Source organism: Yersinia entomophaga (assembly GCF_001656035.1).
Lineage (GTDB): Bacteria > Pseudomonadota > Gammaproteobacteria > Enterobacterales > Enterobacteriaceae > Yersinia > Yersinia entomophaga.
On sequence record NZ_CP010029.1, the window covers coordinates 1,986,701 to 2,043,748 of the forward strand.

Below are 57,048 nucleotides of genomic sequence, written 5' to 3' on the forward strand. Positions count from 1 at the left end.
TCAGTACGCAACCAGCCGAACGCGTATTCACCGATGATCTTGATGGTGGCAGATTTCAAACCTGCGACGTCACCGTCAGATTCTTCGATGATTTCGGTTTTAAAGCCTTTGGCTTCAGCCCAACGCAGATACATTCGCAGCAACATGCTCGCCCAGTCCTGCGCTTCGGTGCCGCCTGAACCGGCTTGCAGATCGAGATAACAGTTGGCGCTGTCGTATTCGCCGGAGAACATACGACGGAATTCCAACTGGCCCAGTTTGCCATCAAGGATTTCCAACTCGGCAACGGCTTCGTCGAAAGTCTCTTCATCGTCGGCTTCAATAGCCAATTCCAGCAAGCCAGAAACGTCTTCCAAACCTTGAGCCAATTGGTCAATAGTGGTGACAATTTCTTCTAATGCGGAACGTTCTTTACCCAAGGCTTGCGCGCGCTCGGGCTCATTCCAAACGTCAGGCTGCTCCAGCTCGGCGTTTACTTCTTCCAGTCGCTCTTTCTTTGCATCATAGTCAAAGATACCCCCTGATAACGGCGGTCCGTTCGGACAGATCCTGGATACGGTTTTTTACCGGATTAATTTCAAACATTTTTTTGATGTCTTAGGTTGAGTCGTTGATGGCGGAATGCCATTCGAACCGATAATTCTAACGGATCTCAACGACGGTTTATAGCAAGTTGACCGTATTTATGGCGCTATCTGGACGAATCGCGCCATTAGTCGCATTTTGCGAACTTTTAACATTCTGACTAATAAGGCCAGAGGTGCTGAATCAGCAATTGAACGTTGCGGTTACCGCGGAATTCATTGATATCCAACTTATAAGCCACTTTAACTTCGCGCACGCTGCTATCCGGCCATAAAGTGGTATCAATATTAAACGCGATACCATCCAGCAACGGGCCACCGTTTAACGGTTCCAGCATCACTTTCAGATGGCGTTCCCCCACCAGCCGTTGCTGCAACAGCCGGAATTTTCCGTCGAAAGTCGGTTCAGGGAAAGCCTGCCCCCAAGGGCCGCCGTCACGTAATAATTCTGCGGTTTCCAGCGTCATTTGCGCGCCGGTCAGTTCGCCATCGGACCAGATAACCCCTTCAAGCTGAGAGGCATCCATCCACTCGCCCACCAAATCGGCAAAACGCTGACGGAACTCGTCGAATTTTTGCTGTTCCAGCGATAAACCTGCGGCCATAGCGTGGCCACCAAACTTCAGCATCAGGCCAGGATTGAGCGTATCCAGGCGTTCCAGCGCATCGCGCATATGTAGCCCCGCGACCGAACGTCCCGAACCTTTTAGTATTCCTTCTCCCGCTGGCGCGAAAGCAATCACCGGGCGGTGAAAACGTTCTTTGATACGCGAAGCAAGAATCCCTACCACCCCCTGATGCCATTCGGCGTGATACATGGCAATGCCGTAAGGCAACTCCGTGCTGGTACGTTCCAGTTGGTCACAAAGTTGTAAAGCCTCAACCTGCATGCTTTGTTCTATTTCACGCCGCGCCAGGTTCAAGCTATCCAAATCCATCGCCAGTGCGCGCGCCTGAGCAATATCATCACTCAAAAGTAGCGCCACGCCGATAGACATATCATCCAGACGACCGGCGGCATTCAGCCGAGGGCCAAGGGAAAAGCCCAAATCGCTGGCTGCCAGCTGGCGCGCATCACGGTTTGCCACTTCCAGTAGCGCTTTGATTCCGGGGCGGCATTTTCCCGCCCGAATTCGGCTCAACCCTTGGTGTACCAAAATACGGTTATTGGCATCCAGTGGCACCACATCGGCGACCGTTCCCAAAGCCACCAAATCCAGCAACTCCGCTAAATTAGGAATCGCCAGCGCTCGTTGCTCAAACCAGCCGCTATCCCGTAATCGCGCACGCAAAGCCAGCATGAGGTAAAAAGTCACGCCAACACCAGCCAGCGATTTCGATGGAAAATCGCAGCCCACCAGATTGGGGTTAATAATGGCTTCGGCTGCCGGCAAAACGTCACCCGGCAAGTGGTGATCGGTAACCAGCACCTTAATCCCATGAGCATGAGCCAAATCAACGCCTGCATGGGAAGAAATACCGTTATCTACGGTTACGATAAGATCCGCACCGCGGGCAATAACCTGTTCAACCACTTCCGGGCTAAGGCCGTATCCATCATCAAAACGATTTGGAACCAGATAATCGACGTGGCTGCAGCCCATACTGCGCAGAGATAACACGGCTAAGGCGGTGCTGGTCGCGCCATCGGCATCGAAATCACCGACAATCATAATACGCTGGCTATCGGCCAATGCCTGCTGCAACAAACTGACCCCGGCATCAATGCCGTCCAGCTGTTGATAAGCCAGCAGGCCTTTCACTCCGCGCTCCAGCTCTTGCGCCCCTTTCACACCGCGAGAGGCGTACAAACGACGTAGCAACGGATGCAATTGCTCCGGCAGCGCACTCTCATCGGCAAGTTCGCGACGACGAAGTTGGGTTTTTATAGCCACTGGCGATCAACCACCGGTTTTCTTGGAAGCCTGATGCGCTCGCAGCATGGCAAGCATCTCTTTTGGCCCCTGATAGCCCGGAACAATGGTGCCATCCTGCAATACGATAGCCGGAGTACCCTGAATGCCGAATTGCACCCCTAGCTGATAATGTTTAGCAATATCGGTTTTACAGGTTGCCGGGGAAATAGCATCACCTTTCATCGCCGCATCAAAAGATTTATTGCGGTTAGCGGTACACCAGATAGAACGCATGTCTTTTTCCGCCTGAGAACTCAGCCCCTGACGCGGGAACGCCAGATAACGCACGGTAATACCCAGCGCGTTATAGTCACTCATTTCTTCATGCAGTTTATGGCAGTACCCGCAGGTGATATCGGTAAACACGGTAATCACGTGTTTTTCCTGCGGCGCTTTGTAGACAATCATTTCACCGCTTAATGCTTCCAGTTTTTTCAGCAGCAATTGATTAGTTACGTTAACCGGCTGTGCGCCACTAACGTCATACAGCGGGCCTTGCAGCAGCTGTTTGCCATCGGCGGAAATATAAAGCACTCCGCTGTCCGTCATTACCGTGCTTAAACCAGCGATAGGGGAAGGCTGGATTTCAGCATTTTTAATATCCAGTTTTTTCAATGTCTGTTGGATAGCAGCATCATCGGCATACGCCAAACCAGAAAGCGAAGCCATTAAGATTGGCAGCAACAGTAAACTTTTTTTCATTGAATAATCCTATTTTTCTTCTACAGCGCAATCATGCGCGCGGATGGTGCTGTTGATGTAGCTGTTTCAGGCGTTCCGTCGCTACATGAGTATAAATCTGGGTGGTCGACAAATCGCTATGGCCTAATAGCATCTGAACCACGCGTAAATCCGCCCCGTGGTTCAGTAAATGCGTCGCAAAAGCGTGACGTAATACATGGGGGGAAAGGCGCTCACTATCGATACCCGCAAGGATCGCATAGTGTTTGATACGATGCCAGAAAGTCTGTCGAGTCATTTGCTGACTGCGATTACTGGGGAACAATACGTCCAGCGCCTGGCCGTTAATCAACCAAGGCCGCCCATGTTCCATATAATTCTCAATCCAGTAAACCGCTTCTTCACCAAGCGGTACTAATCGCTCTTTATTCCCCTTACCTATGACTCGCACCACGCCCTGCCGCAAACTGACATCACTAATGGTTAATCCGACCAATTCAGACACACGCAAACCGGTGGCGTACAGCACCTCTAGCATCGCTTTGTCTCTGAGTTCCAAAGGAATATCGACATTCGGTGAGTTCAGCAGTGCGTCAACCTGCGCTTCGCTTAAGTCCTTCGGCAAACGTTGGGGTAATTTGGGCGATGACAACAGCGCGGTTGGGTCATCTTCTCGCAATTTTTCTCTATATAAATATTGGAAAAACCGACGCATTGCGCTCAGCAAACGAGCCGAACTGGTAGCCTTATAGCCTCCCTCAATGCGTTCCGCCAGAAAGGACTGCAAATCCAAAGGATCGGCCTGCAGCAAATCCTTATTGTGGTGGTGTAACCAGCCAGCCAGCGCCTGAAGATCCAGACGGTACGAAGCCAGAGTATTTTCGGCCAGATTACGTTCCAGCCACAGGGCATCCAAAAACTGTTCAATCAGCGGGTTATTTTGCTGTTGCATCCAGATTCCTCTCATCGATTGAACTCAGCATGGCATTATGCCTGATGAGGGCACAAATCTGGTACACTCGATGCTATTCCTATTCGTTAATGCTATGGCTACACAACATGAAGATTGGTCTCTTTTACGGCTCCAGCACCTGTTACACCGAAATTGTGGCAGAAAAAATTCGCGATATTCTCGGTGAAGATTTGATCGATCTGCACAATCTGAAAGACGCAGACCCTGCGCTGATGGAACAGTATTCTGTGCTTATTCTGGGGATTCCTACCTGGGATTTCGGCGAACTACAGGAAGATTGGGAAGCGATCTGGCCACGGTTGAGTCAGTTGAATCTGCGGGGAAAAATTGTCGCCATGTACGGTATGGGCGATCAATTCGGCTATAGCGAATGGTTCCTCGATGCTTTAGGCATGTTGCACGATCATATTGCCCCACTGGGCGTACAATTTATCGGTTTCTGGCCGACAGAAGGGTTCGAATTTACCAGCCCGAAACCATTAAGTGCTGATGGTAAACATTTCGTCGGCCTGGCTCTCGATGATGTCAATCAATATGAATTAACCGACCAACGCGTTGAACAGTGGTGTGAGCAAATTCTGATTGAAATGGAATCCTTGCTGTAATGCCAGCTGCGGGCGCAATGGCTGTGCCCGCAGCTTCGAACCTTCTCGCGGTTATTTCCACAGACGGAAATGTTCACTTCCGGCGCAGCCTGGCGGTGGAATTTCATGACGTTCGTCAGCAGGTTTTTTAGCAACCCGTCTCTGCGGATCGGCCAACTGATACCAATCCAGACGCCGAGTGAGCAACATCACTACCGCCAGCACGACAAACAGCAAACCAGATCCTAATAACAACGCGTTATCTTCTGATTGCAGCAATCCGTAAAGTACCCCATACAGTAATAATAAACTGCCTGCAAACAGTCCGCCTCGCAGCCAACTACCCAGCACCGCGCCTAAATACACCACAATCAACAGACTACAACTTAGGCTGGCCACCAGATAAGCCAAGGCAAAACCGATATGCTCCGACAGTGCTAGTAACATCAGATAGAACAGAATTAACGCTATGCCAACCAGTAAATACTGGATTGGGTGCAAACGCAGTGACGTCAGGCTTTCAAACAGGAAGAAGCTGATAAACGTCAGGCCGATAAACAGAATCGCGTATTTAATGGCTCTTTGAGTTAACTGATAATGATTGACCGGCTCAATCAAGCTGGTGCTGAAAGCGGGTAACGCATCAAAATCAAACGGCACTTCATCTGTAGCAAAAATCACGTTCAGATTATTAGCAAACCAGGTGCTGCTCCAGTGAGCCTGAAAACCATTCGCGCCAACCCGTCGTTGATTCGGCAAGAAATCCCCGAGGAAATTAGGGTGCGGCCAGTTACTTTCCAGCGTGAGTTCACTACTGCGCCCCAAAGGTACCAAGGACAAGCTGCTGGTTCCCATTAGTGTCAGAGTAAAATCAACCGTAGTTTCCCCTTGCTGTAAACGATGCAAATCCAGCATGGCGTGAATCCCCTGACTCCCCGCGCCTAAGTAAGCACCGGGCTGGAAATCCATCGCATCGCCGTTGATTTTCAGCGGAGACAGTTTCTGAATCCCTCGCGCATCGCTCAAACGCACCACTAAAATAGGTTTTCCAAACGTGATTCCGGGTCTGTTGAGGTAATCCAGGTTTTCACTATCAAATTTGGCACTGAAGTGCAGCGGACCCTGATAGACCTGAGTACGATAAATGCCAAGTTGACGTACATCTACGTCCGGCGATCCCGTTACGGATAAGGTTTCCGGCAGTAGATAATGGAAACGGCTAACCTTTTCCTCGCGCTTTACGCCTTCTTTTTCAACGGTGACCATTTCGCTGTAAGGCACAACGATCAACGGACCAAGAATTTTTTGCGCGCCACTAGTGCTATCAGTGACTTTGCTAATCACGCTGTAACGGTAGTTGCTTCGTTCGCTAATCACGCTCATCAGCATTTCTTTGGGAATCATCATCAGTAAGATCAATCCCAGCAACGTGGTTATTTTCCAGAACAATACGGATTTAAACATAAGTGAGGCTCCTTAACGGTCATGAAGCCAGAATAAGACGCGGAAGTGAAAGCAGAATGAGCTTGTGTGAAGTGAGTGTGAAGTTATGGGTTTTCTTGCATCAGCGGCAACATCATTTCCACGCGAACCCCCTGTGGCAGGCGATTAGCCAGCCGGATGGTGCCTTGATGAATAACGGCTACTTCGCGCACAAAATTCAGCCCCAGACCGGTGCTTTTCGGGCCATCAGGACGCGGAAGAGAATAAAAACGTTCGAAAACCTTTTCCTTAGCGTATTCGGGAATACCACAGCCGCTATCTTCAATAATGATATGGTAGTTATTTGCCCGCTGTTCGCCACACAAGGTAATTTCGCCACCTTTCGGGGTAAAATCCAGTGCATTATCAATCAGATTAGTGAGTGCCTGACTCAACATTAAACCGTCTCCCGCCAGCACGGCGCGATCGCAACGTTGTAAAATCAAAGCTACACCTCGGCTACCTGCCTGAGCTTCTTTACCAGCAATAACCTGTTTAAGTAGCGAATCAATGCTAAGCGGTTCCAACTGTAGGTCTACCCGACTTTCCAGACGTGCCTGTACCAGCATTTTATCCACTAGTTGCTGAATACGAGCGCTTTGCTGTTCGATATTCAATAGGAATCGCTGTGCCGTGGCCGCCGGAGGTGCTTCCCGCAATAACTCTGCTGCGCCGCAAATCGCAGCCAGCGGGCTTTTTAGTTCATGAGTCAACGTGTGAACGTATTGCTCAATATAGGCCTTGCCATCCAACTTTAGCCGCATACTTTCTAGCGCACGTGCCAAGCCGCCCAGCTCGCTGCTGCCCATTTTGGGCAACGGCACGGCTTCGCCCTCCGCAACCCGCTCCGCGTAATTAACCAATCGACCAATTGAGCGGTTGATCCACCATACAAAACCCAGGCCAATCAATAACGCAATACCCAACAGAACCGCACCAGCCAGAAGTATTCTTCGTTCACTGCGTTTAATAACCGGAGCCATAGAGAGGTTTGGTTTCCCCACGCTCAACACGCCAATGATTTGATTATCAACCATTACCGGAGCGGAAACGTACATCACTGAGCTTTGCTCATCGTTTGGATCGCTCAAGGTACTACGTGCGCCGTATTGACCGCGCAGCGTCAGCCAGACATCATTCCATTTAGAATAATCCTGCCCGAGAGCCTGCCCGGTGGAATCAAAAATGACCTTTCCGCGGGCATCAGTAAGATAAACCCGATATTCGTTACGATCTTTGCGAATACCGGCGATATTGGCACCAATCGGCTTCTTATTCAGCGTGGCGAACGCTTCCGCCAACTGCCCATTCGCGGCATTACCTCGCTGCATATCCTGCCGGGCAAACTGCGCTAGCAAAGTAGCAGTATCCACCAGCGTCCCTTCGGTCGCACGCCTCACGCCGGGTTTCACTTCCTGCACAAAAATACTGATCACAAAGTAGCCGGCGATCGCCACTATCAAAAAATACCCGAGCAACAGACGCAGGCCAATTTTCATGGGACATAGCTCAGACTGTAGCCCAGCCCACGGTGAGTACGAATCGGCGGTTCTTCATCCCGAACAGCGCGCAACTTAGCCCGTAACGTTTTCACATGGGTATCTACGGTGCGATCCTGACTTTCTTCGGCCTGAGTCCAGACGATATCCATCAACTGTTGACGGGAAAAAATGCGGTCCGGAGCTAATAACAGGGTTTTAAGCAGTAAATATTCGTAACGGGTTAACCAGAGAATTTGTTGCTGATAGGTAATACGCGCGGCGGCTTCATCCAACGTGAAAGCGCCAAACCGATGAATTAGCGGTACGGGTGCGCTGGACTGCGACTTCTGTAAACGGCGCAAAATGGTACGAACCCGTGCGCTAACCTCGCGCGGAGAAAAAGGTTTGGCTATGTAGTCATCAGCACCGATTTCTAACCCGACTATGCGATCCAGTTCTTCACTGCGCGCAGTAAGAAAGACCACGGGTAAATCCGGAGATAAGGCCAACAGACGGCGACAAAGATCAAAACCGTTAATATCCGGTAGCCCGACGTCGATAATCGCTAACGCTGGCAGGCCGTGATGTAACGCAGCAAGCGCTGGCTCGCCGCGATCAAACCACTTGAGGGTGAACCCTTCACTCTCTAGCGTATAGATCAGCGTGTCGGCAATACTCGGCTCATCTTCCACCAGCCAGATCAATGGTTTCATTACTTACTACCTGCTGCAGAATCAAAAGTGTGTTGAAATATCAGGCACAGCTCGCGCCATTCATCTTCAGACATGCTATCAGAGGCTAGCCAGACGCGCTTTCTACGCTGACTGCCGGCGCCTTGAAGCGATAATAGTACGCCATAACGGGTAATCCACGGCTGTCGAACCAACTTCCATTCCTGACGTTTCCATATCAGCAGATTTCCAGCTTTTAACCGGATTTCTCCCTGGCGGGAGGTAATGCTTTTCTGGCTACGAATACATTCGAAAACGACCAGCGTCAACAGTATCAACCATAAAGGTGTACAGCCATCTGGCCAAGGCGCGACCAGCGTTATCAACACCAAAACGCCATGAATCAATAAGGAAAAAAGTTGGGTGCGCCATGAAACCCGCAGGTCACATCGCCACTGGGCCACGGGCTTTATTTCGCATCTGAATCAGTTGAACCATCCGTTTCAGCTCGCTGTCCTGCGGCTCCCCATGATTCATCAGCCAGTTGAATAAATCAGGATCATCGCTCGTCAGCAAGCGGACAAACACGCGCTTATCGTCATCGCTCAGCGTGTCATATTCATACTCAAAGAACGGCATAATGGAGATATCCAGCTCACGCATACCGCGACGACATGCCCAGTGGATACGAGCTTTATTATCAATTTCCATGTCCTGATTGACCCCTTGCTTAAAATGTTATTTGAATCTGGCCGGATGGCCGCTCTGCCAAAGATTCAACTCGTGAATAGAGTAGCAATTTGCGACGCCTGACGGGAAGGTTATCGCCACTAAAACGCGGACTAAGGCGTGAAATGATAAAGCAATGTGGATTTTTTGACCGCATTAATCCGCGCTCGTTGTTATTTTTGCGCATTGTACCGCAGGATGTATTGTAACAATGGTGTATGCGGATAATTACTCTTTGCAAAGGCTCCCGCCTCTTTTACCATTGGGTCATCAGTCCACGGCACCTTTTGGTAGGATGTAATATGGCATATGCAACTCCGTTCCCTCCGCGTCAACCCTCCGCCTCTTCTGCGTTACCTTTGACTCTGATTTCATTGGATGACTGGGCATTAGTTACGGTAACCGGCGCCGAACGCGTTAAATATCTTCAAGGTCAGCTCACCGCAGACGTTGATGCGCTAGCGGTAGATCAACACGTTTTGACCGCGCACTGTGACGCAAAAGGTAAAATGTGGAGCAATATGCGGCTCTTCCATCGGGGCGAAGGATTGGCCTTTATTGAGCGCCGCAATGTGCTGGAAAACCAGTTGGCCGAGCTGAAGAAATATGCCGTATTCTCGAAAGTGACCTTTGCTATTCCATCTGACAGTGTTTTGCTGGGAATCGCCGGGGCGCAGGCCAGAGAAGCGCTGGCTCAGGTTTTCCCTGAATTACCGACGGCAGAAAAACCGGTAGTCCAATCCGGTGATGCTACATTGCTGCATTTTTCTACGCCCGCAGAACGTTTCCTGTTAGTGACCGATGCAGCTCAGGCCGCCAGTTTAGTAGAGAAATTGGGTGAGAATGCCCAGTTAAATGACAGCCAGCAGTGGTTGGCGTTAGAAATAGAAGCTGGATTCCCAATTATTGACGGCCCGAATAGCGCCCAGTTTATTCCACAGGCAACAAACATTCAGGCTCTGGGTGGAATCAGCTTTACCAAAGGCTGCTACACGGGCCAGGAAATGGTTGCCCGAGCAAAATATCGCGGAGCAAATAAACGCGCCTTGTATTGGCTTGTGGGGCAAGGCAGCAGCACGCCTGAAGCCGGTGACAGCTTAGAATGGCAATTGGGTGAAAACTGGCGTCGTACTGGTACAGTGTTGGCCGCGATTCAACTTGAAGATGGCTCGCTTTGGGTTCAAGCAGTTCTAAATAACGATCTGGCCGCCGATAGCGTGTTACGCGTACGGGAAGATGCGGCAGGGACATTGCGTATCCAACCATTACCGTATTCTTTAGAAGAGAATAATTGATCCTCTGCCAAAACAATTTATAGCCCGTATCGTCTTGCCAGGAAAACATAGAGACAAGGCGAGATCAGACCATGCGAGATCTGGCAGTGCAAGATAAAGAGGCCGGTAATCCGGCCTCACAATCTACAGACGGTATCTGTCTTTAGCGAAACTATCGTGATATTCAGGGAAAACTCTGGATTTTCTGGGTAACGCAACAATCTAGTGTTCTGGAATAGATTTACATCTTAAACGTACAGATAAATTGCCATAAAGTGGCACAGGCTACCGCCAAGCACGAAACCGTGCCAAATAGCGTGACCAAAGCGAATACGCTTCGAAGCGTAAAACACTACTCCCAGCGTATACAGCAAACCGCCAATCGCCAACAGTGCAATACCGCCTATATCTAACTTAATAGCCAACTGATAGATAACGATCAGGGATAGCCATCCCATCGTCAGATAAGTAATGAGCGAAAGCACCTCAAAACGATGCGCAAATGCCAGTTTGAAGATAACGCCAAAAAGCGCTAGCCCCCAAATAACCGCCATTAATCCTCTCGCCAAAGTAGAATCCAGCCCAACCAATAAGAAAGGCGTATAAGTGCCAGCGATCAATAAATAGATAGCGCAGTGGTCAAATTTCTTCAGCCAATGCTTAGCCTTTTGATGTGGGATTGCGTGATACAACGTGGATGCAAGGTACAGCAGAATAATGCTGCCACCATATAAACTGTAGCTGGTGAGCGCGGTGGTACTTGCACCGCTGTCTACGGCCTGTACCAGTAATAAAACCAAGCCGATTATGCCTAATACCACGCCAATACCGTGGCTGACGCTGTTGGCTATTTCTTCTGCCCAAGGATAAGGCTGAGCTTCTGATAATGCCGGTTTGACTGATTCATTGTTCAATACTAATGTATCCTGTTGATTCTTATGGGTGCGGGTGATGGACATTCTGTCAGGTTTTGACCTGTTCATTATTATTGGAATCCTCGCAGGTTAATTGTGCAAAAATACCGCTTTAAGGTTATCTGAGAATCATTCCAGTGTACACGTGTAAGCTCAAAATAATCTGTCATTGTTTGTAAACCTTGGCCTGCCCGCCCGAGAAAATCGATAACTGACTAAAACCCCGCTCAGGTTAGCGAAATGCTGCACAGTCTGGCCTACACTCTATCCGCGCCATTGTTGGTATACGCCCTATTTTTCTCGAGGTTTACTATGTCTTTCGTTCGACCAGTTCTGGATTTCGGCCCTTTGACTGATTCAATTCAGTTTTTGATGGAAATTGATAAGCTAAAAAGCATTCAACGCAGAACCAAGCTTATTGCCTGCGAACGTCAGGAAAACTCGGCGGAGCACAGCTGGCATTTCGCCGTCGCCGCTATGACACTAGCACCTTATGCCAGCAAAGATGTGGATATCAATCGAGTGATTCAAATGGCGCTGTTGCACGATATCGTCGAGATCGATGCCGGTGACGTGATCGTCTACGATCTGGCGGCGCGCGCAGCTATCCATGATAAGGAAGTCGCCGCAGCCAAACGCCTGTTTGGAATGCTGCCGCCGGAACAAAATGCAAAATTTAGTGCGCTATGGCAAGAATATGAAGATGAAAAAACGCCTGATGCCCGTTTTGCCACGGTTCTGGATCGCATTTTACCCATGCTGATGAATTTGCATAACGGCGGGCAAAATTGGGTAGAAAACGGCATTCGCCTAGAGCAGGTTGTCGAGCGTAATCAGCTAGTGGCTGAAGATTATCCCGAGCTGTGGAGCTATTTATTTCGTCATTTACAGGATGCACAGGCTAAGGGCTGGTTGGCCTGAGACATGACGAAAATCTCAGCGATAGGTTCAAGAGTAATGCTTCATATTGAGCATTGAGCATTGAGCATTGAGCATTGAGCCCAGAGTTTGAATATCTGTACCTGAATAACTCATATTTAAATCACTAGCGCTGGAATGACGATCATCCTAATAATGAAACCTGCTGCCCGTATTTTGCTCGGGCAGCCTTCTCAATCAAAGTGTTACTTTCCACCTGCCAATTCTAGTGCGCTGCCGGTAACGTAAGAAGCGCTATCCGATAGCAGCCAAACAATGGCTTCAGCGACTTCATCGGGCTGACCACCACGTTTCATGGGTAGCTGGCTCGCCACTCTTTCAACTCTGCCCGGTTCACCGCCGCTGGCATGCATTTCGGTATAGATAAAACCTGGGCGCACGCCGTTGACACGAATACCTTCCCCCGCGACTTCGAGCGATAAGCCAGTGGTCAGAGTATCAATTGCACCTTTCGATGCGGCGTAGTCCAGATATTCGCCGGGAGCCCCTAACCGAGCGGCCGCAGAAGAAACGTTAACTATCGCTCCGCCGCGACCACCGTGTCTTTTTGCCATACGTTTTACCGCTTCTCGGCAACAGAGAAAATAGCCGGTCACGTTGGTACTAAGTACCCGATTAATTCGTTCCGCACTAATCCCTTCAATTCCCGATTGTTGAAACAAAATACCGGCGTTATTGACCAGCGCAGTAATAGTGCCAAGCTGATTATCTAATTGATTAAACAACTCAATAACTTGTTGTTCGTCGGCGATATCCGCCTGCAAGGCCACCGCCCGGCCGCCCATCGCCACAATCTGATCCACAACCTGTAAAGCGGCTTGATGGTCGTTGACGTAATTGATGCCGACCTGATAACCCTGCTGTGCCAGTAATAATGCGGTGGCTCGCCCTATCCCTCTGCTGCCGCCGGTGACTAATGCAATTTTTTCCATAGCATCATCTCTGCTTTATTTTGTTGTACGGTCTGACGTCAGAAAATTTTCGCCCAAATCAGTACCCCTACCTGCCCGATATTATTCATCGGCATTGTCGGCGTACGTAGGATCAGTCGATCTTTTTCAAACTCATAGTAACGAACCATCTGGGTGCCAACCCAATTAGGAAATAGGCCACCTTCAACAATATGAGTAATACTCTGTTTTTCCTCATTAATCTGATAACGACCAAAGTAGCAAAGCGCGCTCTCGAAAGCCGATTTCATTTCCGCATCACTGCCTTCCAGCCAGTCCAGAGAGGCGAAATCACGGCGCTCAGTGGTATAAAGCTGAGCAGCCATAGTGCCATTTTTTTTGTAATGTATCCGGCCTGATACCTTCTCGCCCATTGGGAAAGAAACACTGCCGTCTTGCAAAATAAAATGCTGTGAAAATTAAGCCCAGCTCCCAAAAATTCTGTCACTAATCATTATAATTACGCTAATATTTGTTTATATGAAAAGTAATCGTAGTCATTGATAGGGTTATATTCCAATCAGGAAATAATGCGCAGAATTAGTAATAACTTTTGATTGTCTGGGCAGATTTTAGATAGAAAAAGGGCCGCTTTCGCGACCCTATAAGCAGGTTACTCTTTAGTGATTACTCGTAATCACCGATAGGAACGCAGGAACAGAATAAATTACGGTCGCCGTACACATCATCCAGACGTTTTACCGTCGGCCAGTATTTATTTTCCATCACGCCAGCAATTGGGAACACGGCCAACTCGCGGCTATACGGATGAGTCCACTCACCCACCAGTTCAGCCTGAATGTGCGGCGCGTTCACCAGCGGGTTATCTTCTAGCGGCCATTCGCCTTTCACCACTTTGTCGATCTCGGCGCGGATAGCCAACATGGCATCAATAAAGCGATCCAGTTCGACCTTGCTTTCTGATTCCGTTGGCTCAACCATCAGCGTCCCGGCTACCGGGAAGGACATGGTCGGCGCATGGAAACCGAAGTCGATCAGACGCTTAGCGATATCCATTTCGCTAATACCGGTTTCTTCTTTCAGTGGACGAATATCCAGAATACATTCGTGAGCTACGCGGCCATCGTGGCCGGTGTACAGCACTGGATAAGCATTTTTTAAACGAGTGGCAATGTAGTTAGCGTTCAAAATCGCCACCTGGCTAGCCTGTTTCAGCCCCTGAGCGCCCATCATGCGAATGTACATCCAACTGATTGGCAGAATAGATGCACTACCGAACGGTGCAGCAGAAACTGCGCCCTGCTGCGTCGTCATACCGTCGATTTGCACAACGCTGTGACCCGGAACGAAAGGTGCCAAATGCGCTTTCACGCCGATTGGCCCCATGCCTGGGCCGCCGCCGCCGTGAGGGATACAGAAGGTTTTGTGCAAATTGAGGTGAGAAACATCTGCCCCGATATAACCAGGAGTTGTGATTCCAACCTGAGCATTCATATTCGCGCCATCCAAATACACCTGACCACCGAACTGATGAACAATCTGGCAGACTTCGCGGATGGTTTCTTCGTACACGCCGTGGGTAGACGGGTAGGTGACCATGATGCAGGAAAGCTCATCACCGGCAACTTCTGCTTTCTGACGCAGATCGTGCAGGTCAATATTGCCTTGTTTATCACAGGCCACCACCACCACCGACATACCGGCCATTTGTGCCGACGCTGGGTTGGTTCCGTGAGCTGAGCTTGGAATCAGACACACATGACGCCGGGCTTCATTGCGGCTTTCATGGTAACGGCGAATAGCCAGCAAACCGGCATATTCACCCTGAGCACCGGAGTTCGGCTGCATGCACACAGCATCATAGCCGGTCAGTTGCACCAGCCATTGTGACAGCTGGCCAATCATTTGTTGATAACCGGCGGCCTGCTCTGGCGGGCAGAATGGATGCAACTCGGCAAATTCCGGCCAAGTGATTGGAATCATCTCGGCGGCAGCGTTCAGCTTCATCGTGCAAGAACCCAGCGGAATCATCGCCTGATTCAGCGCCAGATCTTTTTTCTCCAAACGATGCATATAACGCATCATTTCGGTTTCGCTGTGATAACTATTGAATACTGGATGCGTTAAAATCGGGTCTTTACGCACTAAAGCTTCAGGAATTGAGCGGCTTTCTTTGCTCACTTCCGCATCCAGCTTATCAATATCCAGACCGTGTTCATCACCTGCCAGCAGAGCAAACAGAGTTTGAATATCTTCGCGAGAGGTGGTTTCGTTCAGAGTGATACCCACCGCGCCATGAATATCGGTACGCAGATTGATACCAAAGCTTAGGGCGCGCGCCAATACCGCCGCTTTGTCTTTCACTTCAACGGTCAGGGTATCGAACCAGGTTTTGAAACGCAGAGTCAGACCGGCTTGTTGCAAGCCAGCGGCCAGAATGTCGGTCATGCGATGAATACGACCGGCTATGCGTTGCAGCCCCTGCGGGCCATGATAAACCGCATACAGGCCGGCGATGTTTGCCAGTAATACCTGTGAGGTACAAATGTTGGAGTTAGCTTTCTCGCGGCGAATATGCTGCTCACGAGTTTGCATCGCCATACGCAGCGCAGTGTTACCTGCCGCATCTCGGGAAACACCGATAATACGACCCGGCATTGAGCGTTTGAACTCATCGCGGCAAGCGAAGAAAGCGGCGTGCGGGCCGCCGTACCCCATTGGAACGCCAAAGCGTTGAGCTGAACCGAAGGCGACCTCTGCGCCCTGCTGGCCCGGAGCGGTCAGCAGTACCAGTGCCATCAAATCGGCGGCCATACAGGTAATTATTTTACGTTTTTTCAGCGCTGTCAGCAGTGTGCCGTAGTCGTGCAGCTCGCCGGTGGTGCCCACCTGTTGCAACAGCACGCCAAAGACGCCCTCTAGCTCCAGCACTTTTTCAGCGCGATCGACGATAACGTCAAAACCGAAGGTTTCGGCACGGGTGCGAACCACGTCCAGAGTTTGTGGATGAACATCGTCTGCAACGAAGAAACGGTTGGCATCTTTCACTTTGCTGGCGCGTTTACACAGCGCCATAGATTCGGCCGCTGCGGTAGCTTCATCCAGCAAAGAAGCGGAAGCCAGATCCAGACCGGTCAAATCCAGAGTTAATTGCTGGAAGTTCAACAGCGCTTCCAGGCGCCCCTGCGAAACTTCTGGCTGATAAGGGGTATAAGCGGTGTACCAGCCCGGATTTTCCAGCATATTGCGCAGAATAACCGGCGGAGTCAGCACCGGGCTGTAGCCCATCCCGATATAGGATTTATAGCGTTGGTTTTGGCTGGCAATCGCTTTAAGTTCGGCCAGAGCCTGATGTTCAGTGGCTGCGTCACCTACCGGCGGCGGGCCCGGCAATTGAATATCTGCCGGAACAATCTGCTGGATCAATGCACTTAACGAACGGACACCTACAGTAGCCAGCATTTCTTGCTGCTGCTCGGCGTTAGAACCGATGTGGCGCTGGATAAACGCGTCGTTATGTTCAAGTTGGCTGAGAGTCTGAGTCATTTGCTACAAATTCCTGAATCAAGCATGGGACGGGATACGGTCGGTCGATACAAAAAAAAGCCCCGGCTCAGCAACTGAAACGGGGCGATACTCTTATTCGTCCAGCGTGGTGCGATAGGCGTCTGCGTCCAGCAGACTATCCAGCTCTGACTCGTCAGAAGCCTTGATGCTGAACAACCAGCCGTCGGTGTAAGGTGCGCTGTTCACCAGTTCCGGGGAGCTTTCCAAATCGGTGTTAACCGCAACGATTTCGCCGCTGATCGGCGCATAGATGTCTGATGCCGCTTTAACGGATTCAGCCACGGCGCAGTCGCTACCGGCAGAAACATCGCTGCCCACTTCTGGCAGATCAACAAATACCATATCACCCAGTAATTCTTGTGCGTGTTCGGTAATACCGACGCTATAAACACCGTCTCCATCGGCACGAACCCATTCGTGAGAGGATGCATACTTCAATTCTGTTGGCACATTGCTCATGGCTACCTTCTCCTTAGAAGATATTGGTGATTTATTATTAGACGAAAATTACAGCGCGATCGCTTTACCTGCTCGCACAAAACCCGGTTTGGTGACCTTAACCGGCATAGCGCGGTTGCGGATTTGCACCACCGCCTGCTCGCCAATACCCGCAGGTACTCGAGCCAAAGCGATACTAAAGCCTAGCGTAGGAGAGAATGAGCCGCTGGTAATCACACCGTTGTGTACGTTGCCCGCATCGTCGGTGAAATGCACTGGCAGTTCGTTACGCAATACGCCTTTTTCGGTCATGATCAGGCCAACCAGTTTGTCAGTGCCTTTGGCTCGCTGCTGTTCCAGCGCTTCACGGCCAATAAACTGGCGGTCTTCCGGTAGCCAGGCCACGGTCCATCCCATATTGGCTTCCAGAGGGGAAACTCCTTCATCCATTTCCTGACCATATAAATTCATTCCGGCTTCCAGACGCAGGGTATCCCGCGCGCCCAAACCGGCAGGCTTCACGCCAGCGGCTAACAGTTTCTGCCAGAAATCAACTACCTGCTCTTTTGGCAAGGCAATTTCATAGCCCGCTTCGCCGGTGTAGCCGGTCGTGGCAATAAACAGGTCGCCGGTTTGTACGCCAAAGAATGGCTTCATGTCGGCAATAGCCTGTTTTTGCTCTGCGCTGAATAAAGTCGCTACGCGCTCCTGAGCCTGCGGCCCTTGAACGGCAACCAGCGCCAAATCGTCACGCACGGTAATATCGATGCCGTAAGGTTCTGCGTGCTGAGTGATCCAGGCCAGATCTTTGTCGCGAGTCGCGGAGTTAACCACCAGACGGAAATAATCTTCACTGAGGAAGTAGACGATCAAATCATCGATAACGCCACCAGATGCATTCAGCATCCCGGTATAGAGGGCTTTGCCCGGCTGGGTGAGTTTGGCGACATCATTCGCCAACAGATAACGCAGGAATTCACGGGTACGCGCACCGTGCAAATCAACAATGGTCATATGGGAAACATCGAACATACCGGCATCTTGCCGAACGATGTGGTGCTCATCTAACTGGGAGCCATAATGCAGCGGCATCATCCAGCCATGGAAATCTACCATGCGCGCACCGCACGCCACATGCTGGTCGTACAGTGGAGTCTGCTTTGCCATCTTTTCCCTCTTTTCACTCAAACAGTGTTCCGGACACAAGAGAAATTCAGGGCACCAATACGCGATAAAGATAACTCAGACTCATAAATAGATTTATGGCCTTACCGCTGGCACCGGCTGACTTGCTCAACAGAACGTTGCGTCAGACCAAATCATCAGACTTCGGTGAACGGTCGTGAAATTGCGGCTAAACACCGAGACGCAAACGATACCTTTCACCTGACGTTATCACTGAATCGACAAAGGAACCATAAGCTAAATTACAAGGTGAACGGTTCAGCAACCACAAAAGGCAGGGGTATTGTGCAGAGTTTTCAACTGGCAAACTGCGTACAGAGACACAAAATTAACAAATAATTAGTAAAAATACCGATGTTATATAACTAAAATGCCGGATAGCCCTCAGTTTCAACTTTTAGGTATTCGGCACTTCATGAGAAAATGTAATGCGAAAATGGTGCTGGAATTAGATTTTTTCAATCGAGCAGCTAAGGTTGCAACCACTCGGGAATATCATTCAGTCCCATTGCCTGACGAACCAGTTTAGGTTTCACCCCGGGAAGAGAGTCTGCCAACGTTAAGCCAATGTCTCGTAACAGTTTTTGTGCCGGATTATTGCCAGAAAACAGTTCGCGGAAGCCCTGCATTCCCGCCAGCATCAGTGCGGCGCTGTGCTTACGGCGACGTTCATAGCGGCGTAAGTATAGGTGCTGACCGATATCTTTCCCCTGACGCTGTAAGCGACGTAGCTCCGAAACCAGCTCCGCGGCGTCCATAAAGCCCAGGTTCACGCCCTGTCCGGCCAGCGGATGTACCGTGTGAGCGGCATCACCGACCAATGCCAGACGGTGTGCGGCAAAGCTTCGGGCATAACGCCCCATCAGTGGAAATGTTTGTCTATCACTTTCAACCTGACACATGCCTAACTGCATATCAAAGGCAACACCCAGCTCACGGTTAAACTGCTCCGGCGGTAATTCGGCAAGTCGTGCCGCTTTTTCTGGCGCTAATGACCAAACGATCGAACTGAGATTTGGCTCGCTAAACGGAAGAAATGCCAGAATACCGTCACCGTGAAACACCTGTCTCGCCTTAGCCTGATGAGGTTCTTCGGTGCGAATAGTCGCCACCAGTGCATGGTGACCATAATCCCAGAAGGTCAGCGGAATATCCGCATGTTGGCGCAGCCACGAATTCGCGCCGTCGGCACCAACCACCAATCTCGCGCTGAGCAGGCGATCGTCGGTCAGAGTAATAAAAGCCTCGCTTTCCCCCCAGGCTACCTGCTTCAAACTTGCCGGAGCCAGCAGAGTGATATCAGGCAGTTGGCTGGCGCGCTGCCATAATGCTTGCTGAATCACTCGATTTTCAATGATATGGCCCAAATGGCTAAAACCGTACTCATCGGCGCGGAAAGCAATTTTACCGAAGCTGTCCTGATCCCAGACTTCCATTCCGTCATAAGGACTGGCACGCATCACCAGAATGCTGTCCCAGACGCCAATATGCTGAAGCAGCTTTTCACTGGCGGCGTTGATAGCAGAAACCCGCAGTTCCGGTGCGCCCGTCAGCGGAACGGGGAGTTCGTCTTCCGGCTGATGATGCTCCAAAATGGCAATACTTAAGCCACTTCCCTGTAAACCACAGGCCAGCGCCAGTCCTACCATACCGCCGCCGGCGATAACTAAGTCAAATGATTGCATGCTACTTTATTTCCTGTCGTGAAAACGGCAAAGAACCTGCCCACCAGCGGCGGCAGGATCTAAATGGGGTGGATTAGCGCTCAACCCACCCCAGAGTGCGTCGTGCAAAAGCATCGCGCATCGTTGGCATCTGTTCCATCGCCATTAGCCCCAAATTACGCCCTGCGGCCAGCGGAGCGTAATTATTTGCGAACAAACGAATCAACCCATCGGTCACGCCAATGGTTGCCTGTTGGTCCTTGTAACGACGATTTTGATAGCGGCTTAATGCGGAGTAAGCGCCTAAATCAGTTCCAGCCTGCGTCGCTTCCGTCAAAGTTTCTGCCAATGACATAACGTCTCGCAGACCAAGGTTAAAGCCCTGACCAGCAATCGGATGCAAGGTTTGCGCCGCGTTGCCGACCAGCGCCAGACGATGGCTAATATGGCGGGAAGCGGTCAATAAACGCAGTGGATAGCTGTGGCGTTTACCGGCTTTCAGCATTTTTCCTAACCGCCAGCCGAAGGCGGTTTGCAGCTCAGCCAGAAATTCCACGTCGTCCCAGGCGTCAACTTTGGCCCTATCTTGCTGCGGATGACACCATACCAGAGAGCTACGCCCACCAGACATTGGCAATAATGCCAGCGGGCCGTGGCGGGTAAAGCGTTCAAACGCGCGGCCTGCGGGCATTTCCGACGTCGTAATATTGGCGATGACGGCAATCTGATGATAATCCTGCTGCTGCCACTGAATATTGCAGGCGGCGGCCAGTTTGGAATGAGAACCGTCGGCAGCAACCAATAGCTCAGCCGTCAGTCGCTCGCCGTTATCCAGTATCACGCTGGCGTGTTCTACCGTTCTCTGTACATCCACAACCTTAGCGGGGCAATGAAGGGTAACGCCCGGAGCCTTAGCCAGCAGCGAAAACAGACGCTCACCGACGTCGTGCAACTCGATAACGTTACCTAAAGCGGGAACCCGATAGTCATCGGCACGCAGATTAACAAAACCGGCGTGGCCAGTATCGCTGACCTGCACGTGGGTTATCGCAGTGGCACAATCCGCTAGCGCGGGCCAAATGCCGGTTCGCTCCAACTGCTGACAAGTGCCTTGCGACAAAGCAATCGCCCGCCCATCAAAGCCCGGATGGGCGCGATCGCCAGGTGCAGTCGCTTCCACCAAAGCGACTTCGACCTGACCTTTGGTCAATGCCGAAATCGCCAGAGCCAGCGTCGCGCCGGCCATACCACCGCCAACAATAATGATACTCATCGCTTACTTTGCCGCCGCCATTAAAGCTTCAATATCTTCTGCTCGTTTCACTACGCTTGCCGTCAGGTTTTCATTGCCGGTTTCGGTAATTACAATATCGTCTTCGATACGCACGCCGATCCCTCGGTATTTCACAGGCACATCGGCATCTGGCGCGATATACAGACCCGGCTCGATGGTTAATACCATTCCCGGCTTTAGAATACGTCCGCGGTCGCTGGTTTCATAATCGCCCACATCATGCACATCCATCCCCAGCCAATGACTGAGACCATGCATAAAGAACGGACGATGAGCCTGCTCGGCAAACAGCTGCTCTACATCGCCTTTTAGAATACCCAAATCAACCAGTCCGCTGATCATGATTCGCACCACGCTATCGTTCACTTCGCGGATGCTGATGCCCGGTTTGAACAGTTCCAGCGCGGTTTCAATAGACTCTAGTACTATGTCATATATCGCGCGCTGTGGCGGAGAGAACTTGCCGTTGACCGGGAAAGTGCGAGTAATATCACCGGCATAGCCCTGATATTCACAGCCTGCATCAATCAGTACTAAATCCCCGTCCCGCAGCTCACATTCATTTTCGGTGTAGTGGAGAATGCAGGCATTCTCGCCGCCGCCAACAATGGTGTTATAGGCAGGGAAACGCGCGCCGTGGCGGGTGAACTCATGCAGAATTTCCCCTTCCAACTGGTATTCAAATATTCCCGGGCGGCATTTTTGCATCGCACGAGTATGTGCCAAGGCGCTGATTTCGCCGGCGCGTCGCATCACTTGAATTTCTTCCGGCGATTTGAACAAACGCATTTCATGTAGCCACGGGCGCCAATCGGTCAGCGTTGCCGGAGCGCGCAGATTTTTACGGAAACCATTACGCAACTGTTCCAATGCGGCAAAGACGATTTTGTCCGCATAGGCGTATTCGCCCTGAGCGTGATAAATCACATCCAACCCATTGAATAATAGGTGCAGTTGCTCATCAATTTCATCAAATGGCAAGGCACGATCGACGCCGAGTTTTGCCAGTGCAGCATCCTGCCCCAAGCGACGACCAAACCAGATTTCCGCCGTTAAATCCCGCACCCGATTAAACAACACGCTGTGATTGTGGGTTTCATCGCTTTTCACCAAAATCAGCACCGCTTCAGGTTCGTTAAAACCGGTTAGGTAGCTGAAATCGCTATTCTGACGATAAGGATATTCGGAGTCTGCGCTGCGGGTGGCCTCCGGCGCGGAGAAAATAATTGCTGCACTGGCTGGCGCCATCTTCGCCAACAATGCCTGGCGGCGATTTTGATATTCTTGCTGAGTCATTACCTTCTCCTGAAATCTATTGTATCGAGTTTGAGAAACGATCAATTAATCTGGGAAAACCTCTCAGCCTGTCGCAATAACACACGCCAGGCAGCCCGCAGGGCGAATGGACTGTGCCACGCGCCGCAAATCCGCTGTTAGTGCAGAGTCGGTTTCGGCAACTCGACCGCCGTCGGCTTCTGCTGAGTGAATTCTATATGGCACAGCAATGCCGCAACTCGAACATATTCAGCGACTTCTTCTAAAGACTGAGCCAGTTCTTCCTGATCTTCATCTTCGTCGTAGCCAAGCTGGGCGATATTACGCAGGTCGTCAATGGCTTCGCCCACTTCGTCTTTCACCTGAGCCAGTTTAGGCTGAAGCATACCCAATCCCAGCAAGAAGTGATTAACCCAACCAGATAACGCATCGGCGCGATCGAATACGCTGATTTCATCGCCTTCCGGCAGCATCAACTGGAACATAAAGCCTTCGTTTTCAAGCGCTTCTTGCGTAGATTCATGCAATTGTTGCAGTGGCAGACTTAGCGCCTGCGGGAAAGCCACGCCTTCGTTGGTCAGCTCATGAACTAGCGCTTGCCAGCCATTATCTTGACTGCCGCCACACAGCATCCCGCTGATCAGGCCATGCATTTCGGCAGGAGTAAGGGCGATGGCCTGCTGGTTCAGCGCCTGAGCAAGAGATTGGTAAGTTGGTAATGTATTCTGTATGGACATGCGTATTCATCATCGTTGGCAGGATAAGTTCGTGTTATGCTACCACCAAGATCAGTCGCTATACCAGAAAACGCAACGCTATAAAGGGGTTGTATCTTGGTATCGAGGTATATATAGTGGCGCCCGCTTTGACCACTAAGGGCAATTTGCTTATGGTGTTACAGGGCTAGCGCGGAAATTAGTCAGGAAGGTGGCATGTCTGCACAACCGGTAGATATTCAAATTTTTGGTCGCTCGTTAAGAGTTAATTGTCCGCCAGAACAACAAGATGCGTTGAACATGGCGGCAGAAGATCTTAACCAACGGTTGCAAGATCTTAAAGTTCGCACTAGAGTCACCAATACTGAGCAGTTAGTTTTTATCGCGGCATTGAACGTATGTCACGAACTGGCTCAGGAAAGATTGAAAACGCGTGACTATGCATCCAATATGGAGCAACGTATTAGGATGTTACAACAGACCATTGAACAAGCGTTGCTTGAACAGGGTCGCATCTCTGAACGTCAGGATGCACAATTTGAATAAATCGTTGTTGAATGATAGATTCGACAGTGAGTAAAGAATTTCTCTGAGGTGTTCGCCAGCGGGCCAGTCCCCTGAGCCGATATTTAATACCAACAGAATGTTGTGATCCGTAACCGGTGAGCATGCTCGGTCCGCCGAGAAGCCTTAAGGTAGCGACACTGCGTTCACCTTGAACCAAGGGTTCAAGGGTTACAGCCTGCGGCGGCATCTCGGAGATCCCTTTATCAATCATGATGTTGTGAGATCATGGTTATTCGATAAGTTCGATTCAATACAGGCAGCCTATGCCTTTCGATCCCCAGCACGGTCCTTTACGGCAACAAATCAGAAACGACATCCGCCAACGGCGACGCTTGTTAACTCCGGAACAACAATACAATTCTGCCCGGCTCGCCAGCCAACAAATCCAGCGTCATCCCCGAATTCAGCAAGCTCGCAGCATTGCGCTATTTCTCTCTTTCGACGGTGAACTCAATACCCAACCTATTATTCAGTTGCTCTGGCAGCAGAAAAAACAGGTGTATCTTCCGGTTTTACACCCGTTCAGCCGCGGCAATTTATTGTTTTTACGCTACGCGCCGGAAACGCCGTTAGTACTGAATCGGCTAAAAATTCGTGAGCCACAGTTGGATGTTAAAGAGGTTTTGCCACTTTCTGAGTTGGATATCATCATTACGCCACTGGTGGCGTTTGATCGTCACGGACAACGTTTAGGAATGGGCGGCGGATTTTACGATAGAACTTTACAATACTGGCAACACAATGGCCCCTACCCTATCGGGCTAGCTCATGACTGCCAGTTAGTGGACGATTTACCCGTGGAACACTGGGATATTCCGCTGCCGGAAATTATTACGCCATCTCAGGTATGGCGCTGGTAGTGACTGAATTATTTAAAATTTATCGGCATCTGCTGATACCGATAAATTGAATAAACCGCCATTTCATCCAATAGACTTCGCCTCTACGACGCAAAAGATGAAGGGTATCGATGGTTAGTAGAGCAAACGGGCGCGAATAGTCCCCGGAATCGCCTTCATTAATTGCAGAGCCGTTTCAGCCCTATCGGTGCCCTGAGTTTCCACATCGATCACCACATAACCAATTTCCGAGCTGGTTTGCAGGTACTGCGCTGCAATGTTGATTCCCTGCTCGGCAAAAATCTGGTTAATGCTGGTCAGAATACCCGGACGGTTTTCATGAATATGTAGCAAACGGCTGGCATTGTCACCGTGAGCAGGCAGGGAAACCTCTGGGAAATTAACCGCCGAAAGCGTGGAGCCGTTATCGGAATACTTAGCCAGTTTCCCCGCCACTTCATCGCCGATATTCTCTTGCGCTTCTTGCGTTGAGCCGCCGATATGCGGAGTCAGCAGCACGTTATCAAATTCACACAGCGGTGAATTAAACGGATCGCTGTTGGTTGCAGGTTCGGTCGGGAATACATCTATTGCCGCACCGGCAATATGATTGCTAGCCAAGGCATCACACAGCGCTGGAATATCGACCACGGTGCCGCGAGAAGCGTTGATCAGCAGCGCGCCGGGCTTCATTAGCGCTAATTGCTCTGCGCCCATCATATTGCGGGTCGAGCGAGTTTCCGGCACGTGCAGGCTGACCACATCGCTCATGTTCAGCAAATCAGAAAGATGGCGAACCTGTTGAGCATTGCCCAGCGGCAGCTTGTTTTCGATATCATAGAAAAAGACTTTCATACCCAGGCTTTCGGCCAGAATACCAAGCTGGGTACCGATATGACCGTAACCAATGATACCCAGTTTTTTGCCACGCGCTTCATAGGAGCCAGCGGCCAGTTTGTGCCATTCGCCGCGGTGGGCTTTGGCGTTAGCCGCAGGAATGCCACGGAACATGAGCAACAGCTCGCCTAACACCATTTCAGCGACGGAGCGGGTGTTGGAGAACGGCGCATTGAATACCGGAATGCCGCGTTTGGTCGCCGCGTTTAAATCAACCTGATTAGTGCCGATACAGAAACAGCCAACCGCGACCAATTTCTCTGCCGCAGCAAAAACTTCTTCCGTCAGATGAGTACGCGATCTTAAACCGATAAAGTGAGCATCACGAATCGATTCTTTCAATGATTCTGTGTCTAAGGCACCTTTATGGTATTCGATATTGCTATATCCGGCCGCACGAAGATTATCAACCGTGCTTTGGTGAACCCCTTCTACTAACAGAAACTTAATTCTGTCTTTTTCCAGTGATACTTTTGCCATTTCCCCAACCCTATTTTCAGACTTCAGATGCGGCTGCCTTTGTCTATGAATCTGGCTAGCACCCAGTCAACATAACAAATATTACGGCGGCATCAATACAAACGATTGCCTGGGGTTCAGCACAAATTTCACTCAGGCAGGAGTTTTGCGGAAGAAAACACTGTGTAACAGCAAGTTAACGGCAGGTTAATGGAATAGAGAACATCAATGTGACATATGTCACTAAATTTAACCTTTTTAAGAAAAGATGATTAATCGCAAAAAATACTCGGGATAACGCGAAAACGTCATCCCGATGACCTATTTTAACCAGTAAGGCTTATTGAGCAGTGATTGTTTTCACGCCATCTGCGGTACCGACCAAAGCCACGTCTGCACCACGGTTAGCAAACAGACCCACGGTGACCACGCCAGCAATACCGTTGATTTTATTTTCTAACGCAATGGCATCCAGAATATCCAGATTATGTACGTCCAAGATTACGTTGCCATTATCCGTCACAACATTCTGGCGATATTCCGGCAAGCCGCCCAGTTTGACCAACTCGCGCGCCACGTAAGAACGAGCCATTGGAATCACTTCAACCGGTAAGGGGAATTTCCCCAACACATCAACCTGTTTAGACGCATCTACGATACAGATAAATTTACGCGCAATAGCTGCAATGATTTTTTCGCGGGTCAGCGCCGCGCCACCGCCTTTAATCATCTGCATATGGCCGTTGATTTCATCCGCACCGTCAACGTAGATGTCCAGGTCGTCAACTTCATTACTATCAAAAACGTGGATGCCCAGACTTTTCAGTTTTGCCGTTGAAGCGTCAGAACTGGAAACTGCACCTTTAATCTGATGTTTAATCGAGCCTAAGGCATCGATAAAATGTGCCGCAGTTGAGCCGGTGCCGACGCCAACGATGGTGTCTGGTTTGACATAATCCAATGCTGCCCAACCCACTGCTTTTTTAAGTTCGTCCTGAGTCATGGTCATTTCACTGCCTATTAATAATATGAAAACCTGTCGCTATTATAGAACATGCGGGAGGGAAATCTCGCCAATTAAGCCTGACTCAGATGGTATTAATCCACTCTGGATCACAGATATGTTCCCGCACAACCGCTGAATTTCCGTTGATTTTTGCCGCAGCAAAATAGATAAACTGTGGCATAGTGCCTTATTAAACTTATTTTGGAGAGATTACTCCGATGAAACGCCCAGACTACCGAACGCTGCAAGCGCTGGACGCGGTGATCCGTGAACGCGGCTTTGAGCGCGCGGCACAAAAACTTTGCATCACCCAATCGGCGGTATCTCAACGTATTAAACAGTTGGAAAACCTGTTCGGTCAGCCATTATTAGTACGTACCGTGCCTCCACGCCCAACGGAGCAGGGGCAGCGTCTGCTGGCGCTCTTGCATCAGGTTGAATTGCTGGAAGAAGAATGGCTGGGTAACGACAACACCGTGGATACGCCGCTGCTACTGTCTCTGGCGGTTAACGCCGACAGCTTGGCAACCTGGTTGCTTCCTGCGCTAAAACCGGTACTGGCGGATTCGCCTATTCGATTGAATTTACAGGTAGAAGATGAAACCCGAACGCAGGAACGTCTGCGTCGCGGCGAAGTCGTTGGCGCTGTGAGTATCCAACCGCAGCCTTTACCAAGCTGTCTGGTGGATCAATTGGGTGCGCTGGATTACCTGTTCGTTGCCTCAAAAAGCTTTGCCGAGCGTTACTTCCCCAACGGCGTGACTCGTCCGGCGTTACTCAAAGCACCAGCGGTCGCCTTTGACCATCTGGACGATATGCATCAGGCATTTTTACAGCAGAATTTTGATTTATCGCCGGGTAGCGTCCCTTGCCACATCGTTAATTCTTCGGAAGCCTTTGTACAACTGGCGCGCCAAGGCACCACCTGTTGTATGATTCCGCACTTGCAGATTGAGAAAGAGCTGGAGTCGGGAGAGCTTATCGATCTGACGCCGGGATTATTACAGCGCCGGATGCTGTACTGGCATCGCTTTGCGCCAGAAAGCCGGACAATGCGAAAAGTGACTGACGCCCTGTTATCACATGGGCGTCAGGTATTACGGCAGGATTAGTTTCGCGGTTTTATTTCGCCGGATTCAGTTGGAATACCACGTCGACCTGATCGTCAAAGTGAATGGTCTGCTGCTCATAAGTTTGGGCAGCATCGCTTGCCATGCCCGCTTCCGGACTTTTATACATGCGCGCTACCGGCATGGGCTGGTAGTTGGCCACGCGATAACGAATACTGTACACCGGCCCCAGAGTAGCTTTAAAGCCCTGAGCTAGAGAACCGGCCTGAGAAATCGCGTTATCGATGGCTTTCTTACGCGCCTGCTCACGGTAAGTCTCTGGATTCGCTACCCCTAATTCAACGGCGCGAATTTCATTCAAACCCGATTTGAGCGCGCCGTCCAGCAACTCGTTCAGTTTATCCAACTGACGTAGAGTAACCTGAACCTGGCGCACCGCCCGGTAACCTTTCAGTACTGCTTCGCCGGTTTTCTTGTAGTCGTATTCCGGCTGAGTACGCAAATTTGCCGCATTGATATCTTTCTTCTCAATACCATTTTTCTTCAGAAAATCAAAATATTGAGCCACACGAGTATCAACCTGTTTCTTCGCTTCTGCGGCGTCTTTGGCGGTTACGCTAACTTCAATCGCCAAAGTGGCAATATCCGGCGTAGCGTCAACGCTGGCGGTTCCTGAAGTCACAACGTGCGGCCCTTCCGGCAGCTCAGCGGCCTGCGAAGCCAAAGGTAACGTTCCTAATCCCATCATTGCGGCCAAAGCCAAGGTCTTTAACTTCACGGTGCCTCCTAAAAATATGCCGATACGAAAAATCGCTGCGAAGCACGGTTTATCAGTCAATTACACCTAAGAGCAAGCTTCTTTTCAGTTAATTACTCTTACTGACGACCGGAATCATGCACAATTATTTTGTCGCTTAGTTAATTCAGTAACCTAACAAAGCTAGCACATCTTTTGCCATGAAGAATTCAGAATAGTGATAAAAAATCAAAAACTCAGGCCTTGTTTAGCCAACTGAAAGGCAATAAACCACATCACACCGCCGACTAACAAATTGATCCCTCTTTGCGCCGCTGGGCGATTGAGCCAGGGAGCCAGCCACGCGGCCAGCAACGCCAAGGCAAAAAACCAACTGATAGAGGCACTGACCGCTCCTAAAGCGAACCATGGTCTGACATCTGGCAATAACTGACCGCCCAGACTGCCCAGCACCACAAAGGTATCCAGATAAACATGCGGATTGAGCCAGGTTACGGCCAGCAGAGTAACGATGATTTTCCAGCGATTTTTCACACTGCTGCCTTCAATCGTATCCTGAATATCTCCACGCCATGCAGCGCACAGCGCTCCCCAGCCATACCACAACAGGAAAGCCACGCCGCCCCAAGTTACCAGTGCCAAAAGCAGCGGCGATTGGTTGAGTAAGGCACTACCACCGAAAATACCACCACAAATCAGGATGATATCGCTCAGCGCGCAGAGCGCAGCGCTCATAATGTGGTGCTGGCGCTTAATTCCCTGATTCATCACAAAAGCATTTTGCGGCCCCAGCGGTAAAATCATCGCGGCGCTTAAAGCAAAACCCTGAAGAAAAATGGCTAACATGTTGTTCCCTTTAGATAATATCCGCTAATGTGCGAACCGATTGCGAGCATATTACGGCGAGATAGTCATCAGAGGAAATGGATATTTCTTATCCATGATAAGACGTGCTAATAATCAACGCGGAAATAAATAAGATAATTGACGTTAAGAAGTTAAGAAGTTAAGAAGTTAAGAAGTTAAAAATAAGCCGCCCAATAAAAAACGGGCCATTCGGCCCGCTGAGAAGCATTTATTGCCAGAAACCGCACAATTACTCCGCCGCTTTTTTCTCTACCTGATGCAGATGCACATCCATTTGCGGGAAAGGAATACCGATATTATGGGCATCCAAAGCGCGTTTGAAGTTCTCCAGCAGATCCCAATAAACCTCCAATGCATCGCCATTGGTGGTCCAAACGCGAACGGTGAAATTCAGGGAAGAAGCGGCCATTTCGTTTAAACGAACGATCACGCCTTTATCATGCAGGATACGCTTATCCCCAGCGATAATATCGCCCAGCACTTTTTTAACTACGTCGATATCAGCGTCATAAGCCACGCCAACGGTAATATCGGTGCGGCGATTAGGTTCTCGGCTGGTATTAATGATGTTGTTGGCAATAATTTTACCATTCGGTACTACGATGATTTTGTCATCTACGGTACGCAGCGTGGTAGAAAAAATCTGAACCTGCACCACCGTACCGGCGACGCCGCCTAAATCAACGTATTCGCCAGCGCGGAACGGACGGAAGGCAACCAGCAGCACCCCGGCCGCAAAGTTGGACAGCGAGCCTTGCAGCGCCAAACCTACGGCTAAACCGGCGGCACCGATAACGGCAATCACTGAAGCGGTTTGAACGCCCAGACGTCCCAACACGGCAACGATAGTGAAGGCCAGAATACTGTAACGCACCATCGCCGCTAAAAAGTCAGCGACGGTAATATCAATACCACGCAGACGCATTACCCGGTTTACCGCGCCGGAAACCACTTTGGCGATGACCGAACCAACGATCAAAATCAATAATGCCGCAATCAGGTTTACCGCATATTGAATCAGCAAATCTTGATTGTTCGTCAACCAGGTGCTTGCATTATTAATGCCGTCAACGACGTTTAACTCTTCCATTTTTATCATCCTACGAAGTTCTCCCAACCTAGAGAAAATTGCACAAAAACTTCCGCCAGCCATCGACCGGCATCGCATTTAACCCGTTGAGGGTAACGAACTATGGACGCGGTTGCCAACTTTGACAGAAAAACAACACCAACAGAATCAGACTTATTACCTAAAACTCACCGGATAAACCGCCATGATTACGGTATTTCTCCGTTGGATACGCTAGAAAAGAAAAAGGCTCCTACAGGAGTATTGTTTTTTTGTTTAATACCATGAAATAAAAGGATTTATTTCTTTCAATGTCCACACATTGACCACATCAAGTTAGAGTCATACTTTAATTACGACAAAACGCCCGTATTTGCGGGCGTTTTTACTTATCACTATTTCAGGTGAAAAAATTCAGCTAAAAGCAGGATTTGAATTCGATAAGTATTTCATGCTGTCAGAACATCAACACTTGCCCGCCTGCTTGCGGGTGAGGCGGTACCGGATTTATTTCCCCTGGCGTAGAAATCGAACGCATAAAACTTTCCATCGTCACAAAGGTATGGCCGCAATTCACATTGGTGCACTGGTGATAGCGTTCTTTGGTTTCGATGGTGATCTGGCTGCTGCTGCGGGTATGGGCTGCGCTGTGGCATAAAGGGCAATTGAACATGATCCGGACTCCGGCATCATCCCGGCTATGGCCGGTGTTAATGATAATTATGCGTGATTGTTGATTCAAAATCATCATTCCATATCCAAATCATCTATTTTCACCTCTAATTCCAGCGCGGTAGTAAAGCCGCTGTCATTCACGGAATGAGTGACCGTGACCAACGTCCAGTCGGCGTCATCTATCTGTTTTTTAAAGCCAGTGACTTTAATCGGCACTTCGGGGTAGAGAGCGGCTCGCCCCCTGGCTAACTGAATGGAGAACTTGGCCGCGCCGCGTTGCAGCCGTTCCCAATTGGATTTAGCCGCTCGCTGCGCATTGTGTTTGTTGGCGTAAGTGGTGCGCAAGGTCAGCACATTCTCATCAGTGCCGATCAGATATTCACCTTGTTTCGCTTCGGGTTCTTTGGGCTTGGCGGTAGTGGTCGCCTTGCGTTTACGCTTTCGTTTTACCTTAACCACTGGTTTTTCCGTGGTACGGGTATTCAACCAGTTAGCCACCACGCCGGTATAAGCGCCCCGGTCAGCCATACTAAATTGATGGCCGTCACCCAAACTGCGGATAATAGTCATCACTGGAATAGGTTTACCGCTGGCGGTTTTCGCCTGACCTTGTTTGATAAATAACAGATTGCCCTTTTTTACGGCGGCAATAGCCCCGTATTGTTTTGCCAGTCGGGTAATTAAATTGCCGTCTGATTCGTTGGTTTGGTCTATATGTTCGACGATTAAATCAGACATGGCCTTATTTAATGTGGGTGTGAGTTTATTGCGCTCGGCAATTATCTTCATTATCCCGCCAATGGTGGTTTTATGATAAGACTGATCGCGGCGAATATTGAGCGTTTCACGAAAATCCGCACTGCGGGCGCGAATAGTCAGCTTATCCGGTGCGCCGCTGTGCTCTATTTCATCCACGGTAAAGGTGCCTTTATCAATCAAGGCCGCCCCTTGCCAGCCTAGCGCAAGCGCTATTTTAGCCCCTCGGCGGGGCAGCACTAACTGGCCGTCTGAATCATCCAGTTCAATATCAAGCTGGTCGGCCTCAAAACCGCGATTATCGGTTAGGGTTAATGACATCAGTCGCTTTTTAATGCCGCCGCTTTTATCGATACCATCCACGGTAATAGCATAATCCGGCGCGTTATGACCGCTATTGGACAGGATATCAATCATGATAATAACCCGCTGGCGGTGTCAGAGATTTGCGCGGCAATATCATCAAATTGCTGTGATAAATCACCAAACATTTCTTTTAAGGATTCATCAGTGCGTTTTAGCGTCAGCGTGAATTCAATCTTGCGCGCTGAACCATCACTGAAAAAGATACTTTTGGTACGGCTAAGATTCTCAATCACAAACATGCCGTGAATGGCACCGTTCCCCTCAATCAGTGACCAGGCTTTGCCGGTTTCAGCCATCAACTGCAAGGCCATGAGCGAGGCTTTACCGCCAGTCAGTTCAGGGTATAGCACACCGGATAAGGTTATCGATTCTTCATCTGGCCCCAAAAACTGACTGATTGGCCGCAAGCCGATGCGGGCATTTGTCGGGTGACGCCATGCCATTTGATGCTGAAAATCTTGATAGGGGACGGTTTGCAACATAAAGACAAACATCCCTAATGCCATCATCATAAGTCGCTCCTTAATCAATATCCCGATAACTGCTGTTCATTTTTGCCCTGGCGCTGCGCTCAAGGGCGCTCAACTGGCGGGCAATTTCCCGCGCAATATCTATTGGAGAATCATTGGGTTGGGCGATAACCTGAATGGGTGCATTGATATGCACCGGCGTTTCTTTGATTATCGTCGTGTGAGTCTGGTGGGTGGCTCCCGCCTGAGTCGGCGGCAGGCTATAGGGATGCATCGGCGCGGCAGCCGCCTCTCCGCCGCTGAACATCAGAGCGGCAGCGGTTGCCATCGTCGCGGTGTTTCTGCGGCTGGTGACATTCACCGGGCCACTGACAATCTCCGGCCCATACTCTCCCACTACGCCAAATTTTCCCAATGGGATACGTCCGCCCGCGTCATGCTCGCCGGTAAATCTTTTGCGAATAGCCTCGGCGCTGTGACCGATTGGCGTCGGGGCAAACGTGACACCGGCGGCCTGAGCGGCAGCGGCAACCCCCGGATGGGTTGCTGCCAGCGCTTTGGTTTTCTCCGACCGTTCCCGCACCTCATCCAGTTTTTTTAGTACCCATTGGATAGAGTCGGTCAGGGCCTTCATCGGGGTCAGCGCCAGATGGATACCGTCCGCCAGAAATTGGCCGAATGCTTTACCGGCATCAGCGGCTCCGTTTAAATCGCGCGTGGTGGATTGCACCGGTTCCAGTAGTTTCTTGAACCAGCCCCAGACCTTTTTCACCCCGTTGGCGATCCACTCAAAAACGGGGGCCAGTGGCTTGAAGGCTTCTTTAATCGGCGCGGCAGCTTGCCGAAATCCGTCAACAACGCCTCTCAGAAATGCCTTAATCGGTTGCCAGTATTGGTAAATCAGCAAGCCAACGCCGGCGATTGCCATACCAATCAAACCAATTGGACTGAGTAAAACACCCAAAACACTGGATACGCTGACCAGGGCGAAACGCAGGAATTTAAGCGGGGATTTTGCCAGCCAGGCGAGGCCGCGACCGAGCATTTTAAATGCCCCAATACCCGACTGAACCGGTGATTTCGCCACATTAACCAGCGCACCGCCCAGACTTTTGAGGGATTGCACCCCGTTTTTTCCGGCATGGCGCGACATGGACAATATCGACTGGCCGAAATTGCCAAATTGGCGGGCGGTGATCGGGGTGGTGCTGGCGAGACGGGACATGCCCGCAGACAAATTGGGCAATAAGCGAATACCCAACACGCGGGTACTGAAACGCAGCAAGGCCAGCGGCCCCAAAATCCCCACTACGGCAATCGCCAGTGCCCCAAAAGCGGTTGTTGTTATCGCGATAGCGGCACCAATCTTTACAACGGCTTGGCTGATTTGCGGGTGTGCTTTGAGGAATTCGGCCACGCCGTGCATAAATTCGCTGATGCCTTTTGCCGCAGAGCGCAGCCAGTCGTTATTTTTCTCGAACAGCTCAACGCTGATATTTTCCATGGCCGCGTGCAATATGGTCATATCACCGGTCAGGTTATCCAGCATGGTGGAGGAAACCCGTTTTGCCTCGCCGTCATACTCGCCCGGCTGGCCGCGCATTTTCCCAAGAGAACCATTACCGGCAGCATGCATTAGCACACCGAACCCAGTCACTGCATATTGCCCGGCGATATCTTTAAAAATAGCACCGCGCTCAACGTTGCCCATCTTGCCGGTTTTCTCATTGATATCTTTGAGGATATCCACTAAATCACGCATATTGCCGTTCTTGTCCGAGGTTTTCACCCCCAGATCGGACACGGCCTTGGAGCCACCAATACGGCTTAAAATACTGCGCATGGTAGTACCAGCCTGACTGCCCTGAATACCGGCGCTGCCGAGCATTGCCGTGGAAGCCGCGACGGTCTCCAGACTCTGCCCGTACTCCCGGCCAACACCCGCAGAGTATTTCAGCGACTCTCCCAGCATCGGAATGTCCACGTTATTTCGGGTAAATAACGCGGTGAGGACGTCAGCAACGTGATCCATCTTCTCGGCGGGGATCCCCATCGCTGTTTGAATGTTAGAGGCGATATCGGCGGTGGTGCCTAAATCAATATCCCCGGCGGCGGCCAGATTTAACATGCCCGGCATCGCGCCCAAAACCTGCTTAGGTGAATAACCGGTACGACCAAGAAAATATTGGCCCTGCGCGACTTCCAGATCGGTAAATTTGGAGGACAGCGGCAACGTTCGGGCCTGCTGGCGCATGGCCTGCATATCGGCTGAGTTCTTATCGGGGATGCGGGTCACCGCCTGAGTTTTACTCATCATGGCGTCAAAGTCATAACCCACATGCAACGCTCCGGCGATCCCTCTTCCCATCGCTTTACCCGTTGCCATGGAGGTATAGCCTAATCCGGCCGCCAAGGCTTTGCGCTGATTGCTGGCATCAAAATGATTACGAGCCTGATTAAGCCGTTGTTGTTGCTGAGCCTGTTGCTCCAGACGCCGCTGTTGGCTGACTAGCGCGGCAGTGGTGCTGGAAATATTGGCTTTTAAGCTGCGCTGGGCGTCACCCAGTCGGTGAGTGGCAATACCGCTATTTTGCAGGGCGCTACGCTGATGATGCAAAGAGGTCCGCAACTCGCTGTATTTCTGTTTAAGTTTACTGGCTTCCTGTCTGGCCTTTTGAAACTGGCGGGCCTGTTTGGCGGTGGTGCCCCCGGAATTTCTCGCCGCGATATCATACTGGCGTACTTTTTCGCGGGCTGCCGCCAGCGCCTGAGCCGCACCGATAACGGCGGCTTTAGTCTGACGAAATCCCTCAATACTGGCCGACTGGTTATTCAGCTGCTTTAACTGGTCTTTGGTGGCTTTAATGGCGACGGCCAGCGTTTTATTGCTGGCCTGAATGGATTTAAACGGGCGGGTAACTTTATCGACTGCGCTAAGTAGAATCTGCAAGCGAAGGTTTTTATCACTCATCACTGCCTCCGTTGCGGATCACGGCTTTATGTCGCCATGCTAATAATTCACCTAATGACATGGGATCGGTGACGGTGGGCGGCCAGTGAAAAATGACCGCGATATCCGCCGTCAGGTCGTCTACCGTCAGGCTGTCAGGAAATCGGATTTGACCGAATTCGGTAAGAAAAAAAGCGCCACGGCGTTCGCCAACTGATACATATCCGCCGGATCGAGGTTGCTCACTTCCTGCGTGGTCAGATTTGGCGTGGTGACGCGGGGCAGCACCTTAATCAGCGAATCTACATCGGTATCCAGTAGTGCCTGAAGTTTGGCTCCGCGCAGTGCCCCGGCATTGGGTTTATTAACCGTGACCTCGGTAATGGTGGTATTGCCACGCACAATAGGTACATCCAGTGTAATGGTGTTGAACTGGTCTAAATCAGTGAGGGTTTCGTCGGTCACTTCTGGGGGTGTCACAGTTTTTTTCATGGTCATCATCCAAAGGAAAAAGGGAATAGCGGCGCGGGTTAACGTGCCAGAAAATTACAGGCCGATATTGCGACGGTGGGCTTCGAGCCTATCTTCGCCGTTGACCATTTCGACCATATTCACGGTATCGATCTCGATCAGCACTTCGCCGTCCCACGTCAATTTGTAGTAGACGCATTTGGTGGCGATTTTTACCGTGGAGCTATCGCCCTGTTTGCTGTCGCCGGGGTCGATTTCCTCATGACGGCCTCGCACCACCACTTCTACCGCGTGGGTTTCGCCGGTGTCGTCCCGTTGGTAGGAACCGACAAAGCGCAGCATCACGCCGTCAACTTTGGTCACGCCCCATTGTTTGTAAACCTCGGCATCGATACCGCCCAGCGTCCAGTCCACATTCAGGGCATCATCGGCCAGCCCCAAATCCACCTTGGCGCTGCCGTTCATGCCGCCACCGCGATAATCTTCAAATTTGCGGCCCAGCTTGGGCAAAGTAAGTGATTCGATCACGCCCTGATAGCTGTTCCCGGCGTTGAATAAATTCAGGTATTTCAGTTTGCGTGGTAAGGCCATAATGTCGGTTCCTTAGCTGTTAACAGATTGGGCGAAGTTGGCCAGATAGCGATCGGTGATGCGCTGGCGCAGCATCAAATCTTCCAGCGGGGGTACTGGCGTGTAGTCGTAATCAATAAACAGGCGACCCGCTTTGAGGGTGTCTTTGCTGTTGACGTCCTCGTCATACCAGCAATCGCCATCGATGATGTAACCCTGTGATTTCAGCTCGCGCATTTTGGCGCGGATACCTTCAATAATGTCTTTGGCCATCGAAGGATTGAGCGCGCCATCAATGGCCCACATCTGCGCGTCGGCCATCGTATCGGCCATCACCTGCGCGGTACGGGTGTAGTTTTCAAAGGCAAACAGCGGATCATCTGAGCAACTACGGGAACCCCAGAAGCGGTAACCGTCTTTGCGCACTAAGGTAGTGATGTCGTGGCTGTTGAGCAGGTCAGCATCGGTGGCCGTGTTCTGTAAATCCCAAAACACGTCGGCGCTAATACCGGTGACGCCGTTCACACCGACGTTAGACAGGGTTTTATGCCAGCCGGTTTGCTGGTCAATTTTGGCGCGTAAGCCTAGGGCGCGGGCAGTGGCGTAAGCCGTGGTTTCGCCATTCGTGACGCTATCCCAACTGAGGAAATCCGGCCAGATCAGCATGGCTTCACGCTGGCTGAAATTCTCCCGGTACTTCATCGCGTCTTCCATGGTCTTGCAGCCGTGGGCGCTGATATAAGCGAAAGCTCGCAGATTCTGCGCGACGGATAATAATTCGGTGGATACCGCTAGGGTGTCATGACCGGGTACACCCAAGATGCGTGGCTGTACGCCGAGTTTTCCCTGAGCGGCTAACAGGGCTTTCATGCCAGTTTTGCGGCCGTCGGGTGTGGCTCCACCGATAATATTGGAGGTGGTTTCGGCTTCAGTTTCGCCCTGAGCCACGCGAACAACCACGGTCAGCGGACGGGTTTGGTCACTGATGGCATCCAGCGAACGGGCTAAGGTGCCGGTTTCGCCCGCTTTGCCGCTGGCGGCCAGCACATCGGTGAGCAAAACGGGGGTATTCAGGGGAAAGGCTTTGGCGTCGGCATCATCGGAGGTACAGACCATTCCGACCACCGCCGTGCTGACGGTGCGAATTGGGCGAGTGCCTTCGTTAATTTCAATCACGCGCGCGCCATGATGATAATCGGTTGACATGGTTTTTCTCCGGTTAAGCGTTCAGGCGCTATGATGCCGGATTGTTGAGCACGGAGCAGGTGATGGGTGTTGTGTGGGAGATGGCACAAGAGAGGAATAGAAAACCCCGGCCAGCGGGGCTAAAAATCAGTCTTCCGGCACCAAGACCGGGATAATATCGCGTTACCCCTCAACATAAATACATACCCTATTACGATTGCCTCTCTGCCCCAACCAGTATCGCCGAAACCTCATTAGACAGCGTAGTCATATCCGCCAGTACGCCGGTGACGCCCTCCGGCTTGACCATGTACGGCAGTACCAGACTGCCATTTTTTACCGCGCTATCAACGCTTGCCAGTGTATCCGCGACGGGCTGCGCCGCCGCTTTAATGTCCGCAAGGGTTTTGGCCTGTGCGATAGACACCGCAAGCTGTGAGACATTCACCAGTATCAGGCTCAGCACATCAGCCAAAACGCCCTCCCGCGAACGGGTATCCGCTATCGTCTCAATCTGCTGACGTACCAACATTCGCACCCGCACCGCGTCCTGAGACTCCAGCCCCCGGCTGGTAACGACATAACCGCCGCTGCGATCAGAGTGCGGCATCATTTCTTTATTGCTTAACGTATTCATTTTTACACCTTTATTGTGTTCTGATGGCTTCGCCGAGGCCGAGATTAAACAGTTGCGGACAACGATGGTCAGGGTTCCATCTGCCCGGGATGATCTGCGGTAAGGCAAGATAAAGTACATCTCCCACCGCAGGATTACCCGCTACCCCAATATCCACATGGCTGTAGTTCCCGGCAGCATTACCACTGAATAAGTGATGAGTATGTTGGTGCCAACGGCCTTTAACCTCGTTGTGGCACCAAGACCAGTCAGCGCCACCGATAATCTTGTAATACAGCACAAAACTCATAAAACAGCCGGTCGGAATATGCTGGCTTGGAATATGGAAAGCGTAAGGGCCAAATCCGTCGATAGTCTTTTTGATGGTGACTTTCATAATGTTGAATGCACCGTGAAAATGGAGCCTATCCATTCCCATGTACTGCAATAATTCGCGCACAATCGGCGCACGGGTTTCCGGCGCTACCCCAGAAGCGACGGGGATCATTTCAATGTCGAACTTATCCCAGAAATGACCGCCGGCATGTAATCCCATACCCACCGGCAACTGTTGCGGCGGTATTCCGGCCAAATCGTTCAGGGCGGCGTTTTTATTAACGGCCAAGGCTGAATGCTCGTGTACCTGCACATACTGGTCATGAGGGTTAGTGCTGCGAACGTGATCGGATAATGCCGTGACGGAAGCATTAGCCGCAGCCTTAACCGCTCTCGGCGTCGCCGCCTCGGTTTCACTGTTGCTGTCGGTGGCATTGCTCAGGGTGACAAAGCCTTTCTCGCTTAACGTCGCATCGGGATGATTGCGGGATTTGGCATGGTCGGCCAGCACGTTATCCGCGTACTGCTTAACCTCAATCACCTTATCATCGACATATTTCCGCGTCGCCAGTACCACCGACGGGTCGATTTTCAATGTCACCGCTTCGGTGCTGCTGACAATCAAAATCATCCGAATGGTTTGAGTGCGGCCACTGCCTTCCTGTAGTTGCGGTTTGTAGGTTTCGGCGCAGTTGGCAATGGCGACCAAATCCCCGGCACTGTCGTACAGGCCGATTTCACGGATCCACCAACCGCCCTCATTCTCTGGGATAACCTGCTCGGCAATAATCTGGCTGGTATTGACAGGGTCAATGCTCAAGGCATTCAGCGCTGCCCGGCGTTTCTCGCCGATAAGCTGGGTTTGTGCTGGATTGGGTGCGGGTAAAGCACCGCCTCCGTCGCCCACGGCCATTTGGGTGATGTCTAATCGGGTGCCGAGCGCGGTGGCGTTCGCCAGTTTGGCCGCCCCGACGTGGGTCAGAAGTGCATAGAATCTAGCGGTCATGGTTCACGCTCATCTCATCAATCATATGAATGGTGCCGCCGGTGTATTCGCTGCCGGTGACGGTGATAACTTCGGGTAAATAGGGGTAAACGGTCAGCTCGTCGCCGCTGTAACAACCCGCGCCAACGTAAAACTGGCCGCTGCTGTCCAGATTTATCGACAGGCCAATCAGGTGACGGCTGGCCGGTTTGGCGTCGTCAATCAGGCGCTCCAGTTCGCGGTACATTTCTTCGGTAATACCGGTTTCCAGCACGCCGACATCAAGGCGAAAAGTGCCGGGGATGTCGCCGGTTTTCCACCACTCCAGCACCTTAATCAGATAGCCCAGCGGCTCGACCACGCGACGGATAGCGCTGATGGTGCCTTTGTGTTTGTGAACGTAAAACGAGGCGCGCACCACGCTGCGCTTGGTCGCTTCCGGCCAGCTCTCATCCCAGCGATCCACCGACCACGCCCAGGCTAAATAAGGCAATAACGGCAGCGGGCAGGTGTCGGGATCCCATAGCTGGCGCAGTGGCACCGGCACATCGGCAATCACCGTGCAGGCTGCGGCGGCGGCGATTTCCAGAGGCGAGGAACCGGCAGGCAATAGGCGGTTATTCATCCGACCCGCCGATCGCCAAGGTGTAGCCGGTGCAGTAGGCGGCCTGAGTTTTATCCAGCACCACATCGGCCAGCGGTGCGGCCAGTTCGACCCGCTGCACACCTTCCACATGCAGGGCGGCATAGATGGCCGATAAACGAATATCACGGCCTAAACGGTGCTGGGCGTTGACGTAGGCGGCCAGTTTGTCGGCGGCGGCACGGCGAATGGGTTCGGCTTCCGGCCCCGGAAACAGATAGAGTCTGGCGTCAATCTGGTAATCGACAATCACAGCGGATTGCACCGTCACCCGGTCAGCCACTGGCCGTACATTCTCATCGTTTAACGCCGCATCCACTTTGGCGAGCAGTTCTGCCGACGCCACGCCGTTGTTTTCGCGCGATAATACCGTGACAGTCACGCAGGCCGGGGACGGACTCAGCGCCGAGGCATCGGCTACCCGACCGTCGGCGCTGCGGGCGTGAAACTCATAGGCCCCGGTCGGCCCAGCCACGCTCAGACCTTCAAAGGCTTGCGGGATGCGCACCCGAAAATCGGCGTCGGATTCCATCACGGCGGCCAATGGCGGAATGGCGGTTAAATCTGCCGGGGTGATAAGCAGGCGCTCGACGCCATTATTGGCACCTAACTGATCGAGGTCGCTGCCATTGGCGTAAGCCACCATCACCGCCTGCGCAGCTTCGTTGACTCGCTGGCGTAGCAGCAATTCTAAATAAGCGCTTTCCTGCAATAGCTTAACGATGGGTTCGGATTCAAAGGACAACGTCACCCGCACTGCCGCCTGTTGTTCAGTAGGATAAAGTGCAATAAAGGCCGCTTTGCGCTGATTAAGTAACGCTTCAAATTCCAGTGATTCCACCACCTGCGGCGCGGGCAGCAGACTTAAATCAATGGTCGCCATTATTGCCCCCTTAACGGGATAGAGAGACTGAGGCGTTCGGCGCTATCCGAGCGGTTGCCGAACAGTTCCACCGTCATTTTTCCGCTGTTTTCAGTCGTGAGATCAATCGCCGTCAGCGTCACGCGGGGTTCCCAGCGCATGACTGCGCCATACACCGCCGCCATCATTTTGAGCCGTAAGGCGGGGTTCTGCGGCTGATCAATCAGCGTGGACAGCAGCGAACCGTATTCCCGACGCATCACTCTGGAGCCTTGCGGCGTGATTAAAATATCGCTGATAGACTGGCGAATGTGAGCCATATCGGTAATGGCTTTGCCTGTCTGCGCATTCATGCCGAGATAAGTCATTGCGGCCCCCCGGAGGAATCACCGCCACCTTTGACGCCGCCGTGTTGATGGGTGTGAACCACAATACCGTTTGAGGTCAGATTGCCACCGGAATGGTTAAAGTGGCCTCGCGCCTCGCCGCCTTCTTCAATCAGAAGGGTTCGGGTAATCAGGTGTTGAGTACATTTCACCACTGGCGTGGTGAGGGTGATCGAGGTTTCGGCCACGATATTGGCGGTTTTCATGCCGGTAATGGCTAAATGACGGGTTGCAGGTTCATATTCAAATCTGGCCCCATCGGGAAAAGTCACTACGATGGCATCCGCTGAAGCCGAGGGTGCCGGATTGCTATCGGAAAACACCGCGGGCAACACAAAAGCGGTGGTGAGTTCGCCGCCGATACTGAGGATAATCACCTGTTCCCCCACCGAGGGCGCAGCCCAAAAGCGCACCCGACCGGCGCGGGGCGTCAGCCAGTTCAACCAGTCGGTTTCTAGCTCGCCCATTTTTACCCGACATAAACCTTTGACCGTATCCACTTCGGATACAATGCCGATGCGGATCAGATTCGCCAGGGCGCGTTTAAGTGCTGCAATAAGCGTTTTCATTCAGCCAGTATGCCGCGTGCGGGCGCGACTGGCATGTGATAGGGGTTGTGTGAGGGATGGCACAAAGAATTAACTGCAAAAAGAATAAACGCGTGTATTAAAGGTTAATCAAAATGTGAACAATATGGGGGTTCGGTAATACATCAGGTGCATCTAATGACTAAACCCTGTAACCTCCCTACGTTTTATTATTTTAAAGGGACTTTAAATGGCTAATTCAATTTATTTGACATTGCAAGGGACTAAGCAAGGTTTAATATCCGCAGGTTGTGGCTCATTAGATTCTATTGGGAATCAGTATCAGTCAATGCATCAAGATCAAATTTTTGTTTACTCCTTACAACACATGATATCTCGCGCTCAAAACTCCAATCATCATCCGATAGTTTTTAGAAAACCGATCGACAAATCATCGCCTTTGCTGGGATTATCTATTTCCGAGAACGAGAGTCTTCACTGTACTTTCGATTTTTATCGAACAAATAACGCGGGTTCTCAGGAGAAGTATTACACCATCGAATTGACTAATGCGGCACTAACAAATATCCATGTTGATTATCCTCACTCACTGACCCATGCAGGTATGCAACCGGAAGAACATGTATCAGTTCGCTATGAAAGTATTATCTGGCAGCATCATGTTGCCGGTACATCAGCATATAGCATTTGGAATGACCGCGTTTTATAAGGATTATCTTGTGGATGAGATTAATACCATATCCAACAAAATCGTAGCGTCCTTTGAACCTGATGGTGTCCCTGAAAGCATATGGGCTGGGGTTATGTCAGTCCCGCAGGATATCTATTATCTGACGCGTGGCGTTATGGATACAGAACACCGAAGCCAAAATTCCAATCACTTTCACCGGTTGGCAACTTTTATAAAAAATGGAGATATTGATAGTGCAATAGTAAGACTGGTTGAAACAATTGCCAGAGACTTTATCGATAGGCTTCCCGAAGATAAAAAAGACGCGCTGTTAAATAGCATTTATGCGAAAGTTGGCTCCCGCTTTGGTACAACAACTACACTCATGTATTTGTTAACTTCACGAATGAATAGATCAATAGCAATGCACCCTAAATTAAAAGCATCTTTGGGTATTTTTCGGGGCGCGGCGATAAACTCCATATTGACCGCAGGTGCATTGGCAAACCACTCAGCTTATGACTCCAGAGAGCTGAGAGAACAAAACCCAAGATTATATTGGCGTTTACGTTCTATGGGCGAACTGGACATATTGTATTTTTTAATTAAAGATTCAGTGTCTGGCTATGTGGAGGCCAGCGGTATGCAAGAGCAGGGACGAGATGATGAATACAGGAGGATAATAGATAATGTCATCAACCAACTCAACGGTTAAAAAAATCTTAGTCGGTTTTCTATATTATCTTTCTTATATGGCGGCAAATACCGTTGCTATGATCGCAATAGTATTGATGGTTACATCATTTTTCTATTTTGAACATTGGTATGTCGCCATATTAGCTTGCGTGGGTATTTTTGCGGTTTACCACTTTATATTGTATTTATTCCCGCAAAGACCAGATTAATAACTACTTCGCAATATGCCCCAACGCCAGATCCCCAATCCACTCTACATCGCCGTCGGTTAGCCCTAGCAACTGGCGGCGTTCATATTTTACCGTTGGCCCGTTGCGGCTGATTTTATCCCGCAGGCCGTAGTGATGGACTCTGACCATATGATTAACCTGCCCGCTAAAGGTCACTGCCGCCTCGTCCGCCGTGGCTTCGGTTTTCATAAAACGGGCGGTGCGCAAGCGGGTAAACATTTTGCGCTTAATCCGCCCCCGTTTGTCGCGGCGTTTTTTCTTACGCGGTAAGAACGGTGAGCCGTCCGGGTTCTGCTGGGCCTGAATATGCTGTTGCTGTTTTTCCCGCAGTTGTTTGGCAACCTGGCGGGTAAACCGGGTGCGCCCCTGTGGGGAAAGTTGAGCCAGTAAAATAGACAGCGTGTTATCCAGCTCATGAAAATCACTCATCGTGCCCACTCCGCGACCTTTTCGCCCTGAATATAAATCTGGTAACTATCCAGCAACGCATAAGGCTCTGGCGGTTCATCCAGATGGGTGACGTTTAACGCGCCGTTTTCTTCTTTGACTATCACCCGCTCGGTGAGTTTCAACTCAATGCTGATATCCCTGACAGTTTTATCAATAAAATCAATCTCGAAGGTAAAACCGTCCTGACGCTTATCCTGGCTGGCCATCATGCCCGGTTGGTGTTTGCGCAGCCAGTGTAAGATCGTCACCATCAGCAAATCCATGTCATGGCCATAATCAGTCATCACCAGATTAAGGGTGTAGCGATATTCAAAAGACAGCGACGGGGCCAGCGTGGAAACAATCGCTCCGCGATCGATAAACACATGCAGGCAGTCGGGGTTTTGTCTGACGTAGGCGCTGGCTTTCATCACCGCGTCCCGCAGGGAGTCAGGTTTTAGCATGTTATTGCTCCAGTTTACGTAAAGGTTTCAGGCAAATAGTGCGAATATAGCCCTGTAAACCGGCTATTTGCTGGTCGGCGGTGGCGATGCGTTGCCGGAGATCGAAATAATGCCGTTCAGCGGCGTCAGTAAGTCGGGGCCGGGCAGCATCAGCCACGCTGGGGGCGCGGGCGGTTCGCTGGCTATCGGGCAAGGGACAGGCGGTGTTAAACTGCAAGCGCTGAGTACCAGCGGCCACAGCACGGCGCAAATCGTCAATGGTGGCTTGGGCATGAGCCAGTTCCTCGGTGTGTTGTTTATCCAGTGCGGCGACCTGTTGTTGTTGTTGCCGCTGTCTGGCAATGGCGCGATTGGCCGTTTTCAGCGCTTGCTGGTTTTGGCGGGCGCTATCACGCCAGCTTTCGGCTTGCCGCTGGTAGTGTCGGGCCGTCAGAGCTGAACCACCCAATGCCAGCAATAACACCAGGCCAATCAACAATGTTAATCGGTTAGGCATAGTTCGCGCTCCGCTTCCCGCCGCTCCGGCTGACCGGCGCAGTTATTCGCCCGGATACGGCAATCTTTGCCACCGTCAAAAATCCATTTGCTGATTTCGTGACAGGCACCCACGCGATCCCCGGCATTCATCTTGCGGAAAAAGGTCGAATGACGGCATTTTCCGATACCAATGTTGTAGGCGCAAAAGCTGGCCACTCCGGCTTTTTGCGGATCACTGAGCGGCACCGTGATGTAGCGTTCGACCAACGCCAGTGCTTTCTGAGCTTCAGCCAGATTAAAACGGTCACACTGCGCAGCGGTCAATGTCATCCCCATCACAACCGGCTTTCCGTCGATAACCGTCAACCCCCGGCAAATCGTGGGTGATCCGCTGCCATCCCGGTAAGCATTCAGGCGGTTGCCTTCTTTCTCATCCAGAAACTGAGAGAAAATCACCACCGAACTGGCTCCGGCCAGGATCAGCCCCTGAACGGCTTTACTCAGTCGGCTCATGATTGGCTCCCTGAATAAGCTGTTGTCGTTTGATTTCATAGATTGCTTGCTGGCGTATATCTTCCCGCCGCTTGTAATAACGGTTAGTCAGATAAGTGCCGACGCCCAGCAAAATACCGATAAAGGTGGCCCAGTCTTGCAGCGTCCAGGCACCAAATAAGGTCAGCACCCAGGCGGCCAGAAAAGAGGCCCATGACGTGTGTTTATCCACTGTTTTCTCCCTGGGCGCGGCGCTAATCCCAAAGTTGTAAAAGTTGTGAGGTCGCCGCTGGCGTGATATCCGGCATCGTGACCGGGTAGCCGTGGGGCAAAATCGGCCCTCTGTCTGCCAATCCCGGATTCGCGGCTAACACCTGCTCGGTGACACCGGCAGTCCGCCCGTAATAGCGCCAACACAGGGCGTCTACCGTGTCATTTTGCTGAGCCAGAATGCGCATCAGATCAATTCGCAGGTCATACGATTGATAGCCTGAATATCGTTAATCGCCCAGGCCGCATCACGGCGCAGCGCATCAATGGTGGTTTCCAGTGAATCGGCCCGTTTACTGCCGGAGCCGGTGGCGTCGATACTGCGAAAACGCTCGGTTAAACTGGCCTGCATCAGGCAATACACCGCTCGGCGGTAAAGTTGGACATTGACGCTTTCCCCGTCTAACTGGCTGGCCGGAACGGTCGTCAGGCTAAAATAACCCTGTTTCTGCCGGGCGCGTTGCCAGTCAGCCAAACGCCGATTCGTTTCGTGGATGGCAAAACGTGCAGCCTCAATCACTCGCGGCTGGCTCAAAGTGCCGTCCTGTCGCATATCATCCCGGTATTTGTTCAGGTCGATATCCGGCCAGAACTCGGTGTTTTTAATCATCGTCTGGCCGCTATCACTGACGGGGGATTTATCCCTGTCCGGGCTGGGCTGGAGCACAACGTTCATTGTGATGTTCTCAAGTAAGTGGGCGGTGGACGGCAACCTTGTCAGAGTAAAAATATTCTGACTCGGCTACCGTGCCGCCCCCGCCGTGGCGTTTGGGTTACGCAGCCTGGATCAGTTTCTCAAGCTGCTTGATGTCTGTTTTTACGCCGCTGTTTTCATCCAGCCGTAGCGCTTCGTTCAGGTTTGCCAGGGCGAGTACGTTGTCCCCGTCCTGCCGCAAGGCGTAGCCGACAAACTTATGCAGCCGGGCTTTCACCGCATCGGGCATATCCCGCCCGGTTAATAGTTCCCGCGCCCGCATCAGTTGGGCGGTATCCAGCGGCGCTTTATCGGTCAGGTCACGTTGTGCTGCGGTTGTCAGCAGCTCGGCCACCAGACAGGCGGTGGTGCGGCTGAAATCTTCCGGCGTCACCAAATCATGGCGTAAGGCGTATTCAGCAATATCCAGCCCGCTGGCAATATCGCCCACGTCCATATGCCAAATCAGCATGCGCATTAACACCGCGTCCTGTCCGCCATGACCTTTCGCCAGCACACCGGCGACCCACGGTTGATAGGTCGGCAACATGCGCCGCTTCACCTCGGCTTTACCCAGATGAGACTCCACCTTGTGAAGCTGGCCCATATCCTGCCGCAGCTTGAACAGCAGCAGATCGTAAGTGCTGGCGTGGTTCAGGCTGGCGGCTTCGCTCAACGAATCAGACTGTTGAGCCGCCACAAATAGCCGGTGCCGACGGGCGGGGTTGGTCATGATGGATTACTCCCCCGTTGGTGCGTCTGGAATGACCGGCGCGGAGAAATCACCGAGCTGAATGTTTTCAATCAGCGCAACACAGCCGAAATCTTCAATCACATAGGCTTCATTGACCGATTCGAAGTTTTCCACCCGGTCACGTTTCGGGTTGTCGATAATGGCGCGGCGGCGGGTGCCGTCTTGCCAGTAAATAGACAGGTTATCCAAACGGGTGATCAGAATGGTGTCGGGCGGGAAGTGTGGTGCGCGCACAGCCGGTAAACCGCCAATACGTTTCTGACTGATAATCAGGTCTGCGGCCATCGTTTCGCTGTTGGGCTGGATCTGGTTAACGATCGGGAAATACTTGTCGGCCAGCAGGGAACGGCCGCAAATAGCCACCAGTTCGGTGTCGTCCTGGAACCAGCTTTCAACCAGCTCATTGACGGCTGACATCACCAGCGCATCCATGTTGTTATAGTCACCGCCTTTACCGATGCGGATTTTAGCCGATACCACTTTGCCGTCCTCATCCACAATTTTATCCATCACATGCTCCGGCGCATCTTCCCGGACGGCCTGCAACCAGCCACGGTTAACGTCTTGCAATAAGGGATTTTCGGTTGGATCTGAGGTTTTCGCTCGCGCTTTGCCGTTAAAGCCGATCATGATGCGGTCGAGTGCCTGGCGTTTAACGATAGAGTCGCGGATACGGATTTGGAAGTCGGGGAACTTGGCCCACATATCCAGCTTGGCGTAAGGCAAGGCGGTATCAAAGTTAGTCTGGCCGCACTTGTAGCCATTGCTATCAAGACTGGTTGGATCGGTCGGTTCACGCTCTTTTTCATGGGTATTGGTGGTGCTGGCAATCGGGCGCTCAATACCTAAACCGATTTTATCGCCTTCCTTTTCATCCACCGGATAAACGTTGATTTTGGACAGAAAGGTGCTGCTTTCCTGTTGTTTGGTTTCCAGCTTCTGCGCCACCGAAGGCTCAACGGTAAATTTGGCCTCGACGTCAGTCACATCACTCAACGCATTCAGAGCAGCCACTTGCTGGACGAACTGCTTATATTTACTGCGGGTCGTATTTTTCATGGGAAATTAACTCCTTAACAATCGGTCAGCAGGGCGTTTTCGTTACCCGTCGCCGCAGGTCGCTGGCTAAATTGGCGATCGGTTTTGCCGAGTTGGGTTTTCAGTTCGGTCAGTGCCTGTTGGGTGGCGGCATGGTCAGCTTTCAACGCGGTGAAAGCGGTTTCCAGTGTGCTCAACGCCGTGAGTTTTTCTTCCAGTTGCTGCGCCACTAATTCCACCGCCTGATGCACATCACTGAAGCGAGCGTCATCCGTGGTCTGTTTTTTGGTGAACATGGCTTTGATTTGGCTAAACAGCGCCGGTTTCTGCTCGGTTTCAGTCTCGAATTCCAGCGTGATTTCATCGGCCACGCTGAAAATGGCGTCGGCCTGGCTTTTACGTGAAGCCAACGGGTTATTGGCGCTTTGGGCGCAGAAGGTCAGGATTTCCGCCCCCAGTGACGCCGGGGTATCGGTAAAGGCGATGCCGGTCAGATAGGCTTTGCCGGTGTCTGCGAATTTCTCCACGTACTCAATGCTGGAGTACACCTTCTGGCGGGACTCGCGCAGCTTGACCAAATCGTCCGTCGCATCCACTTGCACCAGTAGCGCCAATTTGCCCTTAAGTGGGCCGTCTTTGATTTCTTCATATTTGGCGGCGGTAATATCGCCGTAAGCGCGGAATGGGCTGTCGGGCAGCACACTTTTAATGTGCTCCAGATTGGCGCGGGCGCCGCGAAACGTCGGGTTATAGCTTTCAGCCATTTCAACAATGTGCTGACGGGGAATAAGGCGCCCGTCGCTGGTTGCACCCTCGACAACGGCGCGGAAAAACTTGGATTTAGGCATGGCATGAATTCCGGTTTGGGATGGTATGGCCTTATGTTGGCAACCGGCGTCAAACGGAACAATGAAGCGCTGTTGTGTCAGGGCTGGCACAAGGCGTAATACGAGATGGAGGCGTAGCGGATAGGTAGCCTTGCGGCATGAAAGGTTACTGCACAGGCAGATTGAATATGGATAGTGTCACTATCAATGCCGATTTAGATCCCCGCCGTCAAGCCAAGTATCTGTACTGGCAAGGGCTGAGGATTGCCCGCATTGCGGAGATGATCGGTGAGAAGGCTGTCACGGTACACAGTTGGAAGCGCCGCGACAAGTGGGACGATTACGGCCCATTGGATCAGATGCAACTGACCACGGCAGCGGAGTATTGCCGATTGGTCATGAAGCCGGTGAAAGAGGCAAAAGACTACAAAGAAATCGACTTGTTGGCGCGTCAGGCCGAACGGCACGCCCGTATCGGTAAATATAACAACGGTGGCAATGAGGCGGTGCTCAATCCCAATCTTGAAAACCGTAACAGTGGGCCACGCAAGGCAGCGGAAAAGAACAGCTTTAGCCCGGAGCAGGCCAGCAAGCTGAAAGATATTTTTCTTGAATCCATGTTTGACTATCAGCGTGGCTGGTATCAGGCCGGTTTATCGAAAGAGTTTCGTATCCGCAACCTGCTCAAATCCCGCCAGATTGGGGCAACCTACTTCTTCGCCTGGGAAGCCTTGCTGGATGCCATCGAAACCGGCCGCAATCAGATGTTTGTTTCCGCCTCCAAAGCCCAGGCGCACCAATTTAAAAACTACATCGTAGCCGCCGCCCGTCAGGTAGAGGTAGACCTGCGCGGGGAAGTGATTATTTTGCCTAACGGAGCAGAAATGCACTTCTTAGGCACCAACTCCAGCACCGCCCAGGGGCGTCCGGGCAATCTGTATCTGGATGAGTATTTTTGGATACCCGGCTTCAGTAAATTGCGCCGCGCCGCTTCCGGTATGGCTTCACAGAAGAAATACCGCTCGACCTATTTCTCCACGCCCTCCACCACCACTCACGAAGCCTATAAATTCTGGAATGGCACCCTGTTTAACAAAGGGAAAGCCCGAGACCGGCAGCGGGAAATTGACGTGACCTATTCCCGCCTCGCCGGGGGCAAGCTGTGTGAGGATAAACAGTACCGGCAGATCGTCAATATTGAAGACGCCGAACGCGGCGGCTGCAATCTGTTTGATATTGATGAGCTACGTAATGAAAACAGTGATGAAGATTTTGACAACCTGTTCATGTGCAACTTTATCGACGATACCGCCTCGGTATTTTCCATGCAGGAAATGCAGCGCTGCATGGTGGATAGCTGGGAAGTGTGGAAAGACGTAGGTTTGTTATCCCTGCGCCCCTTTGGTGAGCGTCCGGTATGGATTGGTTACGACCCGGCCAGCACCGGCGACAGTGCCGGGTGCGCGGTAGTTGCGCCGCCATTGGTGCCGGGCGGTAAATTCCGCGTACTGGAGCGCCACCAGTGGAAAGGAATGGATTTCGCGGTGCAGGCGGCCAATATCAAGGCGCTGACCGATCGCTATAACGTGACCTATATCGGCATTGATGATACCGGACTGGGCCGATCCGTCACCCAGCTAGTGCGCCAGTTCTTCCCGGCGGTTCGCGCCATTCACTACAGCGTCGAGATGAAAACCGACCTGATTTATAAAGCCAAAAACGTCATTACCACCGGGCGGCTGGAGTTTGACGCCGGTTGTCTGGATATCGCTACCGCTTTTATGTCTGTGCGCAAAGCCATGACACCCAGCGGCAGGCAGGCCACCTATGTGACCGATCGGGCTGAAGGCACCAGCCACGGCGATGTAGCCTGGGCCATTATGCACACTCTGTTTAATGAACCCCTCGAAGGGATTAACGGTAATAACACCAGTATCATGGAGATATTTTAATGCGTCAGCGCAACCGCAATAAGCAATCAGGGCAAGCTACTGCCGCACGAGGACAGAACGACGGCCAGCGAGCCGAGGCGTTTACTTTTGGCGATCCCATTCCGATGCTGGATCAGCGGGATATTCTGGATTATCTGGAATGTTCGCAGGTCGATCGCTGGTACGAGCCGCCGGTGTCTTTTAATGGTCTGGCGAAATCTTTCCGCGCCGCCGTTCACCACAGTTCGCCTATCTACATGAAGCGCAATGTGCTGGTTAGTCTGTTTGAGCCGCACCCGCTGTTATCCAAACAGGATTTTAGCCGCTACGCGCTGGATTTTTTGGTGTTTGCCAATTCATTTTTGGAAGCCCGCTATAACCGGCTGGGCGGATTAATGAAACTCACACCCAGCCCAGCTAAATACACCCGCCGGGGTCTGGACACTGACACTTATTGGTATGTGCAATCCTGGACGGAACCGTACCAGTTTGAGCCGGGTCATGTGTTTCATCTGCTTGACCCGGATATTAATCAGGAAATTTACGGCGTGCCGGAATATCTGGCCTCGTTAAATTCGACCTGGCTTAATGAGGCCGCCACCTTATTCCGCCGCAAATATTATCTGAACGGCAGTCACGCCGGTTTTATTCTGTATATGAACGATGCCGCCCATAAACAGGAGGATATCGACAAGCTGCGCAACGCCCTGAAAGAATCCAAAGGGCCGGGAAACTTCCGCAATCTGTTTATGTATGCGCCTGCCGGTAAAAAAGACGGTTTGCAGGTTATCCCACTCGCCGAAGTCGCGGCCAAAGACGAATTTATGAATATTAAAAACGTCACCCGCGACGACCAGCTCGCCGCCCAGCGTGTGCCACCGCAGCTCATGGGTATCCTCCCCAACAATACCGGCGGATTCGGCGACGTAGAAAAAGCCGCGCGGGTATTTGCCATCAACGAACTGGCTCCGCTACAGGAGCGGCTCAGTGAACTCAATGAGTGGGTTGGGGAGGAGGTGATAAGGTTTAGGCCTTATGAGTTGTTGGTTTAACTATTTCCAGTAGGATTACTATCACCATGTGGGGCTGGTTCTATAGGTGTGAATAAAATAGAACTGGCTTTGCTGTTTTTATTAAAATGCTCAACAAATTCCTTGCAGTTATGTATGCAAACAAATGACGCCACACATCTAAAAACAAACAACATGCTTAGCCCCATAATACATATGTTTATTATAATTTTTAGCAGATTAAGTATATGTTCTGAGGATTTCAGGTTAATTCCAGAGACACTGGGCATTGTATTTTCAGTAATATCAAGAAACAAGAAGCCCCACAATGAAACAAGTGATAAATAACATATAAACAATAGTGCTTGCCATAAGATTCTTTTTATAAAACTATCAAATTTCTTTGCGAATCTGGCGACGCCTAAGTCATCTATATAACAAGTATTGACGAAGCGCTTACTATTTTCAAATAGAAATATAGAGTACCCAGAGTTATTCGAGCGTAATAGAAGATCTATCTCTCGGTAGCCAACATTCATACATTTAGTTTTATAGAAAAATACTCTTTCAACTAAATATCTGCTTCCGTGACTTTTATTTTTATAAGCATTAATCAAATCCTCATCAAACTTATACTTGTCTCGAAAAATGCTACGGCGGTATGCAAGGAAAGAAACTAAAGTTGTTAATAATACCCCAATGAAACTATATGTATAATCTGGCATGACTTAAAGCTCACTTATATTCAACGTGATATATTTACAATATGCAATCATTCAATATTTAACTATATTGTGATTGCTATAAATCCTTCGGTGACCAATAATTTATAGATAAGTCACAACACATTTTATATTCCTATCGTGACATGTCACAAGCCTCTTGATTTTGTTTTTGTGCCGTGTCACGATTTTAAAAGAGCAAGCCGCAACGGTCAGCGTAGGATTAACTGATAATTGCTCAAATCATTACCCAAATACCCCACAACAACACTGCAAGCCTATAGCGCAACAATCCGCATAACTCTATTCACTACCCAATCACCCTGAAAACCACACCAGGCAAGGCCTCCCCTCACTTTTCGAAATGCATAAAAAGCGAATTTTTAGTCATGCAAAGCGGGGGCGAGGGGGTGACGCGGAAAGAGGGCTTGCCGCTGTACTTTCATATCCGCAATGCCCGCAGAAATACCCACCAGAAAGCCAGTGCTTACCACCGCCTTCTCTGCATCAAAACGACACGATCCGACGGACAACAAAAAAGTGCCTGACAGCGTGGGCTGTAGGCGCTCTGGTGGCTGGCTTTCTTGCGGTCAATTTATCTCACCACATGTACGCCATTCATTTTTATGCATATTCATTCATTTTGATAGCCAGCTAACTCCCTTCGTGCTATCGTAAAAGCATCCGCGCTACAGGCTGGATAACATCAGATGTTTATACCCCTTTGTCTGCCAACATTCCGAATCGCCCTGCAAGCAACACCCGTCTTTCTCGCCCGGTAAAGTATCCCCGCAGCGCTTACAACTACTTTTCTTCAGTTCGGCCAGTTGCTTGTGCAATAGCTTATTGTCCTGGCGAATCAAGCCAATCAGATATTCGGTAATGTCGTAAGGCTGGCGAGCTATGCGGCGCTGCTCGCATCCCTCCAGCAGCATAGCCAACTCCTGCGCATCCAAACGCAGGGTAACGGTAGTTATTCCTAACGCTTTATCGCGCAGACGCTGTGCGCGTTTGCGGTCGCTTGCTGTAGTCATTTTTTCTATCCTTTCACAACACGAAAGCCGACTAAGAGCGAATTATCATCATAATCCGCCCCTACCACGCCACCCTCAACCAGCGCATTAATAACGCCGATCATGCCGACTCGTATCACCCCATCTATTTTGCCGCACATAGCCGTACTGTCAGTGGCGAATCGGTTGGAGCAAGCCACACGAATAGCCGCCAAGGTTGTAATAGCATCTGGATCAAGAATTAATAATTCGTTAAGAATATCAACAGCTTTATTTGCATTAATCATTTTCAATCTCCACGTTATAACAAATAATCATCCTGGTGCACTGCCATTAACTCCGACAGAATAGCCAGGCGTTCGGATGCAGGTACTCATTAGGTGTTCAACACCAATGGATTTATCTATATCGGATAACTAACCATCACCCAGCCACCGGCCCAAACCACACCGGTTTATCTTGGTTATCTTCTGCCTCTACGGTTTCCAACTTACGTTTATGCTCACCAACCAAGCGGATAACCAGCGGCACCTGTTGCTCGCGTAGCCGCTCAAATCTGGCTTTAATATCCGTCGCCGAAGTCGTCAAATTGCGAACGACATACAGTGCGCCGTCCGTTCTCGCCCGATAAGTCGTACCTTCAACCGTAACCGATGCTCCTTTTGCTATGGATTTCAGCATGTTGTTATCCAGAGCAATACCGATGGAATCAGCGAAATCTTTGATTAAAAACTCTTTCTCGCCCAGATCTGCGGCCAGCATCAATTCGCCCTGGCTCGGCTGGCGGGGTTTAGTGGGCTTTTTCCGAGGTTTTGCGGCTTCGCAGCGTATCCGATTAAGCATTTGCCGCCGCTCTTTAGCCGTTAATGCATCAAAATCGATGTTTTCAGGCGGTGGCGGCGGCTCAATGACCACCGGTGGTGTGGTCATTTTTTGTACCCCCGTACAGTTATTGACAGAACTCCGAGAGGGCGCGGGCGCGCCCTTAACGTCAACAGCCAAATCAACGGCGCGGGCGGAGACAATCGTCCAGACAGTTGTACGCGTGATGATGGGGGTGTCTCTGCCAACGATGGGCGAAAACAATCCCTTGATGCGGATCACATTTTCAAAATAGCCGTTAGTCGCTTCGGTGACTTCGTAATAGGTACGCACAATCAAATCATCGCGGCGAACGAATGGCCCACCTTGGGCATTAACATACCCGGCCCAATTACCGTTATCAGCCGCATCATGGGCGGCGGCAAACTCAACGCTCAACCCCACAGCCTGATCGTGATCGGCCATTCGGCGTAATTCGCGGTAAACCGTCACCGGCGCACCACCGATAAATTGAAACTGGCGGATACGCCAACGACTTGCCCAGGCAGATACCGCCGGAGCAACTTCTTTTAGCAACTTGCCGGTATCGTCATCGATTTCACCGTCCAGCGCGTAGCCGTCGATATTCTTCGAAATATATTTCGCGATATAACCGGTCGCGCTACCCTTCTCTGGATCGATAGCTTCGGCATGAAAACGGGCCTTTCGGGTTTTTTCGCTATTCAGCTCGTCGATATTTTCCTCATGAGCATGATTGCGGAAAATCACCCGAGCCTGTTCGATATGCTCCGGGCGCATAAACAGCAACATATGCCAGTGCGGTGTGCCATCGTGATGAGGTTCAGCCACGCGAATACCAAACACGCGAATATCTTCCCGATGCAATTTTGCCCTTACCCGGCTCCATACCCCGCGCAAATAACGTTGGGTTCTGGCTGGGCTTGCACCATTCCACTTACGGTTACGGTGACCGTCCTTATTGGTGGCATGAAATTTAGAAGGTGCAGTCAGAGTGTAAAATTCCCCTGCGTAGCCCAACTCTTCACAAATATTTTCAAATCCGCGAATACGAACCATTAGCTCACAGCGGCGAATTGCCGGGTTAGCCACACTGTGATCGTATTTCTCGATCAGGGAAAAACGATTCCCTTGCTCGTCCTCCAGTTCCATTGATTTAAGAAACTCTCGGGTACGCCGCTTCTGCTCCCGCCAATCCCCAACGGTGGCAGTACTGGCATAAGGCGTGGTTTTTTTACTGACATTGCCGAGGGCAATATGTAAATGCTCTTTCCACATATCTGCATGGCGGCGCAATCGGCGCTTCCACCAATCCTCGGATATCATGCGAGCCACAAATGAAGTCAGGTTTTTTACGTTCAGTTTCCAGCGCGCCGTTAGATAGATTTCCCAACCGGGAGGCGTCTGCTTAAAAGCCTGAGTCATTGCTGCGGCACGACGATAAAGGGCAAAAACCACCGTAAAATCAGACTTGCCGTCAACTTCATCATTTATCACGCCTAACTCACGGCGTAATTGCAGAGAAATATCTTTCGCCAGCAAATCAATATCCGCCCGACCGGCATCCGGTAGATGGCTAAAACGGGTAGCAAGTGGGGCTGTGTCGTTAGCTTCGGCAGATATTTGATATTGATCACGAACCAGATCCAGACGTGGCAATACGCGCTCAACAAAGTTTTTCGTTAAGTGCGTATTGGCTCGGCGGATGCCCTGGTTTTGCTCCAGTTTATTGAGGTGCAAACGGATGCCGCGCTGAACAATATGCGGCTGTTTAGCAAGGAGATCTTGGGCATGAATTAATGCCGCCCGTTGTTGGTCTGTCTGCTCCTGGTTTTGGGGCTGTAAATAAACCGGCCCACCAAT

The 57,048-nt window shown here is 51.0% G+C and carries 62 protein-coding genes and 1 other RNA gene (2 of these 63 only partly in view); 11 read left to right on the forward strand and 52 right to left on the reverse strand.

Going from position 1 to position 57,048, the window contains the following annotated elements; genetic code table 11:
• The 4 genes from prfB to xerD all read right to left on the reverse strand — a co-directional run.
• Window positions 1-585 (reverse strand): peptide chain release factor 2 gene (prfB, locus tag PL78_RS09020; protein WP_120806859.1). Its coding sequence is split into 2 segments (ribosomal slippage): window positions 1-509 and window positions 511-585, totalling 1,098 coding nucleotides (it extends 514 nt beyond the left edge of the window); the frame shifts between segments, so codons are not numbered across the junction.
• Between the two features lie 160 nt (window positions 586-745).
• On the reverse strand, window positions 746-2,479 hold the full coding sequence (recJ, locus tag PL78_RS09025) for a single-stranded-DNA-specific exonuclease RecJ (protein WP_064514890.1): 1,734 nt from the start codon (window positions 2,477-2,479) through the stop codon (window positions 746-748).
• A gap of 6 nt (window positions 2,480-2,485) precedes the next feature.
• Entirely contained in the window at window positions 2,486-3,202 is a 717-nt protein-coding gene (gene dsbC / locus PL78_RS09030) for a bifunctional protein-disulfide isomerase/oxidoreductase DsbC (RefSeq protein WP_064514892.1), read from the reverse strand.
• 31 nt (window positions 3,203-3,233) lie between these two features.
• Complete coding sequence (gene xerD / locus PL78_RS09035; RefSeq protein ID WP_064514894.1) at window positions 3,234-4,133, reverse strand: site-specific tyrosine recombinase XerD; 900 nt, start codon at window positions 4,131-4,133, stop codon at window positions 3,234-3,236.
• Window positions 4,134-4,240: 107 nt separating this feature from the next.
• Here xerD and fldB point away from each other — a divergent pair, with 107 nt between their 5' ends.
• On the forward strand, window positions 4,241-4,759 hold the full coding sequence (gene fldB / locus PL78_RS09040; RefSeq protein WP_064514896.1) for a flavodoxin FldB: 519 nt from the start codon (window positions 4,241-4,243) through the stop codon (window positions 4,757-4,759).
• A 51-nt stretch (window positions 4,760-4,810) separates the two neighbouring features.
• On the opposite strand, the gene creD is transcribed toward fldB, so the two are convergent.
• From creD to sdhE, 5 genes are all read right to left on the reverse strand, one after another.
• A complete protein-coding gene (gene creD, locus PL78_RS09045; RefSeq protein ID WP_064514898.1) occupies window positions 4,811-6,202 on the reverse strand; it encodes a cell envelope integrity protein CreD in 1,392 nt (463 codons plus the stop codon).
• An 83-nt stretch (window positions 6,203-6,285) separates the two neighbouring features.
• Entirely contained in the window at window positions 6,286-7,719 is a 1,434-nt protein-coding gene (gene creC, locus PL78_RS09050) for a two-component system sensor histidine kinase CreC (protein ID WP_064514899.1), read from the reverse strand.
• Complete coding sequence (creB, locus tag PL78_RS09055) at window positions 7,716-8,414, reverse strand: two-component system response regulator CreB (protein ID WP_064514901.1); 699 nt, start codon at window positions 8,412-8,414, stop codon at window positions 7,716-7,718. The genes creC and creB overlap by 4 nt, the downstream gene beginning before the upstream one ends.
• The gene (locus tag PL78_RS09060; RefSeq protein ID WP_064514903.1) at window positions 8,414-8,836 is read right to left on the reverse strand and encodes a protein YgfX; all 423 of its coding nucleotides are present in this window, start codon (window positions 8,834-8,836) and stop codon (window positions 8,414-8,416) included. The genes creB and PL78_RS09060 overlap by 1 nt, the downstream gene beginning before the upstream one ends.
• A complete protein-coding gene (gene sdhE / locus PL78_RS09065) occupies window positions 8,817-9,083 on the reverse strand; it encodes an FAD assembly factor SdhE (protein WP_049599738.1) in 267 nt (88 codons plus the stop codon). Before sdhE ends, PL78_RS09060 begins: the two co-directional genes overlap by 20 nt.
• A gap of 320 nt (window positions 9,084-9,403) precedes the next feature.
• On the opposite strand from sdhE, the gene ygfZ reads away from it, so the two are divergent.
• The gene (gene ygfZ / locus PL78_RS09070) at window positions 9,404-10,396 is read left to right on the forward strand and encodes a tRNA-modifying protein YgfZ (protein WP_064514905.1); all 993 of its coding nucleotides are present in this window, start codon (window positions 9,404-9,406) and stop codon (window positions 10,394-10,396) included.
• A 227-nt stretch (window positions 10,397-10,623) separates the two neighbouring features.
• Here ygfZ and trhA read toward each other — a convergent pair whose 3' ends face one another.
• A complete protein-coding gene (gene trhA / locus PL78_RS09075; RefSeq protein WP_371112912.1) occupies window positions 10,624-11,334 on the reverse strand; it encodes a PAQR family membrane homeostasis protein TrhA in 711 nt (236 codons plus the stop codon).
• 267 nt (window positions 11,335-11,601) lie between these two features.
• Between trhA and PL78_RS09080 the strand changes: the two genes are divergently transcribed.
• On the forward strand, window positions 11,602-12,210 hold the full coding sequence (locus tag PL78_RS09080) for an HD domain-containing protein (protein ID WP_064514907.1): 609 nt from the start codon (window positions 11,602-11,604) through the stop codon (window positions 12,208-12,210).
• Between the two features lie 203 nt (window positions 12,211-12,413).
• Here PL78_RS09080 and PL78_RS09085 read toward each other — a convergent pair whose 3' ends face one another.
• From PL78_RS09085 to PL78_RS09125, 9 genes are all read right to left on the reverse strand, one after another.
• Window positions 12,414-13,160 (reverse strand): SDR family oxidoreductase, encoded by a 747-nt coding sequence (locus tag PL78_RS09085; RefSeq protein ID WP_064514909.1) that lies wholly within the window; start codon window positions 13,158-13,160, stop codon window positions 12,414-12,416.
• 38 nt (window positions 13,161-13,198) lie between these two features.
• Window positions 13,199-13,582: a lipocalin-like domain-containing protein gene (locus PL78_RS09090; protein ID WP_306423393.1), complete on the reverse strand. Its 384-nt coding sequence runs from the start codon at window positions 13,580-13,582 to the stop codon at window positions 13,199-13,201.
• Window positions 13,583-13,805: 223 nt separating this feature from the next.
• Window positions 13,806-16,685, reverse strand: a complete 2,880-nt coding sequence (gcvP, locus tag PL78_RS09095) for an aminomethyl-transferring glycine dehydrogenase (RefSeq protein ID WP_064514911.1) — start codon at window positions 16,683-16,685, stop codon at window positions 13,806-13,808.
• A 93-nt stretch (window positions 16,686-16,778) separates the two neighbouring features.
• Window positions 16,779-17,165 (reverse strand): glycine cleavage system protein GcvH, encoded by a 387-nt coding sequence (gene gcvH, locus PL78_RS09100; RefSeq protein WP_064514913.1) that lies wholly within the window; start codon window positions 17,163-17,165, stop codon window positions 16,779-16,781.
• Between the two features lie 48 nt (window positions 17,166-17,213).
• A complete protein-coding gene (gene gcvT / locus PL78_RS09105; RefSeq protein ID WP_064514915.1) occupies window positions 17,214-18,311 on the reverse strand; it encodes a glycine cleavage system aminomethyltransferase GcvT in 1,098 nt (365 codons plus the stop codon).
• A gap of 488 nt (window positions 18,312-18,799) precedes the next feature.
• Entirely contained in the window at window positions 18,800-20,014 is a 1,215-nt protein-coding gene (gene ubiI / locus PL78_RS09110) for an FAD-dependent 2-octaprenylphenol hydroxylase (protein ID WP_064514918.1), read from the reverse strand.
• A 73-nt stretch (window positions 20,015-20,087) separates the two neighbouring features.
• On the reverse strand, window positions 20,088-21,266 hold the full coding sequence (gene ubiH / locus PL78_RS09115; protein WP_064514919.1) for a 2-octaprenyl-6-methoxyphenyl hydroxylase: 1,179 nt from the start codon (window positions 21,264-21,266) through the stop codon (window positions 20,088-20,090).
• Between the two features lie 3 nt (window positions 21,267-21,269).
• Entirely contained in the window at window positions 21,270-22,583 is a 1,314-nt protein-coding gene (gene pepP, locus PL78_RS09120) for a Xaa-Pro aminopeptidase (protein ID WP_064514921.1), read from the reverse strand.
• A gap of 137 nt (window positions 22,584-22,720) precedes the next feature.
• Window positions 22,721-23,299: a YecA/YgfB family protein gene (locus tag PL78_RS09125; RefSeq protein WP_064514923.1), complete on the reverse strand. Its 579-nt coding sequence runs from the start codon at window positions 23,297-23,299 to the stop codon at window positions 22,721-22,723.
• Between the two features lie 195 nt (window positions 23,300-23,494).
• On the opposite strand from PL78_RS09125, the gene zapA reads away from it, so the two are divergent.
• The 3 genes from zapA (at window position 23,495) to PL78_RS09140 (ending at window position 24,705) form a co-directional block, all read left to right on the forward strand.
• Complete coding sequence (gene zapA / locus PL78_RS09130; protein WP_004706812.1) at window positions 23,495-23,824, forward strand: cell division protein ZapA; 330 nt, start codon at window positions 23,495-23,497, stop codon at window positions 23,822-23,824.
• Between the two features lie 37 nt (window positions 23,825-23,861).
• A non-coding RNA gene (gene ssrS, locus PL78_RS09135) (6S RNA) lies at window positions 23,862-24,044 on the forward strand.
• 64 nt (window positions 24,045-24,108) lie between these two features.
• Window positions 24,109-24,705 (forward strand): 5-formyltetrahydrofolate cyclo-ligase, encoded by a 597-nt coding sequence (locus PL78_RS09140; protein ID WP_064514925.1) that lies wholly within the window; start codon window positions 24,109-24,111, stop codon window positions 24,703-24,705.
• Window positions 24,706-24,819: 114 nt separating this feature from the next.
• On the opposite strand, the gene serA is transcribed toward PL78_RS09140, so the two are convergent.
• Both serA and rpiA read right to left on the reverse strand, forming a co-directional pair.
• Window positions 24,820-26,061: a phosphoglycerate dehydrogenase gene (gene serA / locus PL78_RS09145; protein WP_064514927.1), complete on the reverse strand. Its 1,242-nt coding sequence runs from the start codon at window positions 26,059-26,061 to the stop codon at window positions 24,820-24,822.
• A 319-nt stretch (window positions 26,062-26,380) separates the two neighbouring features.
• Window positions 26,381-27,043: a ribose-5-phosphate isomerase RpiA gene (gene rpiA / locus PL78_RS09150; protein WP_064518351.1), complete on the reverse strand. Its 663-nt coding sequence runs from the start codon at window positions 27,041-27,043 to the stop codon at window positions 26,381-26,383.
• A gap of 221 nt (window positions 27,044-27,264) precedes the next feature.
• Here rpiA and PL78_RS09155 point away from each other — a divergent pair, with 221 nt between their 5' ends.
• The gene (locus PL78_RS09155; RefSeq protein WP_064514929.1) at window positions 27,265-28,158 is read left to right on the forward strand and encodes a LysR family transcriptional regulator ArgP; all 894 of its coding nucleotides are present in this window, start codon (window positions 27,265-27,267) and stop codon (window positions 28,156-28,158) included.
• A gap of 10 nt (window positions 28,159-28,168) precedes the next feature.
• Here PL78_RS09155 and PL78_RS09160 read toward each other — a convergent pair whose 3' ends face one another.
• The 17 genes from PL78_RS09160 to PL78_RS09235 form a co-directional block, all read right to left on the reverse strand.
• Window positions 28,169-28,894 carry an oxidative stress defense protein gene (locus tag PL78_RS09160; protein WP_049599692.1) on the reverse strand — a complete coding sequence of 242 codons (726 nt, stop codon included), beginning with the start codon at window positions 28,892-28,894 and terminating at the stop codon, window positions 28,169-28,171.
• 207 nt (window positions 28,895-29,101) lie between these two features.
• Window positions 29,102-29,719 (reverse strand): arginine exporter ArgO, encoded by a 618-nt coding sequence (gene argO / locus PL78_RS09165; RefSeq protein ID WP_064514931.1) that lies wholly within the window; start codon window positions 29,717-29,719, stop codon window positions 29,102-29,104.
• Window positions 29,720-29,969: 250 nt separating this feature from the next.
• Complete coding sequence (gene mscS / locus PL78_RS09170) at window positions 29,970-30,830, reverse strand: small-conductance mechanosensitive channel MscS (protein ID WP_064514933.1); 861 nt, start codon at window positions 30,828-30,830, stop codon at window positions 29,970-29,972.
• A gap of 436 nt (window positions 30,831-31,266) precedes the next feature.
• On the reverse strand, window positions 31,267-31,482 hold the full coding sequence (locus PL78_RS09175) for an ogr/Delta-like zinc finger family protein (protein ID WP_064518353.1): 216 nt from the start codon (window positions 31,480-31,482) through the stop codon (window positions 31,267-31,269).
• A 74-nt stretch (window positions 31,483-31,556) separates the two neighbouring features.
• Window positions 31,557-32,657, reverse strand: a complete 1,101-nt coding sequence (locus tag PL78_RS09180; RefSeq protein WP_064514935.1) for a phage late control D family protein — start codon at window positions 32,655-32,657, stop codon at window positions 31,557-31,559.
• Entirely contained in the window at window positions 32,654-33,118 is a 465-nt protein-coding gene (locus tag PL78_RS09185; protein ID WP_064514937.1) for a phage tail protein, read from the reverse strand. Before PL78_RS09185 ends, PL78_RS09180 begins: the two co-directional genes overlap by 4 nt.
• Before the next feature lie 10 nt (window positions 33,119-33,128).
• A complete protein-coding gene (locus PL78_RS09190) occupies window positions 33,129-36,047 on the reverse strand; it encodes a phage tail tape measure protein (protein ID WP_064514938.1) in 2,919 nt (972 codons plus the stop codon).
• A complete protein-coding gene (locus PL78_RS21080) occupies window positions 36,040-36,108 on the reverse strand; it encodes a GpE family phage tail protein (protein WP_235601035.1) in 69 nt (22 codons plus the stop codon). The genes PL78_RS09190 and PL78_RS21080 overlap by 8 nt, the downstream gene beginning before the upstream one ends.
• Window positions 36,109-36,173: 65 nt before the next feature.
• Entirely contained in the window at window positions 36,174-36,518 is a 345-nt protein-coding gene (locus tag PL78_RS09195; protein ID WP_084414313.1) for a phage tail assembly protein, read from the reverse strand.
• A 54-nt stretch (window positions 36,519-36,572) separates the two neighbouring features.
• Window positions 36,573-37,088 carry a phage major tail tube protein gene (locus PL78_RS09200; RefSeq protein WP_064514940.1) on the reverse strand — a complete coding sequence of 172 codons (516 nt, stop codon included), beginning with the start codon at window positions 37,086-37,088 and terminating at the stop codon, window positions 36,573-36,575.
• 12 nt (window positions 37,089-37,100) lie between these two features.
• A complete protein-coding gene (locus PL78_RS09205; protein ID WP_064514942.1) occupies window positions 37,101-38,273 on the reverse strand; it encodes a phage tail sheath protein in 1,173 nt (390 codons plus the stop codon).
• A gap of 190 nt (window positions 38,274-38,463) precedes the next feature.
• Complete coding sequence (locus tag PL78_RS09210) at window positions 38,464-38,889, reverse strand: hypothetical protein (RefSeq protein ID WP_064514944.1); 426 nt, start codon at window positions 38,887-38,889, stop codon at window positions 38,464-38,466.
• A 10-nt stretch (window positions 38,890-38,899) separates the two neighbouring features.
• Window positions 38,900-40,210: a phage tail protein gene (locus PL78_RS20785; RefSeq protein WP_235601019.1), complete on the reverse strand. Its 1,311-nt coding sequence runs from the start codon at window positions 40,208-40,210 to the stop codon at window positions 38,900-38,902.
• The gene (locus tag PL78_RS09220; RefSeq protein WP_064514946.1) at window positions 40,200-40,814 is read right to left on the reverse strand and encodes a phage tail protein I; all 615 of its coding nucleotides are present in this window, start codon (window positions 40,812-40,814) and stop codon (window positions 40,200-40,202) included. The genes PL78_RS20785 and PL78_RS09220 overlap by 11 nt, the downstream gene beginning before the upstream one ends.
• Entirely contained in the window at window positions 40,807-41,715 is a 909-nt protein-coding gene (locus tag PL78_RS09225; protein ID WP_064514948.1) for a baseplate assembly protein, read from the reverse strand. The genes PL78_RS09220 and PL78_RS09225 overlap by 8 nt, the downstream gene beginning before the upstream one ends.
• Complete coding sequence (locus PL78_RS09230; RefSeq protein WP_064514950.1) at window positions 41,715-42,062, reverse strand: GPW/gp25 family protein; 348 nt, start codon at window positions 42,060-42,062, stop codon at window positions 41,715-41,717. The genes PL78_RS09225 and PL78_RS09230 overlap by 1 nt, the downstream gene beginning before the upstream one ends.
• Entirely contained in the window at window positions 42,059-42,649 is a 591-nt protein-coding gene (locus tag PL78_RS09235) for a phage baseplate assembly protein V (RefSeq protein ID WP_064514952.1), read from the reverse strand. The genes PL78_RS09230 and PL78_RS09235 overlap by 4 nt, the downstream gene beginning before the upstream one ends.
• Window positions 42,650-42,857: 208 nt before the next feature.
• Between PL78_RS09235 and PL78_RS19590 the strand changes: the two genes are divergently transcribed.
• Window positions 42,858-43,337, forward strand: a complete 480-nt coding sequence (locus PL78_RS19590; RefSeq protein ID WP_071889813.1) for an Hcp family type VI secretion system effector — start codon at window positions 42,858-42,860, stop codon at window positions 43,335-43,337.
• A 10-nt stretch (window positions 43,338-43,347) separates the two neighbouring features.
• Window positions 43,348-44,013, forward strand: a complete 666-nt coding sequence (locus PL78_RS09240) for a hypothetical protein (RefSeq protein WP_128821872.1) — start codon at window positions 43,348-43,350, stop codon at window positions 44,011-44,013.
• A 193-nt stretch (window positions 44,014-44,206) separates the two neighbouring features.
• Here PL78_RS09240 and PL78_RS09245 read toward each other — a convergent pair whose 3' ends face one another.
• From PL78_RS09245 to PL78_RS09290, 10 genes are all read right to left on the reverse strand, one after another.
• Window positions 44,207-44,653 carry a phage virion morphogenesis protein gene (locus PL78_RS09245; protein ID WP_064514956.1) on the reverse strand — a complete coding sequence of 149 codons (447 nt, stop codon included), beginning with the start codon at window positions 44,651-44,653 and terminating at the stop codon, window positions 44,207-44,209.
• On the reverse strand, window positions 44,650-45,117 hold the full coding sequence (locus PL78_RS09250; RefSeq protein ID WP_064514958.1) for a phage tail protein: 468 nt from the start codon (window positions 45,115-45,117) through the stop codon (window positions 44,650-44,652). Before PL78_RS09250 ends, PL78_RS09245 begins: the two co-directional genes overlap by 4 nt.
• A gap of 1 nt (window position 45,118) precedes the next feature.
• Complete coding sequence (locus PL78_RS20245) at window positions 45,119-45,613, reverse strand: lysis protein (RefSeq protein WP_064514960.1); 495 nt, start codon at window positions 45,611-45,613, stop codon at window positions 45,119-45,121.
• On the reverse strand, window positions 45,598-46,107 hold the full coding sequence (locus PL78_RS09260) for a lysozyme (protein ID WP_064514961.1): 510 nt from the start codon (window positions 46,105-46,107) through the stop codon (window positions 45,598-45,600). The genes PL78_RS20245 and PL78_RS09260 overlap by 16 nt, the downstream gene beginning before the upstream one ends.
• A complete protein-coding gene (locus PL78_RS20250; protein WP_064514963.1) occupies window positions 46,091-46,318 on the reverse strand; it encodes an HP1 family phage holin in 228 nt (75 codons plus the stop codon). The genes PL78_RS09260 and PL78_RS20250 overlap by 17 nt, the downstream gene beginning before the upstream one ends.
• Before the next feature lie 22 nt (window positions 46,319-46,340).
• A complete protein-coding gene (locus PL78_RS09270; RefSeq protein WP_064514965.1) occupies window positions 46,341-46,544 on the reverse strand; it encodes a tail protein X in 204 nt (67 codons plus the stop codon).
• Window positions 46,544-47,032 carry a head completion/stabilization protein gene (locus PL78_RS09275; RefSeq protein ID WP_084414315.1) on the reverse strand — a complete coding sequence of 163 codons (489 nt, stop codon included), beginning with the start codon at window positions 47,030-47,032 and terminating at the stop codon, window positions 46,544-46,546. The genes PL78_RS09270 and PL78_RS09275 overlap by 1 nt, the downstream gene beginning before the upstream one ends.
• A 97-nt stretch (window positions 47,033-47,129) precedes the next feature.
• On the reverse strand, window positions 47,130-47,783 hold the full coding sequence (gpM, locus tag PL78_RS09280) for a phage terminase small subunit (protein ID WP_064514967.1): 654 nt from the start codon (window positions 47,781-47,783) through the stop codon (window positions 47,130-47,132).
• Between the two features lie 6 nt (window positions 47,784-47,789).
• Window positions 47,790-48,863, reverse strand: coding sequence for a phage major capsid protein, P2 family (locus PL78_RS09285; RefSeq protein WP_064514969.1), 1,074 nt, complete (start codon window positions 48,861-48,863; stop codon window positions 47,790-47,792).
• 14 nt (window positions 48,864-48,877) lie between these two features.
• Window positions 48,878-49,690, reverse strand: coding sequence for a GPO family capsid scaffolding protein (locus PL78_RS09290; protein ID WP_064514970.1), 813 nt, complete (start codon window positions 49,688-49,690; stop codon window positions 48,878-48,880).
• A 167-nt stretch (window positions 49,691-49,857) separates the two neighbouring features.
• Here PL78_RS09290 and PL78_RS09295 point away from each other — a divergent pair, with 167 nt between their 5' ends.
• A complete protein-coding gene (locus PL78_RS09295) occupies window positions 49,858-51,621 on the forward strand; it encodes a terminase large subunit domain-containing protein (protein ID WP_064518358.1) in 1,764 nt (587 codons plus the stop codon).
• Entirely contained in the window at window positions 51,621-52,652 is a 1,032-nt protein-coding gene (locus PL78_RS09300) for a phage portal protein (protein WP_064514972.1), read from the forward strand. Before PL78_RS09295 ends, PL78_RS09300 begins: the two co-directional genes overlap by 1 nt.
• On the opposite strand, the gene PL78_RS09305 is transcribed toward PL78_RS09300, so the two are convergent.
• The 4 genes from PL78_RS09305 to PL78_RS09320 all read right to left on the reverse strand — a co-directional run.
• Window positions 52,649-53,335, reverse strand: a complete 687-nt coding sequence (locus PL78_RS09305; RefSeq protein WP_064514974.1) for a hypothetical protein — start codon at window positions 53,333-53,335, stop codon at window positions 52,649-52,651. The genes PL78_RS09300 and PL78_RS09305 overlap by 4 nt on opposite strands.
• A gap of 686 nt (window positions 53,336-54,021) precedes the next feature.
• Window positions 54,022-54,366 carry a hypothetical protein gene (locus PL78_RS09310; protein WP_064514976.1) on the reverse strand — a complete coding sequence of 115 codons (345 nt, stop codon included), beginning with the start codon at window positions 54,364-54,366 and terminating at the stop codon, window positions 54,022-54,024.
• Between the two features lie 5 nt (window positions 54,367-54,371).
• Window positions 54,372-54,632, reverse strand: coding sequence for a hypothetical protein (locus PL78_RS09315; protein ID WP_064514978.1), 261 nt, complete (start codon window positions 54,630-54,632; stop codon window positions 54,372-54,374).
• A 136-nt stretch (window positions 54,633-54,768) separates the two neighbouring features.
• Window positions 54,769-57,048, reverse strand: the 3' portion of a protein-coding gene (locus PL78_RS09320; protein ID WP_084414382.1) for a replication endonuclease. The gene runs 45 nt beyond the window's last position; the window shows 2,280 of its 2,325 coding nt (coding positions 46-2,325); its start codon lies beyond the right edge, outside the window; it ends in the stop codon at window positions 54,769-54,771.

Coding starts and splice junctions, on each gene's coding strand:
- PL78_RS09285 (WP_064514969.1), bottom strand. CDS start 48,863: ATGAAAAATACGACCCGCAGTAAATATAAGCAGTTCGTCCAGCAAGTG.
- creB (WP_064514901.1), bottom strand. CDS start 8,414: ATGAAACCATTGATCTGGCTGGTGGAAGATGAGCCGAGTATTGCCGAC.
- PL78_RS09275 (WP_084414315.1), bottom strand. CDS start 47,032: ATGAACGTTGTGCTCCAGCCCAGCCCGGACAGGGATAAATCCCCCGTC.
- creC (WP_064514899.1), bottom strand. CDS start 7,719: ATGAAAATTGGCCTGCGTCTGTTGCTCGGGTATTTTTTGATAGTGGCG.
- PL78_RS19590 (WP_071889813.1), top strand. CDS start 42,858: ATGGCTAATTCAATTTATTTGACATTGCAAGGGACTAAGCAAGGTTTA.
- PL78_RS09180 (WP_064514935.1), bottom strand. CDS start 32,657: ATGATTGATATCCTGTCCAATAGCGGTCATAACGCGCCGGATTATGCT.
- ygfZ (WP_064514905.1), top strand. CDS start 9,404: ATGGCATATGCAACTCCGTTCCCTCCGCGTCAACCCTCCGCCTCTTCT.
- PL78_RS20785 (WP_235601019.1), bottom strand. CDS start 40,210: ATGACCGCTAGATTCTATGCACTTCTGACCCACGTCGGGGCGGCCAAA.
- PL78_RS20245 (WP_064514960.1), bottom strand. CDS start 45,613: ATGCCTAACCGATTAACATTGTTGATTGGCCTGGTGTTATTGCTGGCA.
- PL78_RS09185 (WP_064514937.1), bottom strand. CDS start 33,118: ATGATGATGGCATTAGGGATGTTTGTCTTTATGTTGCAAACCGTCCCC.
- PL78_RS09245 (WP_064514956.1), bottom strand. CDS start 44,653: ATGAGTGATTTTCATGAGCTGGATAACACGCTGTCTATTTTACTGGCT.
- pepP (WP_064514921.1), bottom strand. CDS start 22,583: ATGACTCAGCAAGAATATCAAAATCGCCGCCAGGCATTGTTGGCGAAG.
- PL78_RS09270 (WP_064514965.1), bottom strand. CDS start 46,544: ATGCGCATTCTGGCTCAGCAAAATGACACGGTAGACGCCCTGTGTTGG.
- PL78_RS09125 (WP_064514923.1), bottom strand. CDS start 23,299: ATGTCCATACAGAATACATTACCAACTTACCAATCTCTTGCTCAGGCG.
- PL78_RS09190 (WP_064514938.1), bottom strand. CDS start 36,047: ATGAGTGATAAAAACCTTCGCTTGCAGATTCTACTTAGCGCAGTCGAT.
- PL78_RS09220 (WP_064514946.1), bottom strand. CDS start 40,814: ATGAATAACCGCCTATTGCCTGCCGGTTCCTCGCCTCTGGAAATCGCC.
- PL78_RS09295 (WP_064518358.1), top strand. CDS start 49,858: ATGGATAGTGTCACTATCAATGCCGATTTAGATCCCCGCCGTCAAGCC.
- PL78_RS09250 (WP_064514958.1), bottom strand. CDS start 45,117: ATGCTAAAACCTGACTCCCTGCGGGACGCGGTGATGAAAGCCAGCGCC.
- PL78_RS09315 (WP_064514978.1), bottom strand. CDS start 54,632: ATGATTAATGCAAATAAAGCTGTTGATATTCTTAACGAATTATTAATT.
- PL78_RS09310 (WP_064514976.1), bottom strand. CDS start 54,366: ATGACTACAGCAAGCGACCGCAAACGCGCACAGCGTCTGCGCGATAAA.
- zapA (WP_004706812.1), top strand. CDS start 23,495: ATGTCTGCACAACCGGTAGATATTCAAATTTTTGGTCGCTCGTTAAGA.
- dsbC (WP_064514892.1), bottom strand. CDS start 3,202: ATGAAAAAAAGTTTACTGTTGCTGCCAATCTTAATGGCTTCGCTTTCT.
- sdhE (WP_049599738.1), bottom strand. CDS start 9,083: ATGGAAATTGATAATAAAGCTCGTATCCACTGGGCATGTCGTCGCGGT.
- gpM (WP_064514967.1), bottom strand. CDS start 47,783: ATGACCAACCCCGCCCGTCGGCACCGGCTATTTGTGGCGGCTCAACAG.
- PL78_RS09205 (WP_064514942.1), bottom strand. CDS start 38,273: ATGTCAACCGATTATCATCATGGCGCGCGCGTGATTGAAATTAACGAA.
- gcvP (WP_064514911.1), bottom strand. CDS start 16,685: ATGACTCAGACTCTCAGCCAACTTGAACATAACGACGCGTTTATCCAG.
- rpiA (WP_064518351.1), bottom strand. CDS start 27,043: ATGACTCAGGACGAACTTAAAAAAGCAGTGGGTTGGGCAGCATTGGAT.
- PL78_RS09290 (WP_064514970.1), bottom strand. CDS start 49,690: ATGCCTAAATCCAAGTTTTTCCGCGCCGTTGTCGAGGGTGCAACCAGC.
- PL78_RS09140 (WP_064514925.1), top strand. CDS start 24,109: ATGCCTTTCGATCCCCAGCACGGTCCTTTACGGCAACAAATCAGAAAC.
- PL78_RS09300 (WP_064514972.1), top strand. CDS start 51,621: ATGCGTCAGCGCAACCGCAATAAGCAATCAGGGCAAGCTACTGCCGCA.
- argO (WP_064514931.1), bottom strand. CDS start 29,719: ATGTTAGCCATTTTTCTTCAGGGTTTTGCTTTAAGCGCCGCGATGATT.
- PL78_RS09080 (WP_064514907.1), top strand. CDS start 11,602: ATGTCTTTCGTTCGACCAGTTCTGGATTTCGGCCCTTTGACTGATTCA.
- xerD (WP_064514894.1), bottom strand. CDS start 4,133: ATGCAACAGCAAAATAACCCGCTGATTGAACAGTTTTTGGATGCCCTG.
- mscS (WP_064514933.1), bottom strand. CDS start 30,830: ATGGAAGAGTTAAACGTCGTTGACGGCATTAATAATGCAAGCACCTGG.
- trhA (WP_371112912.1), bottom strand. CDS start 11,334: ATGTCCATCACCCGCACCCATAAGAATCAACAGGATACATTAGTATTG.
- serA (WP_064514927.1), bottom strand. CDS start 26,061: ATGGCAAAAGTATCACTGGAAAAAGACAGAATTAAGTTTCTGTTAGTA.
- gcvH (WP_064514913.1), bottom strand. CDS start 17,165: ATGAGCAATGTGCCAACAGAATTGAAGTATGCATCCTCTCACGAATGG.
- PL78_RS09225 (WP_064514948.1), bottom strand. CDS start 41,715: ATGGCGACCATTGATTTAAGTCTGCTGCCCGCGCCGCAGGTGGTGGAA.
- PL78_RS09155 (WP_064514929.1), top strand. CDS start 27,265: ATGAAACGCCCAGACTACCGAACGCTGCAAGCGCTGGACGCGGTGATC.
- gcvT (WP_064514915.1), bottom strand. CDS start 18,311: ATGGCAAAGCAGACTCCACTGTACGACCAGCATGTGGCGTGCGGTGCG.
- PL78_RS09235 (WP_064514952.1), bottom strand. CDS start 42,649: ATGAAAACGCTTATTGCAGCACTTAAACGCGCCCTGGCGAATCTGATC.
- PL78_RS09230 (WP_064514950.1), bottom strand. CDS start 42,062: ATGACTTATCTCGGCATGAATGCGCAGACAGGCAAAGCCATTACCGAT.
- PL78_RS09200 (WP_064514940.1), bottom strand. CDS start 37,088: ATGGCCTTACCACGCAAACTGAAATACCTGAATTTATTCAACGCCGGG.
- PL78_RS09085 (WP_064514909.1), bottom strand. CDS start 13,160: ATGGAAAAAATTGCATTAGTCACCGGCGGCAGCAGAGGGATAGGGCGA.
- PL78_RS09195 (WP_084414313.1), bottom strand. CDS start 36,518: ATGAAAAAAACTGTGACACCCCCAGAAGTGACCGACGAAACCCTCACT.
- creD (WP_064514898.1), bottom strand. CDS start 6,202: ATGTTTAAATCCGTATTGTTCTGGAAAATAACCACGTTGCTGGGATTG.
- ubiH (WP_064514919.1), bottom strand. CDS start 21,266: ATGAGTATCATTATTGTTGGCGGTGGTATGGCCGGCGCGACGCTGGCT.
- PL78_RS09210 (WP_064514944.1), bottom strand. CDS start 38,889: ATGAATACGTTAAGCAATAAAGAAATGATGCCGCACTCTGATCGCAGC.
- PL78_RS09175 (WP_064518353.1), bottom strand. CDS start 31,482: ATGTTCAATTGCCCTTTATGCCACAGCGCAGCCCATACCCGCAGCAGC.
- PL78_RS09260 (WP_064514961.1), bottom strand. CDS start 46,107: ATGAGCCGACTGAGTAAAGCCGTTCAGGGGCTGATCCTGGCCGGAGCC.
- ubiI (WP_064514918.1), bottom strand. CDS start 20,014: ATGCAATCATTTGACTTAGTTATCGCCGGCGGCGGTATGGTAGGACTG.
- fldB (WP_064514896.1), top strand. CDS start 4,241: ATGAAGATTGGTCTCTTTTACGGCTCCAGCACCTGTTACACCGAAATT.
- PL78_RS09305 (WP_064514974.1), bottom strand. CDS start 53,335: ATGCCAGATTATACATATAGTTTCATTGGGGTATTATTAACAACTTTA.